Consider the following 56,511-nt stretch of genomic DNA (forward strand, 5'->3'; position numbering starts at 1 on the left):
GTCTGATCTATATTCACTTGGTATTGTACTCTACCAAATGCTGACTGCGAAGCTGCCGTTTCTTGGCGAGAGCCCAATTAGTGTTGCACTCAAGCATTTGCAGGAAAATTTCGAGGATCCTCGTGTCGTAAATCCTCATATTCCGCAAAGCGTAGAGAATGTTATCCTCAAAGCGATGCGGAAAAACCCGAGTGAACGTTACGCTTCTGCTCATGAAATGCAAGCAGATCTGGATACATGTCTTCGTCCCGATCGACTGAAGGAACCGAAAATCACTTTTGTTCATGTCAATGATATGGAAGAGACGCGAGTGATGCCTGCTATACGCGGCGATATTAGAGCGGTAGATACTGTCGAGAGAGAGCGTCCTATTGCCACTGCTGCAGCATCCGGCGAAAAGGCTACCATTGATGAAGTGCCGGTGAAGCCTAAAGGCTGGAAGAAGCCGTTAACAGTCGTTGGCGTTACCCTTGTAATATTAGGACTGTTCATCGGCGGCTTTATTTGGCTGCTTGGCGTTCTGGACGTGGCTGAGGTTGATGTGCCTTATGTCGTTGGCAAGACGGAAACCGAAGCTAGACAAATGATTGAGGCTGCGGGCCTCAAAGTAGAGGATCCTGTTGTCCATGAGCACAATAAGGAAATTCCGAAGGATCAGGTGCTTAGTCAGTCGAAGAAGAATATGAAGGTCAAGGAAGGCTCGCTTATTCAAATTACGGTAAGTGACGGACCTGAGCTGGAAGAGCTCGGCAATTATGTAGGGAAAGCGCTGCAGACAGCTATCGATGAGCTTGGTGCGCTTGGCATCGCCGAGGATCAGATTGTCATTGATCCTGTGTTCAGTGAGGAGGCTCCCGATACGATTATTCAGCAGTCTCCGAAGCCAGGCGAGGAGTACAACCCGGAATCCGTAGAGTTTACCTTCATGGTCAGTAAAGGCCGCGAAACCGTTCCTATGCCGAACCTGATCGGTAAAAGCTTGGATGAAGCGAAGGATCTAATCAAGGCGAATGAGCTGACGCTCGATGACGCAGATATTTTGTATGAGCCGAGCTACTTGCATCAGAAAAACTATGTCATCAGCCAAGATCCTTATAAACCGAAGGACCAAGTGTCCAAAGGAGCTAAACTGTCCATTAGAGTAAGTTCGGGACCGCCTGCTGACGCGAAGGAGCATCAATTCAATATTACGATCTCACCAGCGGAAGCTGGCAAGACGAGTGAAATACGAATCGTTTATTCTGATTCTCGTGGTGAGAATATTGAGTGGGATAAACGCCAAATCACGACAACCCAAACGTTTCCTGTTACCGTACTCGTAGCACCAGATACCGAAGCAAGGGTGACGGTTTACCGAGATAACCAGTTTATCGATACGAAAACCATTACCTATGAAGAACTATTGCAAGGATCGAATTCATCCACCTTGAACATTCCGGGTGAAGAAGTGCAGCCGACAGAAGCACCGGCACAAGCGGAGGTTACCGAAAGCGATGAGCCAATTGAAGAAGAGCAGCAAGAACAGCAGCAAGAGCAGCAACAAGAGCAGTCAGAGCAGCAGCCTTAGCATGAGCCACAACAGTAAAGAAAATCATCTTAAAGGCACGATTGTCAAAGCCTTGAGCGGCTATTATTATGTGCGGGCAGAGAATACGGCATCGGATTCGGCAACGATTCAGTGCCGAGGACGCGGCGTTTTCAAAAACAAAGGATTGACGCCGCTAGTCGGAGACCGCGTGATGTACAGCTTAACGGAGAACGGAGAGGGGACTGTCGAGGAGCTTCTCCCTCGTTCTTCGGAGCTGATTCGTCCTCCAGTGGCTAATATTGATCTGGCCATTCTTGTGTTCTCCGTAACGGAGCCTGCTCTTAATTTACAGCTGCTTGATAAGTTTCTCGTCCATATCGAGCATGCAGGCATCCCAGCTGTCCTTTGCTTAAGCAAGCAGGATTTGGAGAACGATGGTTTGGAGACGGCGGAGGCACAAGCTGCGGCAGCCTCCGTTAACCGAATTTATCGTGCTCTTGGCTATGAAGTATACGGGACAAGCTCCCGTCTTGGTGAAGGCATTACACCATTTCAAGAGAGACTGCAGGGCCATCTTGCTGTGTTTGCGGGTCAATCCGGCGTAGGCAAATCATCCCTGCTTAATGCAATCGTTCCAGGTCTGCAGCTTGAAACCAATGAAATCAGCAATCGACTGGGGCGCGGCAAGCATACGACCAGGCATGTGGAGCTAATAGAGATTGGCGGAGGCTTAGTCGCAGATACGCCTGGCTTCAGTCAGTTGGATTTCCAAGAGCTGGGGATTGAGGATTTAGGATATTGCTTTATCGAGATGCGCAAGCTTTCTCCAAGCTGCAAGTTCCGTGGCTGTACGCATGTGCATGAGCCGGGCTGCGCGGTACTCGCTGCAGTAGAGAGCGGTGAAATCGAGAGAAGCAGGCATGAGCATTACTTGCTGTTTCTAGCAGAAATGAAAGACAAAAAACGGAGGTACTAACAACTATGACGATTATTGCGCCTTCCATACTATCAGCTAATTTCGCGAGGCTTGGAGAAGAAGTCCAAGCCGTGGAAGCGGCAGGGGCAGATTGGATTCATATTGACGTAATGGATGGACATTTTGTACCGAACTTAACGTTCGGGCCGCCTGTCATTTCGGCTATTCGACCAACGACAAAACTCCCTTTTGACGTACATCTTATGATCGAGCGTCCGGAGCTTTCCATTGCCGATTATATTGCTGCAGGCGCAGACCGGATTACGATTCATGCCGAGGCTTGTGTGCACTTGCATAGAACGGTGCATTATATTAAGGAAAAGGGATTGCCGGCAGGCGTTGCTATTAATCCAGCTACTCCCGTCTCCATTCTAGAGCCGATTCTTCATGATCTTGATCTCGTGCTAATTATGACGGTTAACCCGGGCTTTGGCGGGCAGAAGTTCATTCCATATTCGCTAGTGAAGCTGCGCCAGCTGCGCGCGATGCTTGAAGAGCAAGGGCTTGATGAGGTGTTTGTACAGGTAGACGGCGGCGTTAATGCAGCCACTGCCGCTGTTATTCGCGAGGCGGGAGCTAACGTGCTCGTGGCAGGCAATGCTGTGTTTGCAGAACAGGACCGTACAGCTGCTATCGCTGTACTGCGATAGGGGCTGGAACATGAATGAGAGGATAAAGACAACGTTTTGGCTTATCGCCTACACGTTCACTGCGGGACTGTTGATTACGCTATTTACCGTAATCGAGGATTTTTATCGTTATCTCTTTTCATTGCTGGCTTTGTACATAGGCATTCGTTTTTTTCGAAGGTTTGAGACACTTGGATTTAGAATTACATTTTTTGTTTTGTCTGTTGTGTTTTTTCTCATATTTTCTGTTTTTTATTCGATGATTATTTTTATAAGAGATACTCCAGAAGCGTTAACAGGCGCATAACGGGCTCTCCGAGAAGGCTCTCGATGGAATAGGACAAACTGACGACGCATAGGATGTTTACATGAGCGTAGCAATGTTGTCACGGATAAATTCGATGAGCGTGTCTGAGGAGGGATGAGGCATGAAATTTTATACAATCAAACTGCCTAAATTTTTGGGCGGATTCGTAAAGGCGATTTTGAATACCTTCCAAAAAAATTAGGTCAGATGCTGCAGGACACCCTTCGGCCGTGATCGTGTAAAAGCAAAAGAAAAGCACCTGAGAGCTCAGGTGCTTTTGTCTATGGCCGAAGCCATCATTATACGCGGGTAACTTTACCAGCTTTCAGTGCGCGAGTGCTAACATAAACGCGTTTCGGTTTACCGTCAACCAAAATGCGAACCTTTTGCACGTTTACGCCCCATGAACGACGAGTTTTGTTGTTAGCGTGGGAAACGTTGTTACCTTTACCAGGTGCTTTACCTGTAAGAAAACATTTGCGTGACATGACTACACCTCCTTTAAATCTTGCGTGAGCAAAACGTATTCCATAATAGGGCTCGTTATGCGTGAGGGAAATTTCATTTGTTTCGAAATAACATTTAAACACACTTGAATATCGTATCATAAACATTGGTTCTATTCAACCTAAATATGAGGACATGTCTATGCTCAATGTCCGCCGAGACCTATTATACCTTGGTAACACTGGTTTTTTTGATCGGACTTCTATAAAGGAGCCGTTTATAGTACAATGGTACTTAGTCCATAATTGTTACAGTAAGGGAGTGAATTTCCATGCCAATGCAGTTAAGCACCGAACTCGGTTCGATCCATGTCTCTGATCACTGCATAGCCGTTATTGCCGGCTCTGCGGCCATGGATTGTTATGGACTCGTCGGGATGGCTTCACGCAAACAGCTGAAGGACGGAATTGCCGAGTTGCTCGGACGAGATAATTTAACTCGAGGCGTTGAAGTTTGGCGAGTGAACGAAAAATTGCATATTGATCTCTACATCATCGTAAGCTATGGAACAAAAATTTCCGAGGTAGCGCATAATATTCAATCCAAAGTAAAATATGTGCTGAATGACGTGATTGGTCTACAAGTGGAAGAAGTCCATATAATTGTGCAGGATGTCAGGGTACTTAAGTAACAGGGAGGGAAATGTCGTTGAGTAAGCGCTTTATAAACGGATCTGATTTTGCCGCAATGGCACTGCTCGGCGCGGATTATTTGCAGCGTAACGCGGAGCACGTTAACGCATTGAATGTATTTCCGGTGCCGGATGGCGACACAGGAACAAACATGAATTTGACGATGTCCTCCGGCGTTCGCGAGCTTCGCAGCAAGCCTTCAAACAGCATCGGAAAAACGACAGAGGTATTATCCAAAGGGTTGCTTATGGGCGCCCGTGGAAACTCCGGCGTTATTCTGTCACAGTTGTTCCGCGGTTTCTCCAGATCGCTTGCCGGTCTTGAAGAAGCAGGAACGGTGCAACTGGCCGCTGCTTTGCAATACGGTGTTGACCTCGCTTATAAAGCTGTCGTAAAACCAGTAGAAGGAACGATTCTTACTGTTGCCAAAGAAGCAGCCAAGCATGCCGTGCAGTACGCCCGCCGAACGCATGACGTGGCTGAGCTGATGCACGAGGTGCATCAAAAGGCATATGAGGCACTTCAGCGTACGCCTGATCTATTGCCTGTACTGAAGCAGGTAGGTGTTGTGGATTCCGGCGGACAAGGTCTAGTGTTTATTTATGAAGGTTTCATGCGCAGTCTTGCTGAAACAGACGGACAACTAGATGCGTATTCTATGGCTTCTGAAGCTGCTCCTCCCGAAGAGGTAGCGGTACCAACTACTCCTATTCCTGTTCGCAAGCTAGATCAGGTATCGGCTCAATCTCGTCTTTCGACAGAAGAAATTGAGTTTCTGTATGATATGGAATTTTTCATTAACCGCAAGCTGAAGGGGCAAGCTGGAGCGTTTTTTGATGAACCCGCTTACAAGCGAGCGCTAAGTAAAGACGGAGATTCCATATTGGTCATTACAGAAGACGACATTATTAAAGTACACGTTCACTCGCGCAAACCAGGCGATGTTCTTAATTTTTCGCTGCCCTATGGCGAATTAACAGATATTCATATTCTCAATATGAGAGAGCAGCATCGTGATTTGCTTGAGCATGAGCAGTCCGATGGAGGCACCCCTGATTACTCGGCAGCTGAGTTGCTGGCAGGCGAAGGCGTTCAAGGCGTACCGCCCGGACAAGTTTTTGAGACTGCTTCTTTTGGCATTATAGCTGTCGCTTTAGGGGACGGTATCGCGGACATCTTCTTGGAGAATGAAGTCGACACGGTATTGTCAGGCGGTCAGACGATGAATCCAAGCACCGAGGATTTCGTTAAGGCGATTGAGGCTTTGTCTGCGGAACACATCTATATTCTTCCGAACAACGGAAATATTATATTAGCCGCGGAGCAGGCAGCCGAGCTTAGCGAGCGCAGCGTTACCGTGATACCGACGCGAACGATTCCGCAAGGGTTAGCCGCCGTACTTGCTTTCAAAGAAGAAGAAACGGCCGAACGCAACAGCGTGTGGATGAAAAACGCCGCTGAGCAAGTCGTCTCGGGCCAAGTAACGAAGGCTGTTCGCGACACGACCATTGAAGGCGTTGACATTCGCGAAGGCGATTATATCGGCATAAAAGAAAAAACGATTGTCGTATCCAAAGCAGCATTGCAGGATGCTTGCCAAGGTCTCGTCGCGAGCATGCTTGACGCAGGCGGGGATTTGCTTACTATCCTCTCCGGCGAGGAAGCGGACGCAGCTGAGACGGCTTCGCTTTGTGAATGGATAGGCGAGCAATATCCTGATTTGGAGCTGGAAGTTCAGAAAGGCGGACAACCGCTCTATCCGTATGTCTTCGCATTGGAATAATCGGGTAATTGGTTTTATGCAGGGAGGAATGAAGAATGGGAAAGGTCCGAATTGTAACCGATAGTACGGCTGACATCCCGGAAGAGGTAAGAGAGCGATTAGGGATTTCGATGATTCCCCTCAAGGTGCTTTTTGGCGAAGAGACGTTCCTTGATGCGGTGACGATTAAGTCGGATGGATTTTATGAGAAGCTTGCGCAGTCTGCAACACTTCCTACCACGTCTCAGCCGTCCCCGGTGGAGTTCTCTGAGGCATATGAGAAGCTGCTGGCTGAAGATGCGGACTCGCCTATTATCTCGATTCATTTATCGGCTGCACTCAGCGGGACGTACCAATCGGCTGTCATTGCCCATTCCATGCTGGAGGGGCAATCAGACATTACGATTATGGATTCGAGGTCTGCCTCGTACGGATTCGGCATGCGAGTCGTCCAAGCAGCTGAGATGGCACAGGCTGGGGCAACCAAGGAACGTATTATCGAGGCGATCGAGCAGAGAGAGCGCGATACGCAATTATATTTTTTAGTGGATACATTGGAGTTTTTACAAAAGGGTGGGCGAATCGGCAAGGCTTCCGCGCTGATTGGCTCTATTCTCAACATTAAACCGATATTATCATTAGATGCGGACGGCGTCGTGCTTGCGGTAGATAAGGTGCGCGGGTCTAAGAAAGCAATGGCACGGATTATCGAGCTGCTTAAGCAGACCTATGGCGATGTGCCGGTAGGGATGACGATGGCTTATTCTTTCCGCAAGGACACGGCGGAGGAGCTCTGCGAGCTGATTAAAAGCCAGTTCAACGTACAGGAAATAGGATGGACGACGATTGGCGCTGTAATTGGTACGCATACCGGTCCTGGCGCTTCAGCCGTGTTTATGTACAGGATGTGATAGGATGATGACGCTGGACCACATTTCTGTTCGGCAAATCAAAGGCGTGAGTGCTCCCAAGGAAGAGGAGCTTCACGCCTTTGGCGTGAGAACAGTTGCTGATATGCTAGATTATTTCCCATTTCGATATGAGGATTACCGTATTCGGGAGCTAACCGATGTGAAGGAAGGCGAGAAGGTTACGGTGCTTGGGCATGTGAGAGGCATTCCAGTGCTTCAACGCTACGGCAAAAGCAAATCTAGACTGACCTGCAAGGTTGAGGTCGGGCAGTGGCTCGTGACCGCCGTATGGTTTAATCGTCATTTTCTGCAGGACCAGCTAACGGTTGGCCGTGAGATTATGCTTACGGGCAAATGGGAGCAGCAGCGCCTGCAAATGACTGTATCGGATTCTGAATTTCCGGGAAGCGGCGGGGGAGCAAAGACGGGGACGCTTCAGCCTGTCTATTCCGTAGGCGGCAGTATTACGCAGCCGTGGATGCGGAAGACGATTAAACAAGCATTAACGCAGTATGGAACGATGATCGAAGAGCTGCTGCCGCAGGAACTTATTCGGAAGCATGAGCTGATGGCAAGGCGCGACGCCGTACTGCGCATTCATCTTCCCGATGATACAAAAGCAGGGCAGGAAGCTCGGCGAAGGCTTGTATACGAGGAGTTATTTTTGTTCCAATTAAAGCTGCAGGCATACCGGGCGCTTAACCGCAAACGAAATGATGGCATTGCGCACCGGATCGAAAGCGAGACGATTCGCCAATTCGCCGCAACGCTGCCGTTTGAGCTGACGGATGCACAGAAGAAGGTCGTCAATGAAATTTGTGTCGATATGCGCAGACCTTCATGCATGAACCGGCTGCTGCAAGGTGACGTTGGCTCTGGAAAAACAGTCGTCTCCGCTATTGCGCTTTACGTTGCGGTTAAGTCCGGCCATCAAGGTGCCTTGATGGTTCCGACCGAGATATTGGCGGATCAGCATATGCGCTCCCTTACTAAGATGTTTGCGGAGCTCGGCATCCAGGTGGGCTTGCTCACAGGCAGCCTTACCGAGCGTAAGCGCAGGGATATACTGGCTGGGCTTCAAATGGGGCTGATTGATATTGTCGTTGGCACACACGCGCTAATTCAGGATGATGTTTTTTTCCGGAGCCTTGGGCTCGTTGTTGTGGACGAGCAGCATCGCTTTGGCGTGAACCAGCGCAGCGTGCTGCGCCGCAAAGGGATGAATCCGGATGTGCTGACGATGACCGCTACGCCTATTCCAAGAACGATGGCCATTACGGCGTTCGGAGATATGGATGTGTCTACGATACGCGAGCGTCCACATGGACGCAAGCCGATCAAAACCTACTGGGTTAAGCACAGTATGATGGAGCGAGTGCTCGGCTTTATAAGGAAAGAAGTCAGCAAAGGACGGCAGGCTTATATTATTTGTCCGTTGATCGAGGAATCAGAGAAGCTGGATGTGCAAAATGCGATTGACCTATATGTTCAAACGCAGCAGTCGTTTCCCGATTTGCGTGTTGGCCTGCTGCACGGCCGTCTTTCTTCAGCAGAGAAGGAAACGGTCATGGGTGCTTTCGGAGCGAATGAAACGCATGTGCTTGTGGCGACGACTGTCGTTGAGGTAGGCGTCGATGTGCCGAACGCGACACTCATGATTATTATGGATGCGGAGCGTTTCGGCTTGTCTCAGCTTCATCAATTACGTGGACGGGTTGGACGTGGAGAGCATCAATCGCATTGTATTCTGGTGGCCGATCCTAAATCGGAAACCGGAAAAGAGCGCATGAAGGTCATGACAGATACGGATGACGGCTTCGAGGTATCGCGGCGGGATTTGGAAATACGCGGTCCGGGCGATTTCTTCGGTACGAAGCAGAGCGGACTGCCAGAGTTCCGATTGGCGGATATGGTAGCCGATTATGAAGTGCTTGAGCTTGCAAGGGAAGATGCGGGAGAGCTGACGGAGCGCGATGATTTTTGGTCGAATGAAGCATTTGTCAGAGTGCGCAGCGTGCTGCAGAAGGATCAAATTTTTCAAGGGGAACAGCTGGACTAGGCAATAATTACCTCCTTTCGGCATATAGATTAACGAACGCGCTTGGATTGCCGGATGGAGGTGTCAGGGCAGTGAGTTACCAGAATTATGGAATTCGGCCGCAGTTGGTCGAGCGTATCAAATACAAAATGAAAAACCCTGTTGTAAAGGACCGTATAAGGCAGTTGCTTGGAAATGTGACTAAATATGATTTGCAGGACCGTCCTAAGGTGCGGAAGCTAGTGAAAGCGGCGGCTGTTATCCTTCAGGAGCAGCTTACCGATACGCAGGAGGATCAGATCGTGGCATTCGTCATGGGACAGAAAATCGATCCAAACAACACGTTTCATTTATTAAAGCTTTGGGGAATGTTTCGCTGACCGCTTCGGGTCAGCGATTTTTTTTATGCAGATTCATGCTCCACACACTCTCCGCGGCTACCAAAGCTCGAGCTGCTCGTCCACTTTGCAGGGCTCGATCAAGGAGGATTCATCGTTGCTGACATTGCCGACAGCAGCCGATACGGGATAAGCCTCCAGCTCGCTGCTCGGATAAGGGGCAAAGAGGGGCATAAGCACAGCAGTATCGGTTATGGAGCGATCGAGCCATAGCTGTTCATCCTCGGGCCGCAAAATGACGGGCATGCGGTCATGGATAGGGGATACGAGTTCGTTAGGTGCCGTTGTCAGAATTGTACAGCTGTTGATTCTGGTTCCTTCTGGAGAAACCCAAGTCTCGTAAAGCCCAGCCATGCTAAAGAGGGCTCTGTTCTTCAGTGAAATTCGCATCGGCTGTTTGCCGTTAGGTGTCGTCTTCCACTCATAAAAACCATCAGCGGGAATGAGGCATCTTTTCCGCTGCAGCGGCTTCTGGAAGGCTGGCTTGCTCGCTGCTGTTTCCGAGCGCGCGTTGAGCATCTGAAACCCAATTTTCGGATTATCTGCCCATGGAGGGACGAGACCCCATTTCAATTCACCCAACCGGTTGCGTACACCATCGCTGATTACGGAAAGGATGAGCTGGCTTGGGGCAATGTTGTATTTGGGTCGGTGAAACGGTACCATCGTCTCCCCAATCATATAGCGAACCATCAGCTCTTCGAGTGTAACGGTGAGTGTATATCTTCCGCACATGGCTCTTCACCGCCTTTCTATATACTAGCTTTATTATAACATTGTGAGCAGCGGATACGCATATGTTGCTAACACAGTATGACGAAGTGCCTGTTGGCAAATACTGGTTGATATAGCGAGTCATAAGGCGTATCAGGCAATGACGGGAAATGGGGCGCAGGCATTGAGCAAAAAAACAGAAGCAAGATCATACCGCCGTTCGTTCGGCTATTTGCTGCAGCAGCTGCTCGTGCTCCCGCGGGCAGCGATCGAGTATGCGGCCGGCAAATGGGCGGCTATGAGCGCGTCTCATACGATGATTGCTGAAGCAGTCCCGCTTCAGCTCTCAAGCGCTGCCGCTGCGAAGYTGAAATATACGTGGTCTAAGCAGCTTGCGTACGGGGAGCCTGCTGCGTCCCATAGCTGGAATACGCAGGAGCTTGCGATCATTGCCCGCATACATGCCGAGACGACAGCGTACAACCGTAACAATGTGACGCGAACCGAGGCATACCGCGGCGTTTATTTTCGCACGCCTGAGCTGCACTGGGCGCTTCTTGCTCATATGGTATCTCGCAACGGAGGCTGGAACATGACGGATTTGCAGGGTGAGTGGCTGCCCTGGCTGTTAAATGAGGAGCAAAGGGAGGCGGTGTTCCGTTTTCTGGAGCAGGCGAATGCACTGATCTTTCAGGACGCATATCCGCAGCTGCTGCTGTATGAATGGAGCAGGCGCGAGGGGAGAAGCTTGTTCCATCTGCTTCCCGCATTTGGAGTATCATCGTTCATGTCGCCAGTGTGGAAGCAGTTTTTGCGTGATCAGGATGCAGTGCCTTTAACGATTGCGCTAATTGTGAATGAGCAGCATTATATCGAAGGGCGAGTGGTACAGCATCCTTACTTTCGAGAAAAGGTGCTGCATACGTTGTTTTTTGGCCTTCAGTCGCTGCTGCAGCTAAACGGCGTTGTTTTCCCATACGGAACGGGAAGTGAGAGCGGGAAGGCTGAAGAATCATCGGTATTGAAGCTTTCTGGCCTCATCTTAGAGCGATTCGAGAATTTGCCGGAGCGGATCGAATTCGGCAAACGGCTGTATGCGGTGCTGTTTGGCATCCCCCGGGTCCATGAGGGCGCGAAATGTTTTGCCGGAGCTGTGAAGCATACGGGCTCACGCGCGGATTACGCACCGCAGCTGTTCGCACGCGTTCGCCAGCTGCCGCCTCAAAGCGTCTATAAGGAGCGTTTGCTGGGAGGCCGTTTGAAGCCAGGGGCTGCGGCGCTGTATAGCCCAGAGCTTGGCGCAGCTTGGAAGGATCGGCCATTGGAGCAGCCTGATCCTGGTGATTGGTTCAGCTCGGTCGATTCGATATGGCCTTATTTCCAAAAGCTTCCGCTTCCTCATTCCTTCGAAATTACGAATGAATACGGTCTTATGCTAAACAAGGTCGAGCTGGCGGTGCTGGCAATGCAGCGTGGAGGCACTTAGGATTGGTTTCGGTGACCTTATCCTTGTATGTGCTTGTAAAATAAAGGCGGTTCGCCTGGTGTCTACAGACTTTAGTCAAGCAGAAAGCCATCCTTTGGTTAGAGTGCGGAATCAAACGGAAGTCCGTTAAACATGTAATTTCCTTCCTGTAATATTAGCAGCATCACGTATTGGGGGAAGGGTGCATCAGTTTGAAACGAGTATTAACGGGTGGACAGCAGCGGAGTTTGCGTTTTTTTGAAGGTGAGAAGTACCTGGTCGTTACCGGACTGCTTGGATTTGTACTTGCGTTTTTTTGTGCGACAATAGCATGGGTTAACGGGGAAGTGGTAGCGCCTGAAGGCAATATGCTGAAAGCTTTTTCATTTAATGCAGCGTTAGGTCTGTTTCTATTGTCAACTGCGGCTATCGTTCCATTCTCGGGAATGGGAAGCAAAAACAGAATCTTTTTCCGATGGTCCTATATTTCACTAGCTATGTACAGTTATTTTGCCGAAACGGTCCAAAATTATCGCGGTGTGAACCCGAGGTTTGTCGCTGGCGGAACGAATTATGACGTCGCAGTCGGCTCGATCTTTACTTTTGTGGCCTTTCTGCTGATCCTGTTTTATCTCTATTTGGCTGTTCCCTTTTTCCGCGCAAAAGCATATCGACTGCGTCCTGCGCTCGTGCTTGGCATTCGATATGCCATTTGTGCAATCATGCTTTCGTTTGCTGCCGGTATCTGGATATCCGTAAATGAAGGCAGATCCGTTGGCCTCGGCGGAAATATCATCTGGCTGCATGGGCTAGGCTTTCATGCGCTTCAAGCCGTTCCTTTTGTAGCATGGCTGACTGAACGAAGAGCGCTGCGCAGTTCTGTTAACCATCGGTTGATTCATCTTACGGGAATCTTTTATGTTCTAGGTCTGTTGGTGATCGGCTGGCAGACTCTTCTCGGCCATTCAATCTTCGCGTGGACGGTGCTCCCGCTCCTAGCTGCTTTCTGTTTCCTGCTCGCATTCGTACCTGTTATCCTATTGCTGCGTAATACGAAGCAGCTTGCCCGCATCCGCAGTGCCAATGAGCCAAGCGACAAGTCTCTACACGGACAATAAAAAGGAAACAAGCCGAAAAGGATCGAATACCTATCCTAACGCGAAGGAAACAAGGCGAAAAGGATCGAATATCTATCCTAACGCGAATGAAGGGATTTGGTTTTTTTGGCTATGAAGGCTGTGCTTTTTGATTTAGACGGGACCCTGTTAGATCGAGATGCCTCTCTCTCCTCCTTTGTAAGTGCACAGTATGAGAGGTTTCCCGGCCTTCAGGCTGCCCGGAAAGAGGATTATGTGAGGCGCTTTATCGAGCTTGATAATCATGGCTATGTGTGGAAGGACAGCGTATATCAACAACTTATCGGAGAGTTTTCGATCGAGGGTTTGGCATGGACTGATCTCCTAAATGACTATTTGCATATGTTTCAGGAGCATTGCCTCGCGTTTCCTCATGCGTTAGCGGCGCTTGGTCAGCTCAAGAGCCATGGGTTAAAGCTGGCACTGGTTTCCAACGGCTTCGGTCAATTTCAATATGATAACTTCAAGGCGTTAGGCATTGAGCCGTTTTTCGACGAGGTATTGATTTCGGAGTGGGAAGGGCTTCGAAAACCGGATCCTGCTATTTTTGTCCGAGCGTTATCCAAGCTTGAGGTACATGCGGACGAGGCTGTGTATGTCGGAGACCATCCCCTTAATGATATACAAGCAAGCCGAATGGCGGGGATGAAAGCGATATGGAAAAGCAATGCTTCTTTCTCATCCGCTGCGGGTGCGGACGCCATAATTGAGGGATTGGATGAATTGCCGGCTATCGTGTGTTCTTTTGGATTGCAAAGGTAAAAGGGTGATTTTTCGACGCTCCCTCGGTAGTTGCAGGTTAAATACGGAGCTATTGGAAAGCGGCAGCCTAGAACCCGTTTAAGGGCTAAGGCTGCCATCGTTTCAAAAGAGGCCGTTTTCCTCGTTCTCCTGAACAGCCGCGCCTTCGATATCTCGAATCATGAACCATTCCCCATCGACCATAAAGCGGCCTTTCAGCTGGTCGATCCGCTCGACGATGCCGATGACCGTCAGCTCCTCGAGCGGGTGGAATAAGCGGAGCGTAACCGGCTGCCGATGGTGGAGTGATTCGGTCACGGAACGGGCTACATGCTCCCATTCCTGCTCGTCAAGCTCTATGCGCTCGCGCTGCCGCGAAGCTTTCTCCAGCTCGTTAATCGCGACCTTGTGCTCGGGCAGCATCATGCGGCTGGATTCCCAAAGCCCGTTGCCTTCCAGTTTTTTTCTCATTTATAATGTCCTCCGATCTTCACTGAACGATGCTTCGCTTGACCAGCAGGAGTAGTAGATACCGCTCTCAGAATAACGGCATCGCCGTATTTCTTCTTCAAGGCATCCGTCGCTTTCTCAAGCGCCATCGTCTTCTCGCGCCTCGTATCAAACAAAGAAAGCTGATACTCGTCATCCTGGGAAAATTGCGTCAGGCTGACGCCGACCTTTCTTACCGGATGGCCGTCCCAGTGCCGCAGCACGAGCTGGATGGCGGCCCGGTATACCTGGTTGGTCATGTTCGTCGGATCGTCCATCTTCATTTGACGGCTGAAGCCGGTCGGCCGGTCGTAATCCGCTCCCATCAAGCCTACCGAAACGACATGTCCCATATACCCTTTCCCGCGGCAGCGCTGGCACACCAGCTCGGTCAATTCCAGCAGCACGACCTTAATCTCGTCGAGTGTTCCGTAGTCGCGCGGCAGCGTCATCATATGTCCAACCGCCTTCGGAGCGATCTCATGCGTCCCCGGAGCTACGGGGCTATTATCGATGCCGTTGGCAATGTTCCAGTAAAGCTCGGCGCTGATGTCGGCGTTTTTGCCAAGCTTGCGGCGCAGCATGAGCTTCAGCTTCTCAAGCGGCGTTTCGGCCAGCTTGCCGATGGTTTCCAGTCCCATGAATTGAAAATGCCTGGTCATGCGGCTGCCGACCATGAACATTTTGGAGATGGGCAAGGTCCATAGCGTGTCGGAAAGGTTTTCTTTGTTCAAAATATAAATGCCGGAAGCATTTTTCTTCGCGTAGTTGTCACAGGCCGTTTTCGCCAATATTTTGTTCTCCGCAATGCCGAAGCGGGTATAGATGCCAAGCTCGGCTTGAATACGGGTTTGAATATGATGCGCCAGCTCCTCCGGCGAGCCGTACAAATGGAGCGAGCCAGTCACATCGAGGAATTGCTCATCGATGGAATAGGGCTCAACGAGGTCGGTGTAGGACTTGTAAATGTTCGTAATTCGCATCGAAATATCGATATAGAGCTGCATTCGCGGCTTGATGATGACCAGATCCGGACATTTGGCAAGGGAGTCTCCAAGCCGCTCCGCCGTCGTGACCCCGAAATCCTTGGCGATGGGGCAAGCCGCTAGAATAATGCCAGACCTGCGCTCGGGATCGCCTGCCACGACGAGCGGCTGGTCTTTGTACTCGGGATGCTCCGCCTTCTCGACGGATGCATAAAAGGATTGGCAGTCCGCGAGCATAATGACTTTATTAAGAGGCATCACGGCTCACCAGCTCTGCGGCTAATATATTCGCCGTGAGAAAGACGCGCTGGGCGCCTGAGTCGATGCAAAAAGCGCGGATATGGCCTTCTCTGACAGCAAGAATCCGTATTCTCCGCTTCGTAACAGCCCCCTTTTTGCTTATATAAATAATAGCAACGACACAACCGACTTTATTGAACCATTGAACCAATGCCATGATGCGCCTCCTTCATCATAAGAACGTTTGTTCTTATTATATACAGAACATCCGTTCTTATGCTACAGGGTTTTTGTGGTTATTTCTTACATCAACTGGTGGTTCGTTGAATGAGGGGTCTAGAGATGATGTACGCCTCTAGGCTATTTTTAATTTTGAAAGGAAAGGGGATGGATCTAGAATAGATGAACGGAAGCACATATACGATACATAGGAAAGAGGGCAGTCCGCTCAGAACTGCCCTCTTTCCTATGCGTACCAAAGTTGCCGTACATATTTAAACCCATAATGCGCCAAAATAGAAGCAACATGGAAACGAAAGGTGCCGTTATGAACATACAAAACGCTGGAGAGTTCACGCCGTTTAGTCCATCGCTGCATGCAAACGTCGAGACGATTCGCAATCGCTTCGGAGGCAGCACTGATATCGTCATTCGGATGTTTCGCAGCGATGCGGCTCCAGACCGCGAGATCGCGATCATTTATATAGACGGAATCGTTGATTCAGAGACCGTCAACGAAAGTGTCATGGAGCCGTTAATGTCGATGAAGCTGCCCCAGCATGCGTACGTGAAAGGCGCCAAGCTGCTGGAGGCGCTCCGCAGCTGTGTCGTGTCCATCGGGTCGGTGCAGGTTATCGAAGGTCTGGAGCAGGCGCTTCAATATTTGACAGATGGCTTATGTGTCATTATGGCGGATGGAAGCGCGGCGGCATTGACGGCGGATGTGAATGGCGGCGAGCAGCGGAGCGTGACCATTCCGCAAACCCAAACGGTTATTCGGGGACCGCAGCATGGCTTCGTAGAAAATGTAAGAACGAATATAAGCTTGGTTAGGCGAATTATCCGCTCATCCGATCTACATGTTCAAATGCATAAGATCGGTCGGCAAACCCATACGAATGTAGCCGTTTTGTATTTGCACGGCATAGCGGACGAGGGCATTGTGAAAGAGGTTTATCGCCGCTTGGCGGATATTGATATTGACGGCGTGCTCGAGAGCGGCTATATCGAGGAATTCATTCAAGACGAGACCTTTACACTATTTCCCACGCTCCTCAATTCAGAGCGGCCAGATACGGTTGCGGCTGCGCTTCTAGAAGGAAGAGTAGCTGTCATGGTGGATGGATCGCCGATGGCATTGATGGCACCGACCACCTTTTTTACCTTCTTCCAATCGCCAGAGGACTATTATCAAAGATATGATATTGCTACGTTTGTACGCATGATTCGTTATGGGGCTTATGTCATTTCTATCGTTCTTCCTGCCCTTTATATCGCCGTAACGACCTTCCATCAGGAGATGCTCCCGACTACGCTGCTGATCAGCCTGTCAGCTCAGCGAGAAGGCATTCCGTTCCCGGGTTTAGTAGAAGCGCTATTGATGGAACTGACGTTCGAGGTGCTGCGTGAGGCGGGACTGCGAATGCCGCGGGCGATCGGCCCCGCTATTTCGATCGTGGGGGCTCTCGTTCTCGGACAGTCAGCGGTGCAGGCGGGCATTGTATCGGCAGGAATGGTTATTATCGTGTCCTTCACGGCCATTTCGAATTTCGTTATGCCGGAATTCAATATGGCGGCGACCTCCCGAATCATACGTTTTCTCTTCATGATCATGGCAGGCATGTTCGGATTTTTCGGCATATTCATATCCGTGCTGTTCATGCTCATTCATCTTGCTTCGCTGCGTTCCTTCGGCGTGCCTTACATGTCGCCATTGGCGCCTGGTCCTACGAAACAGGGACCGTGGAGGGATGTTTTCATAAGGCTGCCTTGGTGGGCTATCGTGCTTCGCCCGCTTGATTTGAACTTAAGAAATCCAAAACGCAGGCCAAACGGGAAAAAACCGCCGGCGCAGCGCCATTCTGACAAAGCGTAACGAGAGGAGAGACGCCAATGAACAAATGGAGGCTGCTGCTGCCGCTGCTTGCATGCTTGCTCGTGACGGGCTGCTGGAACCGCGTGGAGCTGAACGATATTGCGGTCATTTCCGCAACGGGCATCGACTGGAAGGATGGAAATTGGGTGCTGTCGTATCAAGTGGTTATTCCGCAGGCCATCTCCAGTCAAAGCGCTGCCGGCAACTCCGCAGCGGTAAACGTATTCTCGACAAAGGGCGAAAGCTTTCGCAGCGCAGTCAGCAAGGCCAGCCAAGAGACCTCGCGGCGGCTGTATTTCTCCCACACCCAGATCGTTATTATTGGGCAGGAGGCTGCGCGAAAAGGGCTGGGTCCGTTCTTGGATACGTATCTGCGCAACCATGATTCCCGTGAGACGGTAAGCGTCTACCTGTCCAAAGGCAGCGCGCGCCGGATGCTGGAGCAGCTTATTCCGCTTGAGAAAATTCCCGGCGCAGCCATCCAGCGCATGATTACCAATGAGGAAATGAACAGCTCGACCTTCCGCCAGATGACGGTGCATCAGGTGCTGCTCGATTTGCTCGGGACAACCCATGCGACCGGCCTCCCAGGCTTAACCGTTTCGGGCGCGAATGAGAGCGTGGAGCGTGCCGAGCAGCTGACGCATACGAGCACGCCAAGCAAGGTGCGGTTGTCAGAGATGGCATTGATTGCAGGCGATAAGCTGGTCGGGTGGATTAATAATGAAGAGAGCCAAGGCGTGATGTGGCTTACTAACCATGTGAAAAAAACGACCATTCCATTTGCCTGCGATGAGGATGGGAATGGCCAGAAAAGCTCGTCTATTCGAATTACGCATGCCAAGACTGAGCAGTACCCGCGGCAGTCAAACGGCAAATGGGTGATGCAGATCGAGGCGAGCGCCGTTGGGACGCTGATGGAGTACAATTGCGAGGGTGATTTGTCTAAGCCAAAGCAGGTCGCGAAGGTCGAGAAGCTTATCGAGGGCGAGATTTCTTCAATTATGGAGCAAGGCTGGAAGGCTGTTCGGAGGCATAAAGCGGACGTGGTCGGATTCGGGAATGCCATCCATAAGAAGTACCCGAGGCAGTGGTCCCAGATCTCCGAAAGCTGGCCGGAAATGTTTCCAGATACGGAAGTGAAGCTGTCGGTTAAGGTGAAGATCAACTCGACGGGCATGAGCGGGAGCGGATTTAAGAAGGAGCAGAAAAAAGGCAGCAAGTAAGCGGGAAGGAGATCGTATGCAGCAGATCGGAAAAAACCAGCTCTCGATATTGATTATTATCTTTTTGATCGGAAGCACCCCCTTGTTCGAGCTCGGAATTAAAGCGAAGCAGGATGCTTGGCTGGCGATGGCTGCTGCTGCGTTTGCCGGCCTGCTGCTTACGTTTATGTATGTGCGTATACAAAAACGAGCGCCTGAAGCGGAGCTCGCTGAGCTGTATACCATGCATTTCGGCCGCTGGATCGGCGGCTTTATCGGTGGCTTGCATGCCCTTTGGTTTGCCTATGAGTCCATGCGCAATGTACGGGACGTAGGCGAGCTTACGATGATGGCGCTGCTGACCTTTACGCCAAAGTGGATCGTCATGCTGCTGATCATCAGTGCTGCGGCCTATACGGTTAGCAAGGGGCTGGAGGTATTCGTACGCGTGGTGCAGCTGCTGTTCCCTATTGTGGCGCTTAGCTACACGTTTCTCATTTTGCTGCTTTTTATTGCAAGGCTGCCTAAACTCATGCAGTTGCTGCCCATATTAGAGAATGGGATAGGACCTGTCATGAAATCGGCCTTTCCTGACCTGCTCTCCTTCCCGTTTGGTCAAATGGTTATTTTTTTCGTTTTCTGGAAGCATGTGAGCGAGAAAAAAGTAATCGGACGCGTATCCTACTGGGCTTACATTGGCGTTTCTATCTTTCTAATTCTCATGAATGTGCTCGTGCTGTGCGTACTTGGACCGGAGCTGGCCGCATTAACGGCACTTCCGCTGCTGGAGGTCGTTCAAATGATACGTCTTGCCAACATCCTTGAGAGGCTTGACGTGATCGTAACGCTGCTGCTGTTTATCGGTCTCTACGTAAAGATGACAGCCTTATACATGGCAGCGGTATTTACGTTGAAAGCCGTGACGGGCATAGCCTACCGTTTTTGCGTGCTGCCCGTAGGGCTTGTCATTTATGCGTCTTCGTTTCTGGAAACCAACAATACGTACCACCTATGGATCGGGCTTGATATTACGCTTAAGATCGTTCCGTTATTTCAGATCGTGCTGCCGCTGCTCATGCTAGTTGTAGGACTGAGGAAGAAATACAAGACTGCCGGATAAGGTTGCGGCTGTCATGAGTTTCTCACCGATAGGGAGATTCCAACATATTTTATGGAATGGTGAGCGGTTTACGACAGCTTGAGGGGGATACGCGTGAGCGATGCCGGCAGAAGCATAACAAGCATTATCCTTGTTACTTACAATAAGCTTGAATATACGAAGCAATGCGTGGAGAGCATTCGGCGCCATACGCAGCAGGGCTGCTATGAGCTGATTATAGTAGACAACGCATCGACGGACGGCACAGTGGAATGGGCCAAAAACGAAAGCGATATCATTCTAATTGCAAACAGCAGCAACGCTGGGTTTCCGAAAGGCTGCAATCAAGGCATGGCGGCAGCTTCGGGACAGCTTCTCATGCTGCTTAATAACGATACGATTGTCACGCCTGGCTGGCTTGACGGCTTGAAGCGCTGCTTGTTTAGCGACGACCGGATTGGGGCAGTCAGTCCCGTTACGAATTCGGCTTCCTATTGGACTACAATTCCAGTTACGTATCATACCATTGAAGAAATGGAGCTGTTCGCTTCCGCGCTGCATGCCATTCCAGACCGCATGAAATGGGAAGAACGCGTAAAGCTGGTTGGTTACTGCATGCTTATGCGGCGCGAGGCGACAGAGCGAATCGGACCGCTTGACGAATGCTTCGGCATCGGAAACTTCGAGGATGACGATTATGGTCTGCGGATGAGGCTTGCAGGGTATAAGCTTATCCTGTGCGGCGATACCTTTATTCACCATTTTGGAAGTGTTTCCTTTGGCGCGCAGCCTGAGCTCTACTTGCAAACCTTCGAGAATAACTCAAAGATTTTCAGCGCGAAGTGGGGCTTTCATCCGGGAGAAGCTACCCATATCCGAATGGATTTCAGCACGGTAATTCAACGGGAATCCCATGGCTTCAAGCGCGAGGAATGCGCGATTCTGGAAATTGGCTGCGGCTGCGGAGCGACCATTCTTCATATGAAAAAGCAGTTCCCCGCTGCAGTCTGGTTCGGCGTGGAACGGAATGAACTGGCTGCACAGGTAGCCGAGGGTTCGGGCATTACGGTATTCCGCTCGAGTGAGCCGGAGGACTGGATGCTGCCGGAAGAGGGCTTGAGCGGAATCATCATCGGAGATTCGCATGCGTATGGAACACCGCAGGCGATGAAGCGGCTTGTGGGACTGCTCGCGCCGGGCGGCTGGATTACGGGATGCTTTGCGAACCGCTTTTATTACGAGAACATCAGGCAGTATTTAGATCCCGCGAACGTCAATGCGCAGCGCCAAGCAGCGATGCAATATACACTGCAGCAGGTTCACCAATTATTCGTGCAATCGGGCTTTGCATACGTGAAGGTTACGCTTGCCGAGAACAAACCGGAGGATCAGCAAGCCTTTATCGGGATGCTTGATCAACTGACGGGAAAAGCAATCTCGAATGAGCTGACAGCCGCGTATTTGCTCGTGTACGGCCGCATCGCACATGATGCTCCGCAGGAGGTGACGGGCGATGAAGAGCAAGGAGAGGCGCCTGCCCCAGTGGGGGACGCTTCTGCGGCGGATGAGAGATTGGAAGTGCCAGTGAGTGAAAGCCTGAAAGTGCCGGTGAGTGAAAGCCTGAAAGTACCAGTGGGTGAAAGCCTCGAAGCGCCGGTAAAAAACAGTACTTACGCTGATGGAACAATCCAGGATGATCGAAAGCCGGTCTTGCCTACGCAGGAGGTGGCTGGCGCATTGGCAGAGCAGAACGATGTGATGTTCACGGGTGAGCGTCTTGTTGTCAATCAAGCTGTGAAACAAGATTACAGCAGCGTCTACCATGAGCATATGAGCCGCTATACGTTTGCCGGACCGCTTGTAAAAGGGCTGCGCGTACTGGATGCCGCTTGCGGAGCGGGATATGGCAGCGCGATGCTGAAGCAAGCCGGAGCGGCGGAGGTCGTTGGCGTCGACGTGGACCGCGCCTCGCTTGCGCTTGCGGAACGTGACTACGGCGGCAGCGGCGTATCGTTCGCCGATGCGGATGTGCTGGCGCTGCCTTACGCGGATGATTCCTTCGAGGCGGTTGTTTCCTTCGAGACAATCGAGCATGTTGCGATAGGAGCGGACTGGATAAAGGAATCGGCGCGCGTGCTCAAAGAAGGCGGCTTGTTTATCGTATCGACGCCGAACCGCACGGTTACGAATACGCCGATTTATTTTGAAGAGCTGCCCTTCAACCAGCATCACCGCTTCGAGTACCGAACGTCCGAGCTGATTGGGGAGCTTGTACAGTATTATGCTATCGAGGCTGTATACGGCCAAAACATTTATGATGATTCTTTGTTTCCGACGATGCGTTGGCTGCGCGAAGCGCACGGTATGGCACCTGAGCGGGCAGCTACCTACAAACGGGAGTGGAACCCGCATGAGCTGATTCCGCTGCATGAGCTGAAGAGCGCGGAGCCGATGTATATCGTAGTGGTATGCAGAAAGAACAAACGCCAGCAGGGCGGATGATTAGGCTTTTCAAAAAAAACTAGCGGTAACGATAGGTTTTGCTATACAATTGAAAGTATTGACGTAACCAAATATGTTCCGGGGAGCTGGTTATGCCGGCTGAGAGGGAATTATCAGTACAATTCCGACCCGTTAAACCTGATCTGGATAATGCCAGCGTAGGGACAGAAGCTCTGTTTGCCAGGCTTGCTGGATCGAGAAGATCGAGCATTGACCGTCTGCAAGCAGCTGCACAGCCGATTATATGGCGTCCTCCGGATTGGGAGGACGCTTTTTTTTGATATATAAGAATTTATATGTTTTCACATATAAATGTGCTTGTATATCTCCGCGAAACGACTGCTTTGCCACAGAGGACGGCGACAGCCGTTTACGCTTGTTGCCGTATTAATGGCGCAGGTTGGGCACCGGATACGAGGCTGGTTCGTCATGATAGACAAATAGGAGCAATGAGAGGGGAACAAAGACATCATGATGTTGAAAAAGGCAGGGAGAATGTCGTGGAGAATGGCAGGCGCCATGCTCGTTATCGTATTGGCGCTGGCGGGCTGCGGATCGAACGGAAACGCGCCGGCAGCAAGCGAGGAACCAAATGAGCAAGGCGGGACGGCGGACAAGCCGCTCGAGAAGGTACAGGTTGTTCTTGACTGGACACCGAACACGAATCATACCGGACTATATGTCGCTAGAGATAAAGGCTTTTTCAAAGAACTGGGGCTTGATGTTGAAATTATCCAGCCAGGCCAAAGCGGAGCCGATCAAATGGTCGCATCAGGCAGCGTACAATTCGGCGTAAGCTACCAAGAGTCCATTACGATGGCCCGGATCGCAGGCGTGCCGCTCGTATCGCTCGCAGCGGTTATTCAGCACAATACTTCAGGCTTCGCATCGCCGCTAGCCAAGGGCATTGATTCGCCAGAGAAATTCGAAGGGAAAACCTACGGTGGCTGGGGAGCTCCAGTTGAGGAAGCTGTCATTCAGTCGCTTATGCAGGAGAAGGGTGCTGATGTGGGCAAGGTCAACATGATCAGCATCGGCGACAGCGATTTTTTCACGGCGGTCAAGCGCGATATTGATTTTGCGTGGATTTATTATGCATGGACAGGCGTAGAGGCAGAGCTTCGCGGCGAGAAAATCAACATGTTATATTTGACGGATTATAGCGACAAGCTGGATTATTATACGCCGGTGCTTTCAACAAGCGAAGCTATGATCAAGGATAAGCCGGATATCGTCAAAGCGTTTACGGCTGGGGCGGCGAAAGGGTACCAGTTCGCAATCGGCAATCCGGATGAGGCTGCGGAGATTTTGATTAAAGCCGAGCCGGACTTGAACGCGGAGCTCGTTCGGGCTAGCCAGAAATGGCTAAGCCCTAAATATCAGGATGATGCGCCGCGCTGGGGCGAGCAGAAGCTTAGCGTATGGGAAAACTACGCAAGCTGGATGTTTGAGCACAAGCTGCTGGAGAAGGAGCTTGAGGCGGAGAAAGCTTTCACGAACGAATTTTTACCGGAATAGAGGCGGCAGCTTGAAGGAAAGGCGGCGTACATGAACGCAGCCGATCATAAGGAGAAAGAGGGAAGCTAGATGGCAAACGCACTTGTAAGCATTCAAATATTACCGACGACGCCAGGCGGAGAAAGTGTCATCCCTTATGTGGACCGGGCAATCGAGATCATTAAAGCAGCAGGCGTGCCGTACCGCGTGGCGCCGCTTGAGACGACTATGGAAGGCGAGCTTAGCCATTTGCTGAGCGTCGTGCAGACGATGAGCGAAGCGATGGCGGAGATGGGCTGCCCTTCAGTGATTTCGCAGATTAAAATTTACTATAATCCAGTAAACGGCGCTTCGATGGGAAGATTGCTGGAGAAATACCCCGATGGGCAATAAGAAGAGCGCGTGGTCGAAATTATGGCCGCCAGCCGCGCTTTTGATCATGCTGCTGGCAGGCTGGCAGGCCGCATCGTGGTTGGAGCTGTTCGACGAATGGTTGATTCCGTCCCCGGTGTCGATCGTTAATGAAGCGATTCAGATATGGCCGAGGCTGATGGAGCATACGGAAGCGACCGTTCAGTTAACGCTCATCGGTTTTGTAGGTGGATCGGCGGTGGGCTTCGTGCTCGCCGCTTTGCTGCATTTAATTCCAGGTGTGCGTACGGCGGTTTATCCGCTGCTTGTTCTGTCGCAAAATATTCCCGTTATCGCGATTGCGCCGATTCTAACGATGCTGCTGGGGTATGGGCTGCTGCCGAAGGCGCTGCTGGTCATCATGGTTTGTTTCTTCCCTATTACGGTAGCGATGCTGGACGGACTGATGAATACGGATGCTCAGCTGCGCAATTACTTGCAGATGATCGGAATCAGCAGGCTGCAGTTGTTCTGGAAGCTGGAGCTTCCGCATGCTGTCGTGCATTTATTTTCGGGATTAAAAATTGCGGCCTCATACAGCGTATTAAGCGCGGTAGTTGCAGAATGGCTCGGCACGAATAAGGGACTGGGCGCTTTTATGCTCATTTCTTCCAAAGGTTTCATGCCGGATCGGGTATTTGCGGCCGTTTTTATTATCGTGGCGCTTAGTTTGACGCAATTCGGGCTCGTGACGCTGGCAGAGCGGCTTATTATTCGTTGGCGTCCGAAGAAAGAGGTGAGGTAGCTATGGGAAGAGAGCTAGCAGCCCATCCGTCCGCTCTAGAGGTACAGGGAATTCGAAAGAGCTTCGGCAAGGGAGCAGCAAGCAAAGAGGTGCTTGCAGGCTTGTCCTTTTCGGTTGCGGACGGCGAGTTCGTCTCGATTATTGGACCGTCGGGGAGCGGGAAAACAACCTTGTTCCAAGTAATTGGCGGCTTGGAGCGTCCCTCAGAGGGCGGGGTTTGGATAGGCGGCAAGGAGACAACCGGCGTACGGGGGCACATCTCCTACATGCCGCAGCAAGCATCGCTGCTGCCTTGGGAAACCGTTGCAGGCAATATTGCGCTGTCGCTCGTCGTATCCGGCATAGACCGCAAAGAAGCAAAAGCCAAAGCAAAGGAATGGCTGGAGCGGATCGGGCTGCAGGAATACGCGCACGCCTATCCCCATGTTTTGTCCGGCGGCATGCAGCAGCGCGTATCCTTTCTTCGGGCTTTGCTGGCGCCGCAGCAATTAATGCTTCTGGATGAGCCGTTTGGTGCATTGGATGCGTTAACTCGTCTGCAGATGCAGCAGTGGTTGATGTCAATTTGGGAACAGAACCGCAGGTCTGTGCTGCTTGTGACCCATAGCATCGAGGAGGCCTTGTATCTATCAGACCGCATAGTCGTACTGTCGGCGTCTCCTGCTGTGGTGCTCGAGGAATTCATCGTTCCCTTCGAGCGTCCCCGAGATGAAGCGATTTGGTACGATCCGCGGTTCAATGAACTGAAGCAGCACATCTATACGCTTCTGCAGGAAAGTGCCGAGGGGAGAGGTTAGGATGGCAAAGGATTGGGGAAATGGACAGCTGTCGGAGGAGGAGTCCGGTGTAAAGGTATCCGCATCCGCTGCGTGCATCGACGCCCATATTCATGTTGATCTCTATGCGGAGGAGGAGCGGAACGAATTGCTGGAGCAGGCTTTTGCGGAAGGCGTGGAGGCCGTCGTTGCGGTCTCCATGCATCTGGCTTCTGCCATGGTGAATCGTGAGCTTGCGATGCAATATGCGGGACGCGTATATCCGGCATACGGCTTTCATCCGGAGCAGCCGATACCCGAAGCGGAGGAACTGGACGAGCTTATCGGGTGGATTCGTTCATGCTCCGCAGCTGGTGAGCTGTTCGCGATAGGTGAGGTTGGACTCCCGTATTACTCGCGCTTAGAAGCAGAGCAAAAGGGAGAAGGAGCTTTTGACGAGAGGCCGTATGTGGAGCTGCTGGAGAGGTTTTCCAAGCTGGCAGCAGAGCTGGACCTTCCGATCGTGCTGCATGCTGTCTATGAGGATGCCGCTATGGCATGCGATATTTTGGAGAAATATGGCGTTCGCAGAGCGCATTTCCATTGGTTCAAGGGCGACGATGCAGTAATAGACCGCATGGCCGCTAGCGGATATATGGTTTCCGTCACGCCGGACGTTGCGTATGAGGAGGAAATCAGGCAGCTAGTCGCGCAATATCCGATCGAGCAGCTGATGGTCGAGACCGACGGACCGTGGCCGTTCGAAGGACCGTATGCAGGACGCCAGACGAAGCCGGCAATGGCGGCTGATGCGGCAAAGCATATCGCAAGCATTAAGCAGCAGCCTCCTGAAGCTGTGGCTGAGGTTCTGCTTGCGAATACGCGTCGATTCTATGGGCTGCAGCAGTAGCCGCTATGCCTGCATGCCGTATGGCCGATTCATTAAGGGAGAGTCCTTAGACGAATCGGCTTTTCTTTTTTGACACATACGCTATCAGTTGAAAGGATATGACCGGATGATAGCGAACAAGAGTATACAGCGATCGCATTCAATAGCGGGATCTTATTTCAATTCAAGATGATGGAGGTCGGCTTCTCATGATTAATGACGTTTTTGCGGCAGCAAGCAAGGGAGACACGGAACGATTGCAGGAGCTTCTGGAAATGGACCGTTCATGGGCCAATACGGAAAACGCCGATGGCCTGACGCCGCTCGGCTTTGCTTCCCATTATGGGCATGCGGCTGCGGTACAGCTGCTGCTTGATTACGGAGCTGAGCTTGATGCGATATCACATTCCAAAGTTAGCTATATACCCTCCAATACCGCTTTGCACGCTTCAATTGCAGGTGAAAGAGAGCTTGCCGTAATTGAGCTGTTGCTCAGCCGCGGCGCTAAGACGAATATTGCCGATAGCAATGGCCATACAAGCCTGCATTCGGCTGCCTTCCATGACGATGGGGCTGCCATTATCCGTTTGCTGCTTGAGCATGGGGCGGATATCCATGCGCAGGCCGAGGATGGAACGACGGCTTTGGGTTTAGCCAAAGAAAAAGGCAACCTCAAGGCAGCCGCATGCTTAGTGGAAAATGGAGCGACAGCCTGAGAACTTTGATGCTAATAGCCTGATTTTCATGCCAGATTGTCCATTGCGGCTTGCCTGTCTTCTGCATACAAAGATAAAGACAGGTAAGATCCAAAGCCGCTGCAAGCGGCAGAAGGGAGCCATGCAATGGCGCAGCTGACAAGAAAGGCATTTTTTGAGACGCTTGCTCCGACAGTTATCCGGATCCGTCAGGAAGGCTCACCCATGTTCCCATCCGTTCGATTGGCGCAAAATTTGCTGGAAACCGGCGGTGTCATCCATGAATGGTTCAATTTAGGCGGCATTAAGGTAGGCAGCGGCCAAACGAACGTTTATTGGCACGGTGAGGCAGTGGTGAAGGGGACTTGGGAGGTTGTTGACGGACGCAATGAAACGACGAGAGCCGCATTCCGGGCCTACAAGAGCGTTTATCATTTCTACAAGGATTTAGATATGCTGCTGAATACGCCTCGGTATGAACGGGTACGGAAGGCATTGACTCCTGAACGGCAAGCCGACATGCTCTTCGCCTGCGGCTATGCGACCGATCCATCGTATCCGTCGAAGCTGAAAGCAATCATCAATCAGTACAGCTTGAAGAAGCATGATGCCGCAGGAACCAAGCAAGTTCCGAAGCCGGAGAAGCTTAAAGAGGCAGAAGTGATAGCCTTGCTTTATAATGGCCTATATATTTCAAGCGGTTACCTGCTCGGCGGCTCGACGTGGGTGCCTGCCAGATTGGCAGGCGAAGCGCTGGGAGCCGAAATCGATTGGACCGGTACTCAGGTAACGGTGAATGGTGACCCATTGGAATCTTTATTATCCGAAGCGACGGGGTATGTTCCTATTCGCGCAGTGGCAGCAGCGCTTGGCTTTGCGCCCGTTTGGGATCCGGCTGCGCGAGTCATTCTGCTGAAATAGAAGGGAATGCGGAAGGCACCGCACGAAGCCATAAGAAACCGGCAATCGAGGGTCCGATTGCCGGTTTCTTATGGTCCGTATGAAGACAAGCTATTTTCCTTTTCGTGAAGCTGCCCAAAAGGCGAGAACAATAAGGGGAATTAGAATGTACCAAGGTATCGTAATGGTGCCTCCAACAATAAATGCCAACGACATCACGATGATGACGCCAAGAATAATGTACAAACAGCCTCTTCCGAATGTCTCCATTAAATCGCCTCCTAAAGCTTAGGCTTTGGATCACAAAGCCTTCTTCGCATACAGCCACTTCTTGAAAGTATATTCGACTATAACGTTTTTATGGGTTGAACGTTCCAAACGATTAGGCGGTTCCTATCTAAGAAAACAAAAAAATGACCCGCATCGCTGCGGGCCGGTGTCCTAGATCTATATATCAACAGTGGGGTTGATGTCATTAAGTATAAGAAACGAACCTTAACTTAACATTAAAAATGTTTGTCTGAATGTTGAATGATCCCTTAAGACGCGATTACCCTTATCATAATTCGACAGGATTGCTCCGATTCACGTCAAAGAGGAACTTTCCAAGACCAAATACTAACATTTAAATTTGCCCCTGGTGCCAGCTATGCTGGTACTGGGCCCATAAGGCCAGTTATACCCTTAGCGTGGTGAAAACCGGCTGTTTTTGTGTTCAAAACTTCTAAGCGTACGTAAATGAATGATGTTTTGTCAGGTATTGCTTTCTCGACGGCATTTGCATAGTTAGGCTGCTGCTGTGAAACAATAAACCCGAACCAAAAATCAAATGAATAAGGGGTCGAGCAAATGAAAAAGTTTTGGACATCGTTCTGTTTAGTTGCATGTTTAACATTCGTGCTGGTAGTACCTGCTTTCGCCGATAATGCAAAATCGGGTACGATGGAGAATTACAACAATAATAACAGAATGGGTAACACGGTGCCGGATACAGGCTTACGTTCCGATATCGAAAGAGGCGTGAATAGAACGACCCGCGCACTCGATATGGACAACCGTACTAACATGAACGCCAACAATTATCGTACCAATGCAGTAGATAACGATAACGACTTCAATTGGAGCTGGCTAGGGTTACTCGGATTGATTGGACTTGCGGGATTAAGAAACCGCGGTCGCGAACGCACATAATCGATCTGTATAACAAGGATTATCTCAAAAGTTAATTTTTGAAAATATCAGATCCGCATCGTATATAGGCTTAGCAAAGAACCTTCAACTCCACTTAGTGGAGTTGAAGGTTCTTTTGTGTTTGTTTTGAAATTGGCCGAATCGGGGTTGCCCTTATGGGACAGCCCCATTGTATTAATGAGTTTTCTCCGGTACATATCTTCCATGCTCAGGTACTGCTATTTCTTGAAACTTAGTGGTTAGCAGCTGAAGATTGTCTTTCAGAAGCTCGCCAAACATCGGTTCACCATGTCCCGTAACCGCTAAATAAGGATCGAGCGCCGCGAGCCTCTTGACGGATTTCTCAGCCTGCACCCAATCGGTCGTAAAATATTTGGGTGGACCGCTGATTTCCTGCTCCTGTGTCAAAACCTTGTAAAGCGATTCCTGCTTTACCGTAACGAACGCATCTCCCGCAATTAAGGTGCCGTCTGCTTCTCGATACAGCGAGATGTGTCCTGGCGTATGCCCAGGCGTATGAATATACTGCCAATCCGGCATACCTGGGACGACGCCATGCTCTGGCAAAGCTTTTACCTTGTCATCAAGATTAATGCCATCATGAGGAAATAAAGAGGAGAGCTCAGCGATAAGTCCTCCATGAACGGATGGGTCGGCAGGCGGATAGTCAGATTTGCCGGTCAGATATGGAAGCTCCAGTCTGTGCGCATAGACAGGAACTCCCCAATGCTCGATCAATTCAATAATGGCGCCAACATGATCGAAGTGGCCATGAGTCAAAATAATAGCATGAGGCGGGTTTGCAAACCGCTCCTCCGCTGCTTTTATAATTTTTTTGGCGGAGCTAGGCATGCCTGCATCCACGAGCGCCCATTTTCCTTGCTGATCATTGGGGTCCCCGATGAAACAAATGTTTACAATTTGGATAGGCAAACAATAAATATCCGGCCGATAAGCAAGTCCTTCACCGCTTGCAGAGCTTGTCATCGGAATAAAGGAATGCTCAAACGTACTCTCCAACGTAAACCGCCTCCATCGTTATCAATTCCTTTATAAAATGTCCAATCGGTAAGTGCTTATTCTCGTTGCATTCACTCTTTTAACCTGCCTTGGCGGACTGAGTATGAAAAAGTCATTTTCGTACACATTAAGAACATTATTATTGAAGGAGACTAGCATAATGACTTCAAACCAAATTCCAAAATTTCCACAGTCCCTTTGGATGGACTCCACGAATAAACGATCCATATTTCCTGCACTTGAACAAGATATCGAAGCGGATATTGCGGTTGTAGGCGGTGGCATCTCCGGCATTACAACGGCATATTTGCTCGTTCAGGAAGGATTCAAAGTCGTACTCGTCGAAGCGGGTAAGCTGCTTGGCGGCACGACGGCACATACGACAGCCAAAATAACGGCGCAGCATGACCTTATCTATGATGAGCTTATAGGGAAAGAAGGCTTGGAAAAAGCTCAATTATACTACAGAGCTAATGCTGAAGCGCTGCAATTTATAAAGCGAACGATTGAAAATGCGAACATAAATTGCGGTTTCTCTGCACAGGAAGCGTATGTCTACGCGGAATCAGATGCATACATAAAGAAGTTGGAAATGGAAATGTCAGCTTATTCACGGTTAGGCATATCTGGCGAGTATGTAGAGCGTATTCCCTTACAAGTACCGGCTAAAGCAGCAGTGATCATGCATGAGCAAGCACAATTTCATCCTTTGCAATATTTATCTGCCCTTGTGGATAAGTTTGCGGAGCTGGGCGGCATTGTATACGAGAACACGACAGCAGTGGACGTTAAGACGGGGTCTACGCCGGAAGTCATAACAAGCCAAGATCACCGAATCAAATGCAAGCATGTCGTATCTTGTACCCATTTCCCGTTTTATGACGGACTTGGGTTTTATTTCGCCAGAATGCATGCAGACCGTTCCTATGTGCTTGGCCTCCGCGTAACGGATCATGTGGGGGAAGGCATGTATCTAAGTGCGGAAGATCCAAAACGCTCGATGCGATGCGCGGAATCGGTGGAGCATGGCAAGCTGCTTTTGCTTGGCGGGCAGAGTCACAAAACCGGACAAGGGGTATGCACGATTAATCATTACGAGGAATTGAAGCGTTACGCCGAAAAATATTTTCAACTCGAAGAAATCGTATATCGATGGTCGGCACAGGATTTGGCAACGGGAGATCAAATACCGTTTATTGGCCGGATCACTGCGACCTCTCCAAACGTTTACATCGCAACTGGCTATCGAAAATGGGGGATGACGAACGGTACGGCTGCGGCGTTGCTTATTCGAGATATGATCTTAAATAAAGAAAATGCCTACGAAGATTTGTTTGCCCCCTCGCGTTCTATATCTGCTGGTACCATCAAAAATCTGATTGTGGATAATATCGATGTAGCGAAGCATCTGATTGCCGGAAAGCTAGAAATGGTTAACAAGCGTCCTGAGGACCTGGCTCTGGATGAAGGCAGTGTCGTGAGGCTGCATGGCAAACGGGCGGGAGCCTACAAGGACAGTGAAGGCAAGCTGTATCTTGTGGATACAACGTGCACGCATATGGGCTGCGAAGTGGAGTGGAATAATGGGGACCGAACATGGGATTGTCCATGCCATGGTTCAAGATTTTCGGTTAGCGGCGACGTGATTGAAGGACCTGCGGAAGAACCATTAATCGTGCTGCGTACCTGATTGCTTAAGTAATCGATAATAAGAAGGGAGCGCAGCTGTGAAAAAAAAGTGGGATTTAGCAGCCTTAGCATCGATTCCGTTAATTATGACGCTCGCTAACTCCATGTTGATACCGGTGCTCCCTTTAATGCAGAAGAAGCTACATATCTCTGCCGTTCAGTCGAGCCTGATCATTACGGTTTATGCGGCAATATCGATAGTGTTTATCCCCATTGCAGGTTATTTGTCCGATCGGTACGGCAGGAAAATAATTATTATAATCGGATTGTCGATCGCGGCGTTAGGCGGCTTAATAGCAGGCTTGGCTGCTTGGTTAATGGATTCGCATGTGTATGCCGTAATATTGACAGGCAGGTTCATACAAGGGATTGGGGCAGCGGGCGCATTTCCAATTGTCATTCCGTTGGTAGGCGATATGTTTGACAAAGAGGAAGAGGTCAGCAGCGGACTTGGGATGATTGAAACCTCCAATACATTCGGGAAAGTGCTCAGTCCTGTATTAGGAGCAGCGCTTGCCCTCATCGTATGGTTTTTGCCGCTGGCGATTATACCGATTCTCTCCATCATCGCGATCGTTGCTGTCCTTTTCCTGGTGAAGGTTCCGAGTAAAAAGAGGAGCGAAGAGGTTGGATTAAAAACGTTCTGGAGATCCATCAAAGCAGTATTCGGTGAGAATGGCCACTGGCTGTATGCGATATTTGCTATTGGCTGCATCGGAATGTTAATCATGTTCGGGTTTTTGTACAATTTGTCGTCGGTTATCGAGGAAAGCTACCATATTGAAGGGATTATCAAGGGGCTGCTGCTAGCCATTCCTTTAAGCGCAATTTGTCTGGCTTCATTTTTAACTGGAAAATATGTCGGGGAAAACAAAAAAAAGATGAAATGGTTAATTGTGGTCGGCACGGCATTATTAGCGATCATGATGCTCCTTTGCGGATTAATCAACAAGCAAGGTTTGTTTTATCTTGTGCTATTTATGTTTGCAAGCGGTGCGGGCATTGGCTTGGCATTGCCTAGCCTCGATGCGCTTATAACGGAAGGGATTAAGAAGAAGCAGAGAGGAACGATAACCTCGCTTTACAGCAGCGCCAGGTTTATTGGGGTAGCCGCTGGTCCCTTATTAGCATCCTTGTTGTTAGGAAATAAGGAGCTATTGTTTTATCTGTTTACCGGATTGGCATTGCTATGTACCGGATTGGCGCTGTTTGCGATTAAACCGGACAACGTGCAGACGAGCTCTTGAATGATTGGATAGATTGAACTCAAATACCCCTCATTCTCTCTAGGAGAGAGTACGAGGGGTATTTGAGTTTAGTTATTCTATGAGCTGCAGGCTATGCCGTCCTTATCGCGATCAAGCTTATAATTGTAGCCAGGCTCTCCTTCATGCAGAGGTGCTGCGCCTGCCGCTTTGACTGCAGCGCAATTGGCATAAAAGACGGTTTCCTCCTCGGCAGGTTGCTGCGGGTCTTGCACCGCTGATTCGCTAATTAGGAATAGGACGCGAGTTCCATCCTTTAAATCGGCTAATTGGTTTCCAATCCATGAGCCTGCGCCGCGGTTGTCTTTCGGTGAAACATAGGCGATATCCGCGCCGGCGCCACCTTCCTTGCACATGGCCATTGGCCATTCATCCCTGTCAAAGCCTTTCTTCGTCGGAATGCCTTGCAGCGAAGCGTCGCGGTTAGCCTCGGCGCCGTCTCTGTCAATGGTGCAAATAGCGGAAGCTCCGCCTTTGATTGCCGCTGTAATATGAGCAATCGTCTCGGGGTAGCGGTCGGTCTGCAGTTGGATGGTTTCGTCATAGTCGCCACTGGAGACTGACGTATCAGGGGCAGTGGCCGTTGTGAGATTTCCGCAGCCGGAGAGGATAAACGATAAAAGAAGCAGTGCGGCGAAGATGGTTTTCATGATGTATCTCCATTTCTAGTTGTTTGTTTCCATCATACACCAGCACTCTGGGCTTCGAATACAATAGAAAACGGAATTATGGCTTGAAAAACAAAAAAAGATCCCTGTGACAGGATCTTTTCTATGCATGATGAAAGGGGAGCATGTCGTTTAAGTGAGTTAAGCTTAATCGTGCAGGGACTATTAGTAGCCCTTGCCGTATCCTCCGAAAACACCACAACTACAAGCGATAATGACAAGCAGAATGAAAAGGACCAGGATAGTACCAGTGTTATTGAAAGCACCGCCAACATAACCGGACATGTTCATTGCACCTCCTTCGTGTTGAGTACTCTGTAAGTTATGCACGAATCGACGCCAATGATTGGGTGTTTGTTACTGCGGCGGATAATCCGTGTCATGAGCCTAAAGGAGCTTTTGAAGTGGTTGCTTGACGATCCTAAATGTTGAAGCGGGCGTACTTTCATCAATCCAACGCCTTTATTACTGTGCGCGTTCGAAATCTTCAGGTGTCATGTCTTTCCATTCATCCGTACGATAAGCTTTGCCGTTGTACCGTACATAGTAAAGCATGTTCAGATCTTTCATTTCTTGTTTCAAAGCTTTTTTATCAAATGGCCCGAATCCGAAAATGTCAATTAAATCCTCTTTCAAAAGATCTATGATCTCATCGGGTATCGCAGCATTGCTGTTATCAATGAGTTCTGCGCCAGTAAACTCCAAGCTCATGATAATCTTGAATCCGGAGCTAACCGTGCCTTTAATCAGTAATGAAGAATTGCTTTTTGGATTTGGTTTAATCGTTTCAAAAAATATCGAACATTCAACGCCTTCTGGAATCACTGGAACACCTCATCATCAATTTTAACAGCAGAAAACTAGTCTCCTTCCTATTGTACACCTTATTGGTTCATTTCTCTCTTATTTGAACCAATTAGGGAGCTTATCCGAGCATATGGAAGAAATCGATAAAAAAATAAATAAAACGCTTGAATCAGGAACGTATGTTTGGTATATAATAAGAACAAACATTCGCATTGGAGTGATCGCCATGATCGAACAATGTATCAGCCAGACCGTACAAATTATTTATAACGACCGTAATCGCAACATATCCATACGCATCATTCAGGTGCTGTCGGTCCGAAATGGCAAGGTGAGGGCGTTCTGCACATCCGCAAACGGACCGCACGTATTTAACACAGATAATATTATTGATGTGGAGTTGGTAAAGCAGCATGCTTGACGATGTGACACGTAAAGTTTTAACCGTGCTTTGGAATGTTTATCGGGACGATCCTTCCTTCATAGATGTCGGCTACATCAGCCAGCGGGCGCAGCGGACGGAACAACAGGTGAAAACCGCCATAAATGAGCTGGTCAAAGAGGGCTTTGTCTTCTGGGACCGGAAGGCGAATTTGTTTAAGGTGCTTTATAGCCGGGAGGGATTGAAGCCGCGATGAGACTGATGCAATCAATTGGCTATAGGAAAAACTCAACAAGCTGCAATACGCTATAGATTTCTCTAAGCAGACTATTCATTTAACTATGAGAAAGATTAGTGAGTATTAGAATATGTAAGAGCGCTTGAATTAACAAGCGCTCAATAAGCTTAGCAGTGAGGTTTCTTTGTCCAATGCTTTTTACCGATAATAAGAACTTTTTGACCAGGTTTTACAAATACAACTTTGACATTTTGCTTTTTTGCATAATAGAGTCCCATATCAATCATCTCCTCTTCTTCAAGTTAATCTAGTATATTCATAAATTACTAGATTGAATGGGTTTATTTGATATTTCGAAGAAAATAGGTGAGTGGCATGGCTCGCTGAGCGATTCATATCGGCCCCGAAGGGGTTTAGAGAGCTGTTATGCAAATTTGAAATCCTGATCGATGAGGATATGTAAACACCAGCTGAATATTACGGAATTGGGAGGGTTGTAACCCACAAAGCTTTTAAAATGGGAGAGTATACGAAAGGTTCTATCCGGATCGCATCGAACAGCCTAATCAATAAAAAAGCCCTCGACCTTAGATGGTTGAGGGCATTTTGTGTATTTAAGCGTTAACTGTCTCAGGTCTTTTTACTTGCAATGGAGGTGGAATAAGCCAACCTTTTTCTTTGTTCATCTCCAGTATTTTAAGTCCTATTGCTGTTTTTGTGATATGGTATTTAGCAAATAAAGCACCAATATCTTCTCTAATCGATTGTCCTATAACTTGACTACAAGCAACTAATCCCAATGAAGTATCAGCAGCAATCTTAGCCGCAATTTCAGGATCAGTAAATCGTGCACCAACAGGGATGTCTTCAAGCTTAACAGGGGACCTTTCAGGCATTACAGGTGTGGTAGAAATCCCGTTATCAATAAGTATTGTATCTAATTCTTTAATTTCAAGTTTAGCTTGATCAATAAGTGAATCAATTACTTTTTTTAGATCTTTGTCACCGGAGTGGTTTAAATATGCTTGATAGCACGACACAGAACCTTTTGCCACTATGGATGCTTGCCATACGCTGAAGATTTCTCCATAGTGCAGGGGTTCATCTTTTGGATTTCCGCTTAAAATTCCCAATTGAGTATGCTCCTTTTTTGGTTCAATTTAGACTTGTTTAATATGTCCATGAACACGGAAATAATGTACTGCAAGTGTTTTACAGTTAAAGGTCTTTTAGTAAAAGGCTACCTATTTAATAAAATCCCCCTTCGTTTCATGAATCGTAGAGGCGGATTTCTATTTCACTGTCCAATAGGATTATCTATAATATCAGGTTGTCATCATATTTTTACGGTTAAATCCCGTTAGGCGAACGGGTAGAATAGTTAGGCGAAACCAAGAATCTTTGCTTGGCGTATTGAACGGTAACATTACATTTTTTGGGTGGTCGTATATAATATCCAATCAACGTTTAATCCTAATTTAAGACAGGATGGGGATCGTCAATGAAGAACGAGACAATAAATAAAGACCATCAAGCGAACCTAAGAGCAGGTACAATGAGGGCACTGGTCTATGAGAGATACGGAAAGCCTGATGTTCTTCGCATTGAAGATGTGGACATTCCCAAACCTATGGACCATGAAGTGTTAATCGCAGTCCAAGCAGCATCAGTAAATTCCTGGGACTGGGATCTCCTGCGCGGAAAACCATATATTACCCGTCTTGGCGCGCTGCGAAAGCCTCGTTACCGTACCTTAGGAGCGGACATTGCGGGACGGGTAGTCGCTGTGGGTGCCTCCGTCAAACGTTTTCGACTGGGGGATGAAGTTTTCGGAGACATTTCTGGTTGCGGATGGGGAGGGTTCGCGGAATATGTATGTGCTAACGAAGAAGCACTGACGCAGTAACCTGAAGGTATAAGCTTCGAGCAAGCGGCAGCCATTCCACAAGCGGCCGTTCTTGCCCTACAAGGATTACGTGTTAAAGGAAAACAACTGAAGGGCTATAAGGTTCTGATTAATGGGGCGGGCGGCGGTGTAGGTACATTTGGAATTCAATATGCCAAGTTGCTTGGGGCAGAAGTGACTGGTGTGGATAGAGGCGAGAAGTTGGAAACACTGCGTTCCATGGGGGCGGATCATGTCCTTGATTATACTAATGAAGACTTCACTGCAAGTAGTGGGCGATACGATCTGATCCTCGATGTTGTCGGAAACCGTTCTATTTTTGCAATCAAGCGCGCACTAAAATCAGGAGGCAAGTATGTCATAGTTGGCGGTCCTCTTCATCGCATCTTCCAGGTACTAATGGCGGCACCGCTGATCGCTTGGCTTGAAAAGAAGAAAGTGGGGGTGCTGCTACATAAGCCGAACCATAATGACCAGTTGGTCTGGAAGTCTTTAGTTGAATCAGGTCATGTGATGCCCGTCATCGATCGGCGGTATTCTTTAAGCGACGCGGCCCAGGCACTTGAGTATTTCGGAGAAGGTCGCGTGATAGGAAAGGTCGTTGTCAGTATTCCCACCTTATAATAGTGTTGTGAACAATTGATAGTATGATGGAGAACCGAAGCAAGAGGTGGAGTATAGAAATTTGGATAGTAATAAGAGCGTTTTGGAAATTAAAGGCCTATCTGAATAAATTGAATACGCAAAAGTTAACTCCAGTGAATAATGCTGGGGTTTTATTTTTGTCTTGTATCTGACCGTATGTTTGTATTAAAATAAGAACATACATTCGCACATGAAGTGTGATCGAAAAGAATATAGGCCAGACAATGAAAAAACGAGCTAGTCAAATAAGACTTTTTATTTTGGGATCAAAGGCCAACCCTTTAAAGTTTTGTATAACCGCTCGGAGGATAACCCGGTTGCGTGGCATGGGTGGAATTTATGAAGAGGGTAAACCGGCTTGATCCATAGAGTAATAAAATGTAATCAAGCAGCCGTATGACGTTGTCGAAACATGTAGTGGCAATAATCAAATCTAACAAAGAGTTGGAGGTTACAGACATGGCAAAAGCAAAGGGGCCGAAGAGGCCAACGAGAGATGAGTTTGAGATGGAGGAGCTGGGTGAGCGTTTGGTGGAAGCTCAACAGGAGGAATTGTTAGTAAAACTCATTGTTTGGAATTGGGATCAACCCGTTACCGGTAGAATAACGAACATGGATTCTCGAACAAAATCAGTGCACGTGGAGCATAGAGGAGAGATAACGAAAGTCCACTTTCTCGATATAATGAAAGTTCAATCACCGGATTTTTAAAATTGAAGTAAATCATATAGTTCCCTCATTAAATTGTGAGGGGATTTTATTTGAATGAGGATTTCAAAAATGTAATCTGATGTATTGTATCTTTGTGTGAAAAATGTGTAAAAAATTCAAAAGCTATCTTATTCAAAAGCATTCTCGGAAATTGAAACGAATACAAACCCGCAAACGGATTAACCCCAAAAACTTGACATATACTCACACATGCTTGCCTAAACTCCATTTTTCATTTTATACACACGAACAGAAGTTATTTGGTTCAATCCGATTGCAGCTGATTCGGTTGCCGGGCGTTAAATGACTCTGTGGTAACGAACATTCACTGAATACTGAATTACTTCTTCTTCTTTTTGAAAAAACCAAATAGTACCAAGAAAATAATGACAACGATTAAAAAACCCATTGATATCACCCCTTTTGAGATTATAACATGATCTGGGCGTTTGTAGTTTGAATATGTAAGAACATGAGGAGGAATTGGATTGTCTAAAATTCAATGTGAATGTGGAGCTTCAAACGTAGTCGAGGAAACCGAGCATTTAGATAGCGGAGATGTGACTATCTCTATCAACTTCAACGTGAAAATTGAAGTTTTCTGCAATGAGTGCAGCAATCAAATCAAGTCTGCTTAATGAACATTCGCAGAATATTGAAATACATGAGGAGGGAGGCATGAAAACCTCCCCGTTTATCTCACTAAACCTACCGATGTTCAACCAAATCGATTGCCCCAAGAATAAGGTGGGCAAGCCCAAAACCGAGAACACCTGTACCAACAAGTTTGTACTTGCTTTTAAGCAGTGTTGCACCAGAAGCAGAAACCACAGTTCCAAGAACGGCAGGAATCAAACCTTCGCGCATATACAGCACCCCTTTTGGTTTTGTTTAGCAAGACATTTTATTATGTTTCAAAACTACTTTGTTTATTCCAAATTGAACCACAGTTAAGGGGAAGAAGACCGGTTGAATAATGAAGATCATAAGAGGTGCTTACCGATCTTCTATAAAATCCATTGCTTTATCTTCTAGTTCAATTTGGACAAAGTAGCGTTCCCAATCTTTAAGAAAGTCACTAAAAGTCATTTTCCCAGGATTCAGGTATATACCGGTCTCGACCATAATTTTAAATTTTGTTAATTCGGTGTTCAAATGCTCTTGTAGTCGCTTGGTAACACGAATGAGTGCGTGATCAATTATTTTGACTCTTTTAGTACGCTGGATTCTTTTTCCTTTGGCATCATATCCAAGTTCAACAACAAGTAACCAAGTTTTGTCCGCGTTTCTTTATACTCGCCATTGATATTACCTCCGTTATTAATTCACTTCCATTGAACTTTCGAACGAATTTCGGCTTCTAATGCATCTTCAATATCAGTGACTCGGAGCATTAGCCGTTGAATGTCACTTATTTCAATTTGCTGACCGGAGCCATCTAAAGTCTTATTATGTAGTTCATAAGTGGAGGAAGATGAATGCCGAACAGAGTAGGATCATGTGGAGGTCGAACATAGACATGGTCCGGAACAGACAAAGTTAATACATCGGATTCGATCTCATCAAAGGTAAAGCGCTCGAATGGGGTTTCGATTCTAATGTAAATTGTTTTAGTCCAATCAAAAGTAAAGAAATTGATCGTCATCCAAATTGGAAAAAGACGTGCGTTTCGATGTCGAGATCATATAGTACAAAAATTTTCATTGTGATGTTATCTCTACTCGTTTGTTTGCTATTTGTTTATTTAATTGTTCAAGGATTTTGTTCGTTGTATCTGTATATGCATATTTAACCTTGGCAGGAGTAAATCGAGCGTGTAAATTATAGTCTTGACGTTCTCTATTAATCCGGCCAAGGATTTGTTCAATACGTTGTTTCACAAATGAATAGGGCAGCTTGAACGCTTCAGATAGTATTTTGAGATAGTAGGAGCTGTGTTGTATCGACTTGAATTCCTCAAGCATGTAAGCCGGCATAGCAGCGTACATCCGGAATAAAGCGGCTTGAGACTCCTGTAAGCTTACAAAAGCAGGAGGGAGGCTTCTCTGATCACCTACGTGCATGGCAGGATGACAAAGTTCATGGAAAAAGGCAAGACGCTGCTCGAATGTCTCCAGATGTATGTTTATAAAAATCATACAGTCATTATCGTTATCATAAATGACCTTTGATTCTCCTTCTGAGTAGGTGATGTGCGTATTAAATAGGGCACCGATGTCATCGATATTCAAATCAGCAGCGCTATGAATTCCTTAATCTTGATATTTTTTATTAATCCAAAGCTCCATTTCTGATGGTTTGTATAGATCAAGATTGAAAAAATGCACAGTGAATCCCTCTGCATGAGAAAATGCGTTCGTATTTATGGGTGAAAAATATAGCCCGAGAAAAGGCTATTATTTTTTATTTTTTTCTTGCTCTCGTTCCTTCTTACGTTTTTCCTTAAAGGATCGGAACATTGCTAATTGCTCTTTCAGATGCTCGGCTTCCTCTTCATCAATTTCTTAAGGAGGACCGCCTAGATCAGCTATGTAAACATCATTCGCTGGGGCATGTTTATTTCGTACTGAAGGTCATTGTTCATCAGTCCGGCCTGTTAAATAATCGATACTCACATTAAAAAAACTGCGATATTATCTAATCGTAGCTGGTAAGAGGAGCCTAACATATGTAAAAGGTATTCTTGAATGCTACAAAGCTGACGGTGTGGATGAGCCTTGGAACACCGTTAAGAAGCCAGTAAGAACGCAAATCCGATCAGGGAAACCGAAACTCGATATTGTATCTGAAAATCAGCCAAAGACTAAAATGACCGAAGATGCTATGCGAGATTTATGCGATCTGGTTAATAAGAGCAATGGTGCTCCTCCACCTACGAAAGAGGAGTATCAAATCTTTATTCAAAAAATGAGAAAGGAGCGAATACCACGTTGCGTGCTGAATCAGTTAGAAAGAATAGAGTTATTGTTTGTGAAGAGCTCAACCATGTTTGGGATTAGTCAGAGATAGATGAGTTTTTGCGGCTGTGGGAGGAAGGGTATACGGTGCATCAGATTGCATCATATTTTAAGCGACAGTCAAAGGAAGTAGCATTACTTCTGATTAACACCTTAAGCGATCATCGGCTGGATATCAGTGGGGCGAAAAGTCTTTAAAAGTAAGGCTAGGTTCAGTATTAAAGGCGGAGAAGGTTGTTGAAAGGTTTGAATGTATGGATTAAGTCATTACTTATAGACGGTTAGCTTAGTTATCTCAATGAATTCGATGAATATCCAACGTAAAGAAAAACATCTCAAATTAATTATCTAACGGTGTTTCTAATCTGAACTAGTTCGTTAATAAAATAATCAAGTTGAAGTTTGGTTGATTCCATATCAGATGTATGACGACCATTGTTTTGAATAAGGTAATCTTTTTCTAAAGCTTCTAAAGCAAGCCCGGCTGCTAACGCGGCTATACCGTCACCTATCGTGGCAATTGATGTACCGATAAAGGCTAGCCTGGCAATTTCAATATCTCGTAGGTCATTATTGTTCTGCATAAGCCGTACCCTCCCGAATCATTTGTTTCAATATATGTGCGATTACCCGGGGCGGTGATGGTCTTGAATAAGTTAAGTATCAACATGAATAAACTAACCGTTAAGAGGAAATGGAATGCGCAAACGTTATTTAATTTTTATATTAAGCCAGATGGTAAAGCTGATTGCGATACAATTTGTGTCTGTCGAAAGCGCAACTCACACCAGCTGATGTCCTTTAAATTCAAAACAAAATAAGTAATAAGAACGACGGAACGATGACTAATATAATGGGGTTGAACTGATTGCTTAAGTATCTGAATGAATTATGATGTTCAGTGTAATCAAGTTGAATTATTTTATTAAATATATTCTTATCAGTTGAATGAATACAAATCCTATTGCACTAATAATTAATAGCTTTTCGATAAGTCTAACTAATTTCTGAGTAGCATTTTCTGCGTCTTTCATATTTGGCGACTCTTCACCAAAAGATCGTTTTTTTAAGAAGATTAAAGCAAAGACAATGCAAGCTAAAGCATAAAAAAGATATTTAGATAGTGTGTGATCAAACAACGTGATAAATAAATGAATCAAGTTAATCCATGGATTATTTTCACTAGACAAATGCAATAGTATCACCTACAAATTAGATTATTTGAAATTATAACATTTCACTATTGAACATTTATGAATAAGCAAATATATGAGGAGGATTCATATGTTTGTCCAAGATCACCTATTGCGTAAGCTGCAGTCGTAGATACAGTGTATGGATTGTTATTAGTTGTTCCAGAAGAGTATGTAAAAAAAGAGGAATTCATCTCTCATTGAGAGTCCGTTGACTAGAGGAGGACTTGGATTCAATTGGGTGTCAAAGCAAGCTGCTACAAAATGAAAAAAATCCCTCGATAGCTGTTGGGGAACGGACTCCGAAGGATTAGCACAAATCTCATCTTCTATTATAACAAATAGAGAGGATGAGGGGACTGTTGGCAATGACTAATGATTTTGATCATCAGGTGGAATTATTTCAAAGGGCAACGGTAGCTAATACTAGTGAAGCAAAAAAACACTTGAGTCTATTAATGAAATATAAAGCTATGATTGCGGAGTTTGAGCGGAGCGGCTTAGAAACGCGCGTTTCGCAACAACATGAATTGTATACGATAATTGAAAATCGTATGCTCATTCTTCATAGTGCTATTAATCTAATAATTGATGTCGAGATTTGGAATATTATTGAATATCGGTATATTGCCGGTAATAAGCATATCGTAACTATTAATCATTTTGCATAGGGAATGGATGATCATACGGTGGAACGAAAATTATGCAGAGGAATCGAATCGGTTGCGGAATCGTTGAAAATTATGACGGTTAAATGACGAAATGTTGTCGGAAAGCAGTTGGTGAAGTGTCGTTATGCTGGCGCTTCGAATTACTCACATTAACCATTATGAGTAACTCAAACGTTCCCAATTGCTGTAGTTGAGTAAAGAATTTGAGAGGTGAACAGGTGTCTGTAACAGCTAAGAAATCCTGCAGCAAAGTAGGTTGTAACAAGTTAACGCGAGATCATTATTGTGAAGACCATGCCAAGGCAATTCAGCAAAGCTATGACAAAGAAAGAGGCACAGCTTACCAGCGCGGGTATGGTAGCCAGTGGCGTAAGGCGAGGATTGAATTCCTCCGCAAGCATCCGCTGACGTGTACTGCTACGCTAGGGGGGCTTGTCATCGAGGCGACTGTAGTCGATCACATTACACCACATAAGGGCGACAAGGTGTTGTTCTGGGAGCGAGTTAACTGGCAGGTGCTATGTAAGCCATGCCACGATTCCAGGACTGCCAGAGAAGATGGGAGATTTGGAAAATAAACCTTGTAAAACGATCTTAAAGAGTGGAAGATAATAGAATAACTATGTCTACTTAAAGGGGAGAGCAAGGTTTGAAATCGCAAAACGTTTTTATTATTACGCCTATTGGTAATGCTGATACAAGTATAAGGAGAGCAACAGATGGTCTTATTGATGCTGTACTTATCCCGCTACTTACTGAGCATGGATTTACATCAGACAATATCCTTGTAAGCCATCGAATGTCTGATATTGGTTCGATAAATAAACAAATTATTACTAAAGTACTTGAAGCAGATCTAGCAATAGCAAATCTTACAGGACTGAATGCAAATGTTATGTATGAATTAGCAATAAGGCATGCTGCTAGAAAGCCAGTTATTGTAATTTGTGAGAACGATACTAGATTACCGTTCGATATAATTGATGAGCGAACCATATTTTATACCAATGACATGCTAGGAGTAGTGCAACTAAAGAATGAGATTGGTAAAATGATACCTGCTGCTCTTAATGACGATAAGCCTGATAATCCGATCTATCGAACTATTGAAGGTAATATTATAAAAAACATCACGGGGATAGATGACGTACAGAAGTATATGTTGGAGCGTATGGATAAAATAGAAACAATAGTTACACGTCATTTTGAGAATAGTAATCATAAGAATAATAGGGAGGAAAGCGTTGAATATGTTGACTATAAAATAGAAGGTAAGTTAGTGAGAGAATATGATTTTGAAGACGAGAGCCTTTTTGAAATTTTTAAACCACGGAAAACAGAAAGTCCTGAATTGCTGTCTTTTTCACATATCTTGAACAATGATAAAGATATAATTTTGAATATGACATTTGCGCATTCGACGAATACAGCTAGATATATTTACAAAAACTTTTTTGCATTGCGATTAGAAGGCATTATTGAAATTGAGAAAATAACTCGGTTGTCTTAACAATAAAAACCTCTCAAACTTAGGAACTGACCCCTGTTTTTGGGACAGAGATAAAACACCCAATTAAAATGCAGGCTACAACGACTTCTCGAWCCACWTCCTTTCTGTTCGGTGTACTTTTTTAAAAGSTCRATCTGTTGYTTTAWGAAMCGRTTCTYGSTCTCTAATTTRGCTAAYTCCGTKGYATAYTCAGGTCCATTGTTTAAACTGTACGGTTTCCCTACAGGTTGTTCCAAGCGATGCACTTCACCGTTGCGATACCATTTCATCCATATCTATACCTGCGTTTTTATTACGAATGAGCAACTGTTCCATCGCGACCTTTACAGGCACGCTTGCTAACCTCATTTCAATTGCCTTCATTTTCACCTTTACGGGGTAACTCACTCTTGTTCCCAAGCAAAAACACCTCCAAGTTGTACGATTATTTTACAATAGTCGTATCTTCAACTTAAAGGTGTTTTATTCTGTCTCACGCTTTGGGGGTCAGTTCACTTATGCAGTAAGGGTTTTGCGGGTGTATTTAAATAATTAAAATGATCTAGTTTGACTTAATAACGTCCCGGAATAGTTTCGAAAACTATAATTATTCCCTTTCTAGAGGTCGAAGTGGATTTTCGATCAATAGATTTGGTGGACAATTGGTTGACAAGTATATAAATTGCATTCAATGAAACTTTAAAAAACCTTGATATATAAGGGTTTTAAAACAAAAAAATCGGAGCCCTATTGCTAGGGCTCCTTTCATGGGAGAGGAGAAACCGGACGAAGAGCTTATGGGGAAACGTAAGTCTTCTCCGCGGTTGTCTACGACATCTTGCGACGCCGATAAGGTTATTTTGTCCCTTTATTAGGTAAATATACACGCGGACGCCAAAAAAATTGTAAACGTTTTAAGGAGGAGCGGAATCATTTTTTTACAACTACATGCGCTTTATTATGAAAGGGATTCTATGGTACGATAGGCGGGAATGAGATAGAAGGGGGCAATTGCAGTGAGAGTCATTGCGGGCGAGGCCAAAGGCCGCACGCTTAAGGCTGTGCCTGGCAAGAATACGAGACCGACAACTGATAAGGTAAAGGAAGCTATTTTTAGCATGATTGGGCCTTATTTCGATGGAGGAATGGCGCTGGATCTGTTCGCGGGAACGGGCGGCTTAGGTATTGAGGCTTGGAGCAGAGGCGTAGCACATACGGTGTTTGTCGACCGAGAGAAAATAAGCGTTGATATTATTCGTCAGAATGTCGAAACGGCGAAGATGGGAAGCGCTGCTGAAATTTATAGGAATGATGCGGAGCGCGCATTGAAAGCGCTAGCGAAGCGGGGGCAGAGGTTCCGGCTTGTTTTTCTTGACCCGCCATACAAAATGGTAACGATGGACAGTTTGATGTCGGATCTTGCAGCAAATGATATCCTCGAGCCGGAGGCTATTATTGTCGTGGAGCATGATGCATCTCACCAGTACCCGGAGCAGTTGGAGCAATTCGAGCAATTCAAGCACGCGAAGTATGGGGATACCGCGGTTTCCATCTATCAATACAACAGCTTAGATAGCCAAGACGGAAGTGAGGCCGATGTTCATGAATAAAATAGAGCGAGTAGCCGTATATCCTGGTACCTTCGATCCTGTCACATACGGACATTTGGATATTATTCGCAGATCAGCGAAGCAATTTGACCGGCTTATCGTTGCCGTCTTAAATAATTCAAGCAAAAACCCGCTGTTTAGCGTAGAGGAGCGAAAGGCGCTTCTGACTGAGGTAACGAGCGATATTCCCAATGTGGAGATTGACAGCTTTCGTGATTTGCTTGTTCGGTTCATGAAATCGCGTCAAGCGAATGTCATCATTCGAGGGATACGTTCGGTAACCGATTTCGAATACGAGCTGCAGCTTGCATCAACGAACCATTTGTTGGACGCTGAGATTGATACGATGTTTATGATGACCAATCCGAAATATTCTTACTTAAGCTCCAGTATAGTAAAAGAAATTGCACAATTCCAAGGTGCCGTGCATGAGCTTGTTCCGCCGGTCGTGGAACAGCAGCTGCGCATCAAATATCAACCCCAAAGCTAGCTTTAGCGTAAATATAGAATGATTCTATTATTCGTGCTACGCTGACCGATTTGTTTTTCGATAGGGAAGCAAAATCATAGAAATAAATAGACTAAACAGGGCAAGAAGCAGGCAAGCCGAGAGTGATAGCGGCCATAATTGCGGCAGATCACTTGTTTTTAATGCGACGGCAACCGCTTGGTCGGGCGTAAGCGTCCCTGCGGGAGTAAAAGCAGGCAGGTCATTCGGCGCCAGCCAAAAGCCGAGCAGCGAAGTAATCGGCTTCCACAAAAGCAGCATGAATAGTGCGGCAAGCAAGGCGTGCGCGGCACGCCATGCAATGAACGGCAGCAGCTTGAGGTCGCTCCCTGTGATTGAATAACCTGCCTGCAGAATGCCGCTGAGCCCGCTCCATGCGAGTACAGCGGCGATTGCGGCAGCGTTGCCGATAGTGCCTGTCCCGGGAGATTGCCAGATAGCGGCTGAATAAGCACCCAAATGCCCTTCGAAGAAGGCTTGGCTGATGAAGCTAAGACCTGTTTCAGCGAACAGCGGGGAGAGCAGTGGCTCTGTTAGCTTGGCTAGAACGGCGGCGAAGATCATAAAGCCGCCAATCATCATCAGCTTTTGAACGCTGGCCGATACGGCATCGCCAAGCGCTTTGCCGAAGCTCCGCCCATCTTGATCCCTGCCAAACCGGAAGGCGTCAGCTGCGCGTTGAAGCATGCTCCCGTCTCTTGCCACAGAGTGATCGCTAAGAACAGGCTCTTTACGCTGGAAGATCGTTGCGCCGAGCATAACGCAAAGTGCGGAGAACCAGACGACTGAAGCGATCATGATGCCTACGATCGGTTTGTGAAGGAAACCTGCTCCGATGACTACCAGCATAAACAAAGGATTCGGCATATGGGCTAGGGCGAGCAGCCGCTGGCCCTGTTGTTTTGTGACGAGGTTTCTTTTGCGCAGAGAGGATGCTGCTTCGGCACCAGCGGGATAACCTCCCATCCAGCCTAGGACGATTGCGTGAGCTGCTTCTCCTGGAAGCTTGAACAGTCGGTTCATTACGGGCTGCAGCAGCGAGCTTATAGCATGTGCGAGGCCGAATGCAGAGATAAGCTCGAACAAAATGAGAAATGGCAGCAAGCCTGGGAATACGATGTTCCACCATACGGTGAGTCCTTGCAGGGAGGACTGAAAGGAAGCATCCGGCTGCAGGATAATGGCACTGACAAGCAGAATGGACAGAAAGGCTAGCATAACCGTTTTAGCCAATGCGACACAACTCCTTTATCTAAATGGGAAAATGTACGTTTGGATAGGACAATCCTATACGTTCATTAGTACGCATGTTTGTCCGGCTATAGACCAGCAGCAACGTTTAGTCCGAAGGTTTAAGAAAGAAGAAAGCAAGCGAGCATAGAGAAAGCAACAGGATCGGAGAGCAGCGGATGCAAAAGAAACGGTCGGATTGGCGCAGAATAACCATGATCGCGGCAGCCACTGCAGTGCTTATGTGGGTCATGCTTTATGCGCCAACGCCTTATGTCGTTTATGAGCCGGGAATCGCGGTTTCAGTTAAGCCTATGATCTCGATTGAAGCTGGAGATAAGCCGGGAAATGGAGATTTCCTGCTCACTGCCGTGAAACTGACTGAGCCAAATTTTCTAAGAACGATTTCGTCGATGTGGGATGCGAACAAGGATGTTCATCTAAGACGTGATGTTTTTCGAGGATACACGCAGGAGCAGTTTGCGGTGAGGCAGCAGGTCATCATGCAAGGTTCGCAAAACAATGCGATAGAAGCAGCGTATCACTATGCGTCTTTGCCATATTCGACCAAAGCAGATGGTCTGCTTGTCGCGGATATCCTAATCGGAGGCGACTCCGCTCGTAGCGGCTTCAAGACGGGGGATTTGCTGCTTGGCTTTCATGGGCGTGAACCGGCAGAAACGGTAGAACAATTGCTGGCTTCGATTCAATCACTAAATAAAACTGGCGCTGTTTCATTCGACGTGGATCGAGAGGGTCAGCACACGCAAATTAGCTTCCCAGGGGAAAGCTTTAGTGAGGAAATGACGAATGAGCAGCTGCTTGACGTACTCGGGATAAAAAGCCTGACGGAGCTTCGCAGCCTTGAACCGGATGATCCGGACAACAAAATTAAGATTGCGGCTGGCGAGATCGGTGGTCCGTCAGCGGGCTTGGTTTTTGCACTGCAAGCTTTGGAGTTATTGACGGAAGGCGACCTTTCCGGTGGCAGCCGGATCGCAGCAACGGGAACCATCACGGTTGACGGCAAGGTTGGAGCGATAGGCGGCATTAAACAGAAGATTGTTATCGCCAGCGAGAAAGGCGTCAAGCTGTTTCTCGTACCGGCCGGCAATTTCAAGGAGGCCGAAGCCAAAGCCAAGGAGCTGGGCACCGCAATGAAAATTGCCAGCGTGAGCTCGCTTCAGGAAGCTGTCCAGCAGGTCATGCTATTGCAAAAGACAGCCGAATAATCGAAAACATGCTGACTCTTAGTCGAGATGCGAATATTCACAGTAATGCTGACTCTTAGTAGAGTCGTTACTAATTAAAGTATTGTTAACTTTTTAAGTGTAATTCGCACCGGCAGTAACAGGCCTTTCGGTGAAATCACGGAACATGGAGGCTGCAGAGGCATGGCCAGGCACGCCAAGCATATATACTCCGCTTGCTTGGGTGTCCAGCTCCAAGTAACGGTAAGGCTGGGGCGCCCTTGCAGCACTGTGCAATACAGGAAGCCTAGCTGAATTCCGCATCCGGCGCAATAAAAGCTTGCCTTTTTCGGAGAAACCGAGCACTCTTATATATTCAACACCAGAAGCGAGCTTGTCCGCAGTGAAATCCTGCTTGCGATGTCCGAGCAGGATCGCAAGGAGTGATCGCTGCAGCTTCGTTCGTGTGTAGCGCTTGGTTTTCAAAGCACCCAGTAGGTCGTCGAAGCTTCTTGAAGGAAGAGTAGGCAACACGCCGCGGATTCGGTACTCTAAGCCCTCGGTTATTTCGTGGAGCTCCGCGAGATCTTGAGGAGTGCGGGTTATAATGGCTTGGAGCAAAGCATTCGTGAAGGGCTCCCAGCTGATCGGGCAGCGGCCAACTGACCATTCCTGCTGAAGAATGTTCAATGTCGTTTCAGGAACATAAGCGCGCACATCCTCCAATGATTGTTGCTCGAGAAGAAGCTTGCGGATGGCGGTTGCGCTTGCGATTTGGCTGTCTGTTGCCGTGGCTTGATTGTATTGTGCCTTCTCGCGGGCAATGGTGAACGGCTCCATCTTTGCTTGCAATCGGTTCCGTGCAAGCAGATAATGGAGTCCTAGCGTATGGTTTGGAAGCGCGAAAGGGAAGGCTGAAGCTGATGCATGGCCAAGCTCAGCCAGGTAGCTTGTGATTGCGCTGCTGTATGCGCTCGGGTAGCTTATTCCGGTTTGGAGCTGCTGCTTCAAAAGCGCTTTGAAAGCGGGAGGCTCCTCAGCAATGATGTCGGAAGCCAGCAGGAGCGGATCCAGCTCTCCGTTCTCTGTGCCGAAGCAGAAGCTGTCTACGACGCCGGTCGCTTCAAGCAGTGATACCGCTCCGTAAGCGAACCACTCAGCCGCTTGGGTCGCGTATGCGACTGGCAGCTCTATGACAAGATCGCAGCCGCCCTCCAGCGCCATTTGCGTCCGAGACCATTTGTCGAGCAAGGCAGGCTCGCCTCGCTGCAGGAAATGGCCGCTCATAACGGCAACGACAGCATCTGCTTGCGTTATTTTGCGTGATTGTTGCAAATGATACAAATGTCCGTTATGGAACGGATTGTATTCGACAATAAGTCCGACTGTACGCATTAGCTGAATCCTCTCTCTGTTAAATGTTGGTGGTTTAACTATAGCACAGCGGAGAAGCCCAATCACGGCCTGCATGATGCAATAATGAAAAACAGTGTGAAAATGTTGACAAAACGGTAGTCTGATAGATATAATAATCTTTGTTTGTTTGGGGTGATCTGATGCAGTTTCATATTCAAGAAACAATGTCCAAAGGGTTGAAATCGACAATCGACGAACAGCTCGATGTCAGTGACCTTTTTAAGGGACGCCAGGATGTTTATCGTACGGGACCTCTACATGTATCGCTTCAGGTTACCGGGCACGAAGGTTTCATCGAAGCCGACGGCAAGCTTGCCATCGACCTTGAGCTAGCCTGCTCGCGTTGCCTCGAACCGGTGAAGGAACATACGGTCATTCGATTCTCGGAAGTATTCAAGCGGGCGGAGTCAAACGAAGAACGCGATGAAGACATGGAAGAGGAAGAGAGTGATTTCATTGAAGTAGATGCGGACAGACTGGACCTGAAGCCTTATGTGGAAGAAGCGCTACAGCTGTTCATGCCTTTTGCACCGCTTTGCAGCAATGATTGTAAGGGTCTCTGTCAGACTTGCGGACAGAACTTAAATGAGCACAAATGCAGCTGCTCGACGGAAAAGATCGATGTCCGTTTTGCGGCGCTAAAGGATCTATTTAAGGAATAAGCGTTGTACCGATTGAATTTTTGAAGGAGGTGTTAAATATGGCAGTACCTCAGCGTAGAACATCCAAGACTCGCCGTGATAAACGTCGTACGCATTTCAAACTTGCAGTACCGGGCATGGTGAAGTGTGAGCAATGCGGCGAGCTGAAATTGGCTCACCACGTATGCAAAGTTTGTGGATATTACAAAACAAAAGAGATCATTTCCCAATAGTGAATTGATGTCAAAGATAGCACTTCATCATTTGATGGGGTGCTATTTTTATTGGTTGAATGAAGGTGGGGCCGTGTTCTCTTAAACGAGTTTTTACCGCATGCTTTTAACGCCGCATTGCGCTCGGGCGCAATTTTTTATATACTTAATTAGTACCAGGTGATAATATCAAGCAACATACATATACTATTTATGCGAAAGCCTTATAGGACTGAGGCACGGAATGATAACCTAATCGATATAAATTGGTAGAAGGTGGTGCCGGACATCGAACGAATGCCCAAACGGCAGCGGCATCAGCAGCTTGCCCGATACATTGACGAAAATCCTTTTATAACCGATCGGGAGCTCACGCGACTGCTCAAAGTAAGCATCCAGACGATTCGGCTTGACCGCATGGAGCTTGGCATTCCAGAGCTTCGTGAGAGGCTGAAGCTGATGGCGGAACGCTCTTACGATTCTGTCAGGTCTTTGCCGCTTCACGAGGTCATCGGCGATATCGTTGACCTGGAATTGGACAAGAGCGGCATCTCGGTATTCGAGATAAAGGAAGAGCATGTGTTCTCCAGAACCGGCATTGCGCGCGGACACCATGTGTTCGCACAGGCGAATTCACTTGCCGTAGCTATTATAGATGATGAAATTGCTCTTACTGTAACAGCAGATATTCGCTTTATTCGTCCCGTAAAGCTTGGAGAGAAATGTATTGCCAAAGCCTATGTGCGGTCGATATCGGGAGAGCGGAGCAAAGCGAAGGTTGAGCTGTTCACGTATGTTGGCGATGAAATGGTGTTCCAAGGCAACTTTGTCATTTATCGGTCCGCGGCAGACACAGATACTGAAGGAGGAGACTTACGTGCGGATCGCTATTGATGCTATGGGCGGCGATAATGCTCCAGGATTAATTGTTCAGGGAGCGATGGAAGCAGCGGCGCAGTGGCCGGATACGGAACTGCTGCTTGTGGGAGACACCTCCGTTATTGAACCACTTATGAAGGGGCAGAAGCCTTCAAACATTACGATTTGCCATGCGGATGAGGTGATTGGTCCCGACGATGAGCCTGTTAAAGCGGTTCGCCGCAAAAAAGGGGCTTCAATGGTCGTTGCTGGACAGCTTGTCCGCGAGAAGCAAGCCGATGCGATGCTCTCTGCGGGCAATACCGGCGCTTTGATGGCAACGGGCTTGCTCGTCGTTGGAAGAATGGACGGCATTGAAAGGCCAGCGCTTGCGCCGATGATGCCTACAATGGACGATATCGGCATTCTAACGCTGGATTTGGGCGCGAATATGGATGCAAAGCCCGAGCATTTGGTGCAATACGCCATTATGGGCAGCATTTATCGCACGAAGGTCCATGGCCTTGAGAAGCCGAGAGTCGGCCTGCTTAACGTTGGAACGGAAGCCATGAAAGGCAACGAAATGGCTAAGGCAGCCTATGCTTTGCTTGAGCAGGCGCCGGTCCATTTCATCGGGAACGTCGAAGCAAGAGATGTGCTTAATCGGAATTGCGATGTATTGGTATGCGACGGTTTTGCAGGCAATATTATGCTGAAAGCCATGGAAGGCGCTGCGGGTACGATATTCACATCGCTTAAAGAGGCGTTCAGCCAAACGCTGCTGACCAAGCTTGCGGCGGCGGTTATGCTGCCTAAGCTTCGCCCCTTGAAGAAGCGGATGGATTATAAGGAGCATGGCGGTGCGCCGCTCCTAGGCTTGAACGGACTTGTCGTGAAATGTCATGGATCTTCGGATGCGTTAGCCGTAAAAAATGCGGTTCGACAAGCAAGAACAGCGCTTCAAGGCCAATTGATTGAAACAATTGCAGCAGAAATAAACGGGAAGTGAGTGTGCGAAATGGGTTTACATCCTGTAGGAATTATCGGAACGGGCAAATACGTGCCTGAACGTATTTTATCGAACAAAGAGCTTGAAGCTATGGTGGAGACCAATGATGAATGGATCGTTACTCGCACGGGCATCAAAGAACGCCGGCTGGCAGCCGCTGAAGAAGCGACGTCCGACCTGGCCCTCCATGCTTCCCGCGCTGCAATTGCTGCTGCGGGACTGACGGCGGAGGATATCGACCTGATTATCGTAGCGACCATTACGCCCGACATGTTCTTCCCTTCCACGGCATGCCTTCTTCAAGATAAGCTTGGAGCGAAGAAAGCTGCTGCATTTGATTTGTCAGCGGCATGCTCCGGCTTCATCTATGGGCTGGCTACCGGCTCCAGCATGATAGCCAGCGGCATGTACAAGCATGTGCTAGTCGTTGGTGCTGAAACGTTGTCGCGAATCACGGATTACACGGATCGCAATACCTGCATTCTGTTTGGAGACGGAGCAGGTGCTGTCGTTCTTGGCGCAGTGGAAGAGGGACGCGGATTCCGCTCGTTCGAGCTCGGCGCGGATGGCAGCGGCGGAGAACTTCTGAAGGTAAGCGGCGGCGGATCGCGCGTCCCTGCCTCGGAAGCGAGCATTCAAAGCAAGCAGCACTATATCTATATGGCCGGCAATGATGTATTCAAATTCGCGGTTAGAATTATGGGCAGCGTAGCTGAAGAGGCATTGCTGAAAGCTGGAATTGCAAAAGAAGAGGTCGATCTGCTCGTTCCACATCAAGCGAATATCCGAATCATTCAATCCGCGCTGAACAGGCTGAACCTGTCAGAGGACAAAGCAATGATTAACTTAGATAAATACGGCAATATGTCATCTGCATCCATACCCGTCGCACTTGCGGAAGCAGTTGAACAAGGGCGCGTAAAAGAAGGCGACGGCATTGTGCTTGTCGGTTTCGGCGGCGGCTTGACTTGGGGCGCTTCCGTCCTTGTATGGTAATTTCAATTTAGGAGGAAACACTCTTGAGTAAAATTGCATTTGTATTTCCGGGACAAGGTGCACAGGCAGTTGGAATGGGCAAAGATGCTTTCGATAGCTTTGACCGCTCGCGGTCGGTGTTTGAACAGGCGGATGAGGCGCTTGGCTTCTCCCTGAGCAGCATTATATTTGAAGGGCCGGAGGATCAGCTGAAGCAGACTGCGTATACGCAGCCTGCACTGCTAACCGTAAGTGTGGCCTTGCTCGAAGCATTGGAAGGCAAAGGCTTGAAACCTGATTTTGTAGCAGGACACAGCTTGGGTGAATACAGTGCGCTTGTTGCGGCTGGCGTACTATCATTCGAGGATGCAGTGCGCACCGTTCGTGCACGCGGACAATTCATGGAGCAAGCTGTTCCAAGCGGACAAGGTGCAATGGCTGCTGTGCTTGGAGCAGAGCGTGCGACGCTTGCAGCGCTTTGTGAAGCTATCACAGCGGAAGGCTCAGCAGTGGAGCTTGCGAATGTTAACTGCCCGGGGCAAATTGTGGTATCAGGGTCGGCGGCTGGCGTTGAAGCGGTCGTTCAGCGAGGTAAAGAAGAAGCTGGCGCTAAGCGGGTCATTCCGCTTGAAGTTAGCGGTCCCTTTCATTCGTCTTTGATGAAGCCGGCAGCTGACAATCTTCAAACGGTACTAGCAGAAGTGGCAATGAAGGATGCTTCGGTTCCTGTCATTGCGAATGTAACAGCCAAAGCGGTTGTTTCGGCTGACGAGATTCGTTCCTTGCTCGTAGAGCAAGTCTATTCGCCGGTACTGTGGGAAGACAGTATGCGTTATTTGATTGAGCAGGGCGTGGATACATTCGTTGAGATCGGATCAGGCACCGTGCTAGCGGGCTTAATCAATAAAATCGACAAAAGCCTGCGCGTTATTTCCATTAACACTATTTCCGCGCTTGAAGCGCTGCAAGCAAATGAACTTTAGGATGGAGGAGATTCAATGTTTGCTAGCTTGGAAGGCAAGAAAGCACTCGTAACTGGAGCATCGCGAGGAATCGGAAGATCGATTGCTATTGCGCTTGCAGAAGCAGGTGCAGATGTTGCCATCAACTATTCCGGCAGCGAAGCTGCGGCAGCAGAAACGGCGCAGGCTGTGGAAGCCTTAGGAAGACGAGCCATTGTGATCAAAGCGAACGTCGGAAAGACGGATGAATTTGACGCGATGGTAAAAGAAGTCATTGAGCAATTCGGAGCCATTGATATTTTGGTAAATAATGCCGGAATTACTAGAGATAATTTAATCATGCGAATGAAGGAAGACGAATTTGATCAAGTTATTGAGACGAACCTAAAGGGCGTATTCAATGGCATCAAAGCCGTAACCCGTACCATGATGAAACAGCGTGCAGGCCGTATCATCAACATTTCATCCGTTGTTGGCGTGCTCGGAAACCCTGGACAAGCTAATTATGTAGCGGCGAAAGCTGGCGTAATTGGTTTGACTAAGGCAAGTGCGCGCGAGCTTGCATCCCGGGGCATCACTGTTAACTGCGTTGCCCCCGGATTTATTCAAACCGAAATGACGGATAAACTTCCGGAAGAGATGCGGCAGTCTTTGGCTGGCCAAATTCCGCTTGCCCGTCTCGGAGACCCGAGCGACATCGCAAATGCGGTCCGTTTCCTAGCTTCCGATGCTTCAGCCTATATGACTGGACAGACGATTCACGTGGACGGCGGCATGTATATGTAATGCGAATTAATTCCCCTAAGCGGAATTAAA

General features: G+C 48.0%; 62 protein-coding genes, 1 pseudogene and 1 riboswitch (1 of these 64 cut by a window edge). Of the genes and pseudogenes, 46 read left to right on the top strand and 17 right to left on the bottom strand.

The window, feature by feature from the left end:
• The 5 genes from pknB to spoVM form a co-directional block, all read left to right on the top strand.
• Window positions 1-1,567, top strand: partial view of a Stk1 family PASTA domain-containing Ser/Thr kinase gene (gene pknB, locus AB4Z29_RS03200; protein ID WP_441941681.1) — the 3' portion only. 566 nt of this gene lie to the left of the window's left edge; only the last 1,567 of its 2,133 coding nucleotides appear in the window; its start codon lies off the left edge, out of view; it ends in the stop codon at window positions 1,565-1,567.
• A gap of 1 nt (window position 1,568) precedes the next feature.
• A complete protein-coding gene (rsgA, locus tag AB4Z29_RS03205) occupies window positions 1,569-2,504 on the top strand; it encodes a ribosome small subunit-dependent GTPase A (protein WP_441942001.1) in 936 nt (311 codons plus the stop codon).
• 5 nt (window positions 2,505-2,509) lie between these two features.
• Complete coding sequence (gene rpe, locus AB4Z29_RS03210) at window positions 2,510-3,154, top strand: ribulose-phosphate 3-epimerase (protein WP_183561890.1); 645 nt, start codon at window positions 2,510-2,512, stop codon at window positions 3,152-3,154.
• 10 nt (window positions 3,155-3,164) lie between these two features.
• Window positions 3,165-3,440, top strand: coding sequence for a hypothetical protein (locus tag AB4Z29_RS03215; protein ID WP_441941682.1), 276 nt, complete (start codon window positions 3,165-3,167; stop codon window positions 3,438-3,440).
• A 121-nt stretch (window positions 3,441-3,561) separates the two neighbouring features.
• The gene (gene spoVM, locus AB4Z29_RS03220; protein ID WP_010345573.1) at window positions 3,562-3,642 is read left to right on the top strand and encodes a stage V sporulation protein SpoVM; all 81 of its coding nucleotides are present in this window, start codon (window positions 3,562-3,564) and stop codon (window positions 3,640-3,642) included.
• A 97-nt stretch (window positions 3,643-3,739) separates the two neighbouring features.
• Here spoVM and rpmB read toward each other — a convergent pair whose 3' ends face one another.
• Window positions 3,740-3,928 (bottom strand): 50S ribosomal protein L28, encoded by a 189-nt coding sequence (gene rpmB, locus AB4Z29_RS03225; protein WP_053375639.1) that lies wholly within the window; start codon window positions 3,926-3,928, stop codon window positions 3,740-3,742.
• Between the two features lie 290 nt (window positions 3,929-4,218).
• Between rpmB and AB4Z29_RS03230 the strand changes: the two genes are divergently transcribed.
• The 5 genes from AB4Z29_RS03230 to AB4Z29_RS03250 all read left to right on the top strand — a co-directional run bounded on the left by AB4Z29_RS03230 (window position 4,219) and on the right by AB4Z29_RS03250 (window position 9,670).
• On the top strand, window positions 4,219-4,578 hold the full coding sequence (locus AB4Z29_RS03230; protein ID WP_441941683.1) for an Asp23/Gls24 family envelope stress response protein: 360 nt from the start codon (window positions 4,219-4,221) through the stop codon (window positions 4,576-4,578).
• Between the two features lie 11 nt (window positions 4,579-4,589).
• Entirely contained in the window at window positions 4,590-6,362 is a 1,773-nt protein-coding gene (locus AB4Z29_RS03235; protein WP_441941684.1) for a DAK2 domain-containing protein, read from the top strand.
• A 35-nt stretch (window positions 6,363-6,397) separates the two neighbouring features.
• Window positions 6,398-7,252, top strand: coding sequence for a DegV family protein (locus AB4Z29_RS03240; protein WP_441941685.1), 855 nt, complete (start codon window positions 6,398-6,400; stop codon window positions 7,250-7,252).
• Window positions 7,253-7,259: 7 nt separating this feature from the next.
• On the top strand, window positions 7,260-9,311 hold the full coding sequence (gene recG / locus AB4Z29_RS03245) for an ATP-dependent DNA helicase RecG (protein WP_441942002.1): 2,052 nt from the start codon (window positions 7,260-7,262) through the stop codon (window positions 9,309-9,311).
• A 71-nt stretch (window positions 9,312-9,382) separates the two neighbouring features.
• On the top strand, window positions 9,383-9,670 hold the full coding sequence (locus AB4Z29_RS03250) for a stage VI sporulation protein F (protein WP_183561882.1): 288 nt from the start codon (window positions 9,383-9,385) through the stop codon (window positions 9,668-9,670).
• 57 nt (window positions 9,671-9,727) lie between these two features.
• Here the strand turns inward: AB4Z29_RS03250 and AB4Z29_RS03255 are convergent, their stop codons facing one another.
• Window positions 9,728-10,423, bottom strand: coding sequence for an SOS response-associated peptidase (locus AB4Z29_RS03255; RefSeq protein WP_441941686.1), 696 nt, complete (start codon window positions 10,421-10,423; stop codon window positions 9,728-9,730).
• 139 nt (window positions 10,424-10,562) lie between these two features.
• Between AB4Z29_RS03255 and AB4Z29_RS03260 the strand changes: the two genes are divergently transcribed.
• The 3 genes from AB4Z29_RS03260 to AB4Z29_RS03270 all read left to right on the top strand — a co-directional run bounded on the left by AB4Z29_RS03260 (window position 10,563) and on the right by AB4Z29_RS03270 (window position 13,765).
• Complete coding sequence (locus tag AB4Z29_RS03260) at window positions 10,563-11,888, top strand: DUF2515 domain-containing protein (protein WP_441941687.1); 1,326 nt, start codon at window positions 10,563-10,565, stop codon at window positions 11,886-11,888.
• A 191-nt stretch (window positions 11,889-12,079) separates the two neighbouring features.
• Window positions 12,080-12,985 carry a hypothetical protein gene (locus AB4Z29_RS03265; protein ID WP_441941688.1) on the top strand — a complete coding sequence of 302 codons (906 nt, stop codon included), beginning with the start codon at window positions 12,080-12,082 and terminating at the stop codon, window positions 12,983-12,985.
• A gap of 105 nt (window positions 12,986-13,090) precedes the next feature.
• Window positions 13,091-13,765, top strand: a complete 675-nt coding sequence (locus AB4Z29_RS03270) for an HAD family hydrolase (protein ID WP_441941689.1) — start codon at window positions 13,091-13,093, stop codon at window positions 13,763-13,765.
• A 102-nt stretch (window positions 13,766-13,867) separates the two neighbouring features.
• On the opposite strand, the gene AB4Z29_RS03275 is transcribed toward AB4Z29_RS03270, so the two are convergent.
• The 3 genes from AB4Z29_RS03275 to AB4Z29_RS03285 are packed head-to-tail and all read right to left on the bottom strand — an operon-like array spanning window position 13,868 to window position 15,676.
• Entirely contained in the window at window positions 13,868-14,215 is a 348-nt protein-coding gene (locus AB4Z29_RS03275; protein ID WP_441941690.1) for a YolD-like family protein, read from the bottom strand.
• The gene (locus AB4Z29_RS03280; protein WP_441941691.1) at window positions 14,212-15,477 is read right to left on the bottom strand and encodes a DNA polymerase IV; all 1,266 of its coding nucleotides are present in this window, start codon (window positions 15,475-15,477) and stop codon (window positions 14,212-14,214) included. The genes AB4Z29_RS03275 and AB4Z29_RS03280 overlap by 4 nt, the downstream gene beginning before the upstream one ends.
• On the bottom strand, window positions 15,467-15,676 hold the full coding sequence (locus AB4Z29_RS03285; protein ID WP_441941692.1) for a hypothetical protein: 210 nt from the start codon (window positions 15,674-15,676) through the stop codon (window positions 15,467-15,469). The genes AB4Z29_RS03280 and AB4Z29_RS03285 overlap by 11 nt, the downstream gene beginning before the upstream one ends.
• Window positions 15,677-16,006: 330 nt before the next feature.
• Between AB4Z29_RS03285 and AB4Z29_RS03290 the strand changes: the two genes are divergently transcribed.
• From AB4Z29_RS03290 to AB4Z29_RS03340, 11 genes are all read left to right on the top strand, one after another.
• Window positions 16,007-17,554: a spore germination protein gene (locus AB4Z29_RS03290; protein WP_441941693.1), complete on the top strand. Its 1,548-nt coding sequence runs from the start codon at window positions 16,007-16,009 to the stop codon at window positions 17,552-17,554.
• Between the two features lie 17 nt (window positions 17,555-17,571).
• Complete coding sequence (locus AB4Z29_RS03295; RefSeq protein WP_441941694.1) at window positions 17,572-18,780, top strand: Ger(x)C family spore germination protein; 1,209 nt, start codon at window positions 17,572-17,574, stop codon at window positions 18,778-18,780.
• Window positions 18,781-18,796: 16 nt separating this feature from the next.
• Window positions 18,797-19,879, top strand: coding sequence for a GerAB/ArcD/ProY family transporter (locus tag AB4Z29_RS03300; protein WP_441941695.1), 1,083 nt, complete (start codon window positions 18,797-18,799; stop codon window positions 19,877-19,879).
• Between the two features lie 93 nt (window positions 19,880-19,972).
• Entirely contained in the window at window positions 19,973-22,360 is a 2,388-nt protein-coding gene (locus AB4Z29_RS03305) for a methyltransferase domain-containing protein (RefSeq protein WP_441941696.1), read from the top strand.
• 69 nt (window positions 22,361-22,429) lie between these two features.
• Window positions 22,430-22,542: riboswitch (TPP riboswitch) on the top strand.
• Window positions 22,543-22,831: 289 nt separating this feature from the next.
• Window positions 22,832-23,878 (top strand): ABC transporter substrate-binding protein, encoded by a 1,047-nt coding sequence (locus AB4Z29_RS03310; RefSeq protein ID WP_441941697.1) that lies wholly within the window; start codon window positions 22,832-22,834, stop codon window positions 23,876-23,878.
• Between the two features lie 69 nt (window positions 23,879-23,947).
• A complete protein-coding gene (locus tag AB4Z29_RS03315; protein WP_441941698.1) occupies window positions 23,948-24,250 on the top strand; it encodes a thiamine-binding protein in 303 nt (100 codons plus the stop codon).
• A complete protein-coding gene (locus AB4Z29_RS03320; protein ID WP_441941699.1) occupies window positions 24,240-25,013 on the top strand; it encodes an ABC transporter permease in 774 nt (257 codons plus the stop codon). The genes AB4Z29_RS03315 and AB4Z29_RS03320 overlap by 11 nt, the downstream gene beginning before the upstream one ends.
• Before the next feature lie 2 nt (window positions 25,014-25,015).
• Complete coding sequence (locus AB4Z29_RS03325; RefSeq protein ID WP_441941700.1) at window positions 25,016-25,810, top strand: ABC transporter ATP-binding protein; 795 nt, start codon at window positions 25,016-25,018, stop codon at window positions 25,808-25,810.
• 1 nt (window position 25,811) lies between these two features.
• Window positions 25,812-26,678 (top strand): TatD family hydrolase, encoded by an 867-nt coding sequence (locus AB4Z29_RS03330; protein ID WP_441941701.1) that lies wholly within the window; start codon window positions 25,812-25,814, stop codon window positions 26,676-26,678.
• Between the two features lie 188 nt (window positions 26,679-26,866).
• Window positions 26,867-27,373, top strand: coding sequence for an ankyrin repeat domain-containing protein (locus tag AB4Z29_RS03335; RefSeq protein ID WP_441941702.1), 507 nt, complete (start codon window positions 26,867-26,869; stop codon window positions 27,371-27,373).
• Between the two features lie 126 nt (window positions 27,374-27,499).
• Entirely contained in the window at window positions 27,500-28,273 is a 774-nt protein-coding gene (locus AB4Z29_RS03340; protein ID WP_441941703.1) for a glucosaminidase domain-containing protein, read from the top strand.
• Between the two features lie 90 nt (window positions 28,274-28,363).
• Here AB4Z29_RS03340 and AB4Z29_RS03345 read toward each other — a convergent pair whose 3' ends face one another.
• Window positions 28,364-28,522 (bottom strand): hypothetical protein, encoded by a 159-nt coding sequence (locus tag AB4Z29_RS03345; protein WP_441941704.1) that lies wholly within the window; start codon window positions 28,520-28,522, stop codon window positions 28,364-28,366.
• Between the two features lie 579 nt (window positions 28,523-29,101).
• On the opposite strand from AB4Z29_RS03345, the gene AB4Z29_RS03350 reads away from it, so the two are divergent.
• A complete protein-coding gene (locus AB4Z29_RS03350) occupies window positions 29,102-29,443 on the top strand; it encodes a WGxxGxxG family protein (protein WP_441941705.1) in 342 nt (113 codons plus the stop codon).
• A gap of 174 nt (window positions 29,444-29,617) precedes the next feature.
• On the opposite strand, the gene AB4Z29_RS03355 is transcribed toward AB4Z29_RS03350, so the two are convergent.
• Window positions 29,618-30,430 (bottom strand): MBL fold metallo-hydrolase, encoded by an 813-nt coding sequence (locus tag AB4Z29_RS03355; RefSeq protein ID WP_441942003.1) that lies wholly within the window; start codon window positions 30,428-30,430, stop codon window positions 29,618-29,620.
• A gap of 193 nt (window positions 30,431-30,623) precedes the next feature.
• On the opposite strand from AB4Z29_RS03355, the gene AB4Z29_RS03360 reads away from it, so the two are divergent.
• Together AB4Z29_RS03360 and AB4Z29_RS03365 are read left to right on the top strand one after the other, a co-directional pair.
• Window positions 30,624-32,153, top strand: coding sequence for an FAD-dependent oxidoreductase (locus AB4Z29_RS03360; RefSeq protein ID WP_441941706.1), 1,530 nt, complete (start codon window positions 30,624-30,626; stop codon window positions 32,151-32,153).
• Between the two features lie 37 nt (window positions 32,154-32,190).
• Window positions 32,191-33,399 (top strand): MFS transporter, encoded by a 1,209-nt coding sequence (locus AB4Z29_RS03365; protein WP_441941707.1) that lies wholly within the window; start codon window positions 32,191-32,193, stop codon window positions 33,397-33,399.
• A gap of 77 nt (window positions 33,400-33,476) precedes the next feature.
• On the opposite strand, the gene AB4Z29_RS03370 is transcribed toward AB4Z29_RS03365, so the two are convergent.
• From AB4Z29_RS03370 to AB4Z29_RS03380, 3 genes and pseudogenes are all read right to left on the bottom strand, one after another.
• Complete coding sequence (locus AB4Z29_RS03370; RefSeq protein WP_441942004.1) at window positions 33,477-33,632, bottom strand: excalibur calcium-binding domain-containing protein; 156 nt, start codon at window positions 33,630-33,632, stop codon at window positions 33,477-33,479.
• A 12-nt stretch (window positions 33,633-33,644) separates the two neighbouring features.
• A pseudogene (locus AB4Z29_RS03375) lies at window positions 33,645-34,067 on the bottom strand (NucA/NucB deoxyribonuclease domain-containing protein); the annotation flags it as partial.
• Window positions 34,068-34,550: 483 nt separating this feature from the next.
• A complete protein-coding gene (locus AB4Z29_RS03380; protein WP_441941708.1) occupies window positions 34,551-34,910 on the bottom strand; it encodes a hypothetical protein in 360 nt (119 codons plus the stop codon).
• 208 nt (window positions 34,911-35,118) lie between these two features.
• On the opposite strand from AB4Z29_RS03380, the gene AB4Z29_RS03385 reads away from it, so the two are divergent.
• Together AB4Z29_RS03385 and AB4Z29_RS03390 are read left to right on the top strand one after the other, a co-directional pair.
• Entirely contained in the window at window positions 35,119-35,313 is a 195-nt protein-coding gene (locus AB4Z29_RS03385; protein WP_441941709.1) for a hypothetical protein, read from the top strand.
• Window positions 35,314-35,317: 4 nt separating this feature from the next.
• Window positions 35,318-35,530 carry a hypothetical protein gene (locus AB4Z29_RS03390; RefSeq protein ID WP_441941710.1) on the top strand — a complete coding sequence of 71 codons (213 nt, stop codon included), beginning with the start codon at window positions 35,318-35,320 and terminating at the stop codon, window positions 35,528-35,530.
• A 596-nt stretch (window positions 35,531-36,126) separates the two neighbouring features.
• On the opposite strand, the gene AB4Z29_RS03395 is transcribed toward AB4Z29_RS03390, so the two are convergent.
• A complete protein-coding gene (locus tag AB4Z29_RS03395) occupies window positions 36,127-36,645 on the bottom strand; it encodes a DUF3231 family protein (protein ID WP_441941711.1) in 519 nt (172 codons plus the stop codon).
• Between the two features lie 368 nt (window positions 36,646-37,013).
• On the opposite strand from AB4Z29_RS03395, the gene AB4Z29_RS03400 reads away from it, so the two are divergent.
• From AB4Z29_RS03400 to AB4Z29_RS03415, 4 genes are all read left to right on the top strand, one after another.
• Entirely contained in the window at window positions 37,014-37,418 is a 405-nt protein-coding gene (locus AB4Z29_RS03400; RefSeq protein ID WP_441941712.1) for an alcohol dehydrogenase catalytic domain-containing protein, read from the top strand.
• Between the two features lie 108 nt (window positions 37,419-37,526).
• On the top strand, window positions 37,527-38,042 hold the full coding sequence (locus AB4Z29_RS03405) for an NAD(P)-dependent alcohol dehydrogenase (RefSeq protein WP_441942005.1): 516 nt from the start codon (window positions 37,527-37,529) through the stop codon (window positions 38,040-38,042).
• A 480-nt stretch (window positions 38,043-38,522) separates the two neighbouring features.
• Window positions 38,523-38,774, top strand: a complete 252-nt coding sequence (locus AB4Z29_RS03410) for a YolD-like family protein (RefSeq protein ID WP_441941713.1) — start codon at window positions 38,523-38,525, stop codon at window positions 38,772-38,774.
• A gap of 488 nt (window positions 38,775-39,262) precedes the next feature.
• Window positions 39,263-39,412: a hypothetical protein gene (locus tag AB4Z29_RS03415; RefSeq protein WP_441941714.1), complete on the top strand. Its 150-nt coding sequence runs from the start codon at window positions 39,263-39,265 to the stop codon at window positions 39,410-39,412.
• Between the two features lie 70 nt (window positions 39,413-39,482).
• On the opposite strand, the gene AB4Z29_RS03420 is transcribed toward AB4Z29_RS03415, so the two are convergent.
• From AB4Z29_RS03420 to AB4Z29_RS03430, 3 genes are all read right to left on the bottom strand, one after another.
• Window positions 39,483-39,641, bottom strand: coding sequence for a hypothetical protein (locus AB4Z29_RS03420; protein WP_054023675.1), 159 nt, complete (start codon window positions 39,639-39,641; stop codon window positions 39,483-39,485).
• A gap of 833 nt (window positions 39,642-40,474) precedes the next feature.
• Complete coding sequence (locus tag AB4Z29_RS03425) at window positions 40,475-41,005, bottom strand: ImmA/IrrE family metallo-endopeptidase (protein WP_441941715.1); 531 nt, start codon at window positions 41,003-41,005, stop codon at window positions 40,475-40,477.
• Window positions 41,006-42,075: 1,070 nt separating this feature from the next.
• A complete protein-coding gene (locus AB4Z29_RS03430; protein ID WP_441941716.1) occupies window positions 42,076-42,315 on the bottom strand; it encodes a translation initiation factor 2 in 240 nt (79 codons plus the stop codon).
• A gap of 977 nt (window positions 42,316-43,292) precedes the next feature.
• Here AB4Z29_RS03430 and AB4Z29_RS03435 point away from each other — a divergent pair.
• The 3 genes from AB4Z29_RS03435 to AB4Z29_RS03445 all read left to right on the top strand — a co-directional run bounded on the left by AB4Z29_RS03435 (window position 43,293) and on the right by AB4Z29_RS03445 (window position 45,105).
• A complete protein-coding gene (locus AB4Z29_RS03435) occupies window positions 43,293-43,595 on the top strand; it encodes a hypothetical protein (protein ID WP_441941717.1) in 303 nt (100 codons plus the stop codon).
• Window positions 43,596-43,813: 218 nt separating this feature from the next.
• Window positions 43,814-44,173, top strand: a complete 360-nt coding sequence (locus AB4Z29_RS03440) for an HNH endonuclease signature motif containing protein (protein ID WP_441941718.1) — start codon at window positions 43,814-43,816, stop codon at window positions 44,171-44,173.
• Window positions 44,174-44,244: 71 nt separating this feature from the next.
• The gene (locus AB4Z29_RS03445) at window positions 44,245-45,105 is read left to right on the top strand and encodes a hypothetical protein (RefSeq protein ID WP_441941719.1); all 861 of its coding nucleotides are present in this window, start codon (window positions 44,245-44,247) and stop codon (window positions 45,103-45,105) included.
• A 246-nt stretch (window positions 45,106-45,351) separates the two neighbouring features.
• On the opposite strand, the gene AB4Z29_RS03450 is transcribed toward AB4Z29_RS03445, so the two are convergent.
• Window positions 45,352-45,504 (bottom strand): hypothetical protein, encoded by a 153-nt coding sequence (locus AB4Z29_RS03450; RefSeq protein ID WP_441941720.1) that lies wholly within the window; start codon window positions 45,502-45,504, stop codon window positions 45,352-45,354.
• A 596-nt stretch (window positions 45,505-46,100) separates the two neighbouring features.
• On the opposite strand from AB4Z29_RS03450, the gene rsmD reads away from it, so the two are divergent.
• Window positions 46,101-46,694 (top strand): 16S rRNA (guanine(966)-N(2))-methyltransferase RsmD, encoded by a 594-nt coding sequence (rsmD, locus tag AB4Z29_RS03455; RefSeq protein ID WP_441941721.1) that lies wholly within the window; start codon window positions 46,101-46,103, stop codon window positions 46,692-46,694.
• Window positions 46,681-47,184, top strand: coding sequence for a pantetheine-phosphate adenylyltransferase (coaD, locus tag AB4Z29_RS03460; RefSeq protein WP_441941722.1), 504 nt, complete (start codon window positions 46,681-46,683; stop codon window positions 47,182-47,184). The genes rsmD and coaD overlap by 14 nt, the downstream gene beginning before the upstream one ends.
• A 36-nt stretch (window positions 47,185-47,220) precedes the next feature.
• Here the strand turns inward: coaD and AB4Z29_RS03465 are convergent, their stop codons facing one another.
• Entirely contained in the window at window positions 47,221-48,435 is a 1,215-nt protein-coding gene (locus AB4Z29_RS03465; protein WP_441941723.1) for a nucleoside recognition domain-containing protein, read from the bottom strand.
• 176 nt (window positions 48,436-48,611) lie between these two features.
• On the opposite strand from AB4Z29_RS03465, the gene AB4Z29_RS03470 reads away from it, so the two are divergent.
• On the top strand, window positions 48,612-49,664 hold the full coding sequence (locus AB4Z29_RS03470; protein WP_441941724.1) for a S16 family serine protease: 1,053 nt from the start codon (window positions 48,612-48,614) through the stop codon (window positions 49,662-49,664).
• Between the two features lie 93 nt (window positions 49,665-49,757).
• On the opposite strand, the gene AB4Z29_RS03475 is transcribed toward AB4Z29_RS03470, so the two are convergent.
• Window positions 49,758-51,017 carry a nucleotidyltransferase gene (locus AB4Z29_RS03475; RefSeq protein ID WP_441941725.1) on the bottom strand — a complete coding sequence of 420 codons (1,260 nt, stop codon included), beginning with the start codon at window positions 51,015-51,017 and terminating at the stop codon, window positions 49,758-49,760.
• A gap of 161 nt (window positions 51,018-51,178) precedes the next feature.
• Here AB4Z29_RS03475 and AB4Z29_RS03480 point away from each other — a divergent pair, with 161 nt between their 5' ends.
• The 7 genes from AB4Z29_RS03480 (at window position 51,179) to fabG (ending at window position 56,481) form a co-directional block, all read left to right on the top strand.
• Window positions 51,179-51,700 (top strand): YceD family protein, encoded by a 522-nt coding sequence (locus AB4Z29_RS03480; RefSeq protein WP_441941726.1) that lies wholly within the window; start codon window positions 51,179-51,181, stop codon window positions 51,698-51,700.
• A 38-nt stretch (window positions 51,701-51,738) separates the two neighbouring features.
• Entirely contained in the window at window positions 51,739-51,912 is a 174-nt protein-coding gene (gene rpmF, locus AB4Z29_RS03485) for a 50S ribosomal protein L32 (protein ID WP_006036546.1), read from the top strand.
• A 276-nt stretch (window positions 51,913-52,188) separates the two neighbouring features.
• On the top strand, window positions 52,189-52,785 hold the full coding sequence (fapR, locus tag AB4Z29_RS03490; protein ID WP_183562128.1) for a transcription factor FapR: 597 nt from the start codon (window positions 52,189-52,191) through the stop codon (window positions 52,783-52,785).
• The gene (gene plsX / locus AB4Z29_RS03495; RefSeq protein ID WP_441941727.1) at window positions 52,769-53,758 is read left to right on the top strand and encodes a phosphate acyltransferase PlsX; all 990 of its coding nucleotides are present in this window, start codon (window positions 52,769-52,771) and stop codon (window positions 53,756-53,758) included. The genes fapR and plsX overlap by 17 nt, the downstream gene beginning before the upstream one ends.
• A 9-nt stretch (window positions 53,759-53,767) precedes the next feature.
• Window positions 53,768-54,754 carry a beta-ketoacyl-ACP synthase III gene (locus AB4Z29_RS03500; protein ID WP_441941728.1) on the top strand — a complete coding sequence of 329 codons (987 nt, stop codon included), beginning with the start codon at window positions 53,768-53,770 and terminating at the stop codon, window positions 54,752-54,754.
• Window positions 54,755-54,777: 23 nt separating this feature from the next.
• Window positions 54,778-55,716, top strand: a complete 939-nt coding sequence (gene fabD / locus AB4Z29_RS03505; protein ID WP_441941729.1) for an ACP S-malonyltransferase — start codon at window positions 54,778-54,780, stop codon at window positions 55,714-55,716.
• A gap of 15 nt (window positions 55,717-55,731) precedes the next feature.
• A complete protein-coding gene (gene fabG, locus AB4Z29_RS03510) occupies window positions 55,732-56,481 on the top strand; it encodes a 3-oxoacyl-[acyl-carrier-protein] reductase (RefSeq protein WP_441941730.1) in 750 nt (249 codons plus the stop codon).
• The last annotated feature ends 30 nt before the right edge of the window (window positions 56,482-56,511 follow it).

It is taken from the genome of Paenibacillus sp. 2TAB23, from assembly GCF_052115165.1.
Classification (GTDB): domain Bacteria; phylum Bacillota; class Bacilli; order Paenibacillales; family Paenibacillaceae; genus Pristimantibacillus.

Coding starts and splice junctions, on each gene's coding strand:
- rsgA (WP_441942001.1), top strand. CDS start 1,569: ATGAGCCACAACAGTAAAGAAAATCATCTTAAAGGCACGATTGTCAAA.
- rpe (WP_183561890.1), top strand. CDS start 2,510: ATGACGATTATTGCGCCTTCCATACTATCAGCTAATTTCGCGAGGCTT.
- AB4Z29_RS03215 (WP_441941682.1), top strand. CDS start 3,165: ATGAATGAGAGGATAAAGACAACGTTTTGGCTTATCGCCTACACGTTC.
- spoVM (WP_010345573.1), top strand. CDS start 3,562: ATGAAATTTTATACAATCAAACTGCCTAAATTTTTGGGCGGATTCGTA.
- rpmB (WP_053375639.1), bottom strand. CDS start 3,928: ATGTCACGCAAATGTTTTCTTACAGGTAAAGCACCTGGTAAAGGTAAC.
- AB4Z29_RS03230 (WP_441941683.1), top strand. CDS start 4,219: ATGCCAATGCAGTTAAGCACCGAACTCGGTTCGATCCATGTCTCTGAT.
- AB4Z29_RS03235 (WP_441941684.1), top strand. CDS start 4,590: ATGTCGTTGAGTAAGCGCTTTATAAACGGATCTGATTTTGCCGCAATG.
- AB4Z29_RS03240 (WP_441941685.1), top strand. CDS start 6,398: ATGGGAAAGGTCCGAATTGTAACCGATAGTACGGCTGACATCCCGGAA.
- recG (WP_441942002.1), top strand. CDS start 7,260: ATGACGCTGGACCACATTTCTGTTCGGCAAATCAAAGGCGTGAGTGCT.
- AB4Z29_RS03255 (WP_441941686.1), bottom strand. CDS start 10,423: ATGTGCGGAAGATATACACTCACCGTTACACTCGAAGAGCTGATGGTT.
- AB4Z29_RS03275 (WP_441941690.1), bottom strand. CDS start 14,215: ATGAGAAAAAAACTGGAAGGCAACGGGCTTTGGGAATCCAGCCGCATG.
- AB4Z29_RS03280 (WP_441941691.1), bottom strand. CDS start 15,477: ATGCCTCTTAATAAAGTCATTATGCTCGCGGACTGCCAATCCTTTTAT.
- AB4Z29_RS03285 (WP_441941692.1), bottom strand. CDS start 15,676: ATGGCATTGGTTCAATGGTTCAATAAAGTCGGTTGTGTCGTTGCTATT.
- AB4Z29_RS03290 (WP_441941693.1), top strand. CDS start 16,007: ATGAACATACAAAACGCTGGAGAGTTCACGCCGTTTAGTCCATCGCTG.
- AB4Z29_RS03295 (WP_441941694.1), top strand. CDS start 17,572: ATGAACAAATGGAGGCTGCTGCTGCCGCTGCTTGCATGCTTGCTCGTG.
- AB4Z29_RS03300 (WP_441941695.1), top strand. CDS start 18,797: ATGCAGCAGATCGGAAAAAACCAGCTCTCGATATTGATTATTATCTTT.
- AB4Z29_RS03310 (WP_441941697.1), top strand. CDS start 22,832: ATGATGTTGAAAAAGGCAGGGAGAATGTCGTGGAGAATGGCAGGCGCC.
- AB4Z29_RS03315 (WP_441941698.1), top strand. CDS start 23,948: ATGGCAAACGCACTTGTAAGCATTCAAATATTACCGACGACGCCAGGC.
- AB4Z29_RS03320 (WP_441941699.1), top strand. CDS start 24,240: ATGGGCAATAAGAAGAGCGCGTGGTCGAAATTATGGCCGCCAGCCGCG.
- AB4Z29_RS03325 (WP_441941700.1), top strand. CDS start 25,016: ATGGGAAGAGAGCTAGCAGCCCATCCGTCCGCTCTAGAGGTACAGGGA.
- AB4Z29_RS03330 (WP_441941701.1), top strand. CDS start 25,812: ATGGCAAAGGATTGGGGAAATGGACAGCTGTCGGAGGAGGAGTCCGGT.
- AB4Z29_RS03335 (WP_441941702.1), top strand. CDS start 26,867: ATGATTAATGACGTTTTTGCGGCAGCAAGCAAGGGAGACACGGAACGA.
- AB4Z29_RS03340 (WP_441941703.1), top strand. CDS start 27,500: ATGGCGCAGCTGACAAGAAAGGCATTTTTTGAGACGCTTGCTCCGACA.
- AB4Z29_RS03345 (WP_441941704.1), bottom strand. CDS start 28,522: ATGGAGACATTCGGAAGAGGCTGTTTGTACATTATTCTTGGCGTCATC.
- AB4Z29_RS03350 (WP_441941705.1), top strand. CDS start 29,102: ATGAAAAAGTTTTGGACATCGTTCTGTTTAGTTGCATGTTTAACATTC.
- AB4Z29_RS03355 (WP_441942003.1), bottom strand. CDS start 30,430: ATGACAAGCTCTGCAAGCGGTGAAGGACTTGCTTATCGGCCGGATATT.
- AB4Z29_RS03360 (WP_441941706.1), top strand. CDS start 30,624: ATGACTTCAAACCAAATTCCAAAATTTCCACAGTCCCTTTGGATGGAC.
- AB4Z29_RS03385 (WP_441941709.1), top strand. CDS start 35,119: ATGATCGAACAATGTATCAGCCAGACCGTACAAATTATTTATAACGAC.
- AB4Z29_RS03400 (WP_441941712.1), top strand. CDS start 37,014: ATGAAGAACGAGACAATAAATAAAGACCATCAAGCGAACCTAAGAGCA.
- AB4Z29_RS03410 (WP_441941713.1), top strand. CDS start 38,523: ATGGCAAAAGCAAAGGGGCCGAAGAGGCCAACGAGAGATGAGTTTGAG.
- AB4Z29_RS03420 (WP_054023675.1), bottom strand. CDS start 39,641: ATGCGCGAAGGTTTGATTCCTGCCGTTCTTGGAACTGTGGTTTCTGCT.
- AB4Z29_RS03430 (WP_441941716.1), bottom strand. CDS start 42,315: ATGCAGAACAATAATGACCTACGAGATATTGAAATTGCCAGGCTAGCC.
- AB4Z29_RS03435 (WP_441941717.1), top strand. CDS start 43,293: ATGACTAATGATTTTGATCATCAGGTGGAATTATTTCAAAGGGCAACG.
- coaD (WP_441941722.1), top strand. CDS start 46,681: ATGTTCATGAATAAAATAGAGCGAGTAGCCGTATATCCTGGTACCTTC.
- AB4Z29_RS03470 (WP_441941724.1), top strand. CDS start 48,612: ATGCAAAAGAAACGGTCGGATTGGCGCAGAATAACCATGATCGCGGCA.
- AB4Z29_RS03475 (WP_441941725.1), bottom strand. CDS start 51,017: ATGCGTACAGTCGGACTTATTGTCGAATACAATCCGTTCCATAACGGA.
- AB4Z29_RS03480 (WP_441941726.1), top strand. CDS start 51,179: ATGCAGTTTCATATTCAAGAAACAATGTCCAAAGGGTTGAAATCGACA.
- rpmF (WP_006036546.1), top strand. CDS start 51,739: ATGGCAGTACCTCAGCGTAGAACATCCAAGACTCGCCGTGATAAACGT.
- fapR (WP_183562128.1), top strand. CDS start 52,189: ATGCCCAAACGGCAGCGGCATCAGCAGCTTGCCCGATACATTGACGAA.
- AB4Z29_RS03500 (WP_441941728.1), top strand. CDS start 53,768: ATGGGTTTACATCCTGTAGGAATTATCGGAACGGGCAAATACGTGCCT.
- fabG (WP_441941730.1), top strand. CDS start 55,732: ATGTTTGCTAGCTTGGAAGGCAAGAAAGCACTCGTAACTGGAGCATCG.